Source organism: Streptomyces violascens, assembly GCF_014649955.1.
Taxonomy (GTDB): Bacteria; Actinomycetota; Actinomycetes; order Streptomycetales; family Streptomycetaceae; genus Streptomyces; species Streptomyces violascens.
Genome location: NZ_BMUA01000043.1, coordinates 1 through 44,004, shown reverse-complemented (window position 1 = coordinate 44,004; position 44,004 = coordinate 1). Strand labels below are relative to the sequence as shown.

Annotated in this window: 32 protein-coding genes, 8 pseudogenes and 1 riboswitch; of the genes and pseudogenes, 17 read left to right on the top strand and 23 right to left on the bottom strand. The window is 68.6% G+C overall.

The annotated features are described in order from the left end of the window. Positions 1 to 55 precede the first annotated feature (55 nt). Positions 56 to 928: pseudogene (locus tag IE206_RS39580) on the top strand (IS630 family transposase); the annotation flags it as partial. 144 nt (positions 929 to 1,072) lie between these two features. On the opposite strand, the pseudogene IE206_RS43870 reads toward IE206_RS39580, so the two are convergent. After that, positions 1,073 to 1,174: pseudogene (locus IE206_RS43870) on the bottom strand (AAA family ATPase); the annotation flags it as partial. A gap of 977 nt (positions 1,175 to 2,151) precedes the next feature. On the opposite strand from IE206_RS43870, the pseudogene IE206_RS39575 reads away from it, so the two are divergent. After that, a pseudogene (locus tag IE206_RS39575) lies at positions 2,152 to 3,043 on the top strand (helicase associated domain-containing protein); the annotation flags it as partial. 644 nt (positions 3,044 to 3,687) lie between these two features. Beyond that, positions 3,688 to 4,062, top strand: coding sequence for a hypothetical protein (locus IE206_RS39570; RefSeq protein WP_189971142.1), 375 nt, complete (start codon positions 3,688 to 3,690; stop codon positions 4,060 to 4,062). A 949-nt stretch (positions 4,063 to 5,011) separates the two neighbouring features. On the opposite strand, the gene IE206_RS39565 is transcribed toward IE206_RS39570, so the two are convergent. The 4 genes from IE206_RS39565 to IE206_RS39550 all read right to left on the bottom strand — a co-directional run bounded on the left by IE206_RS39565 (position 5,012) and on the right by IE206_RS39550 (position 9,375). Next, positions 5,012 to 5,809, bottom strand: coding sequence for an MgtC/SapB family protein (locus IE206_RS39565; protein ID WP_189971140.1), 798 nt, complete (start codon positions 5,807 to 5,809; stop codon positions 5,012 to 5,014). Positions 5,810 to 6,240: 431 nt separating this feature from the next. Then, positions 6,241 to 6,342 carry a hypothetical protein gene (locus IE206_RS43345; protein WP_264198805.1) on the bottom strand — a complete coding sequence of 34 codons (102 nt, stop codon included), beginning with the start codon at positions 6,340 to 6,342 and terminating at the stop codon, positions 6,241 to 6,243. Positions 6,343 to 7,274: 932 nt separating this feature from the next. Continuing rightward, positions 7,275 to 7,646, bottom strand: coding sequence for a VOC family protein (locus tag IE206_RS39555; protein WP_189971138.1), 372 nt, complete (start codon positions 7,644 to 7,646; stop codon positions 7,275 to 7,277). Positions 7,647 to 7,710: 64 nt separating this feature from the next. Then, complete coding sequence (locus tag IE206_RS39550) at positions 7,711 to 9,375, bottom strand: NRAMP family divalent metal transporter (protein WP_373301059.1); 1,665 nt, start codon at positions 9,373 to 9,375, stop codon at positions 7,711 to 7,713. A gap of 300 nt (positions 9,376 to 9,675) precedes the next feature. Continuing rightward, positions 9,676 to 9,847: riboswitch (M-box (ykoK) riboswitch) on the bottom strand. A gap of 154 nt (positions 9,848 to 10,001) precedes the next feature. Between IE206_RS39550 and IE206_RS39545 the strand changes: the two genes are divergently transcribed. Together IE206_RS39545 and IE206_RS39540 are read left to right on the top strand one after the other, a co-directional pair. Further along, positions 10,002 to 10,673 carry a mechanosensitive ion channel domain-containing protein gene (locus IE206_RS39545; RefSeq protein WP_189971136.1) on the top strand — a complete coding sequence of 224 codons (672 nt, stop codon included), beginning with the start codon at positions 10,002 to 10,004 and terminating at the stop codon, positions 10,671 to 10,673. Between the two features lie 116 nt (positions 10,674 to 10,789). Beyond that, complete coding sequence (locus IE206_RS39540; protein WP_226599122.1) at positions 10,790 to 11,563, top strand: metal-dependent hydrolase; 774 nt, start codon at positions 10,790 to 10,792, stop codon at positions 11,561 to 11,563. Positions 11,564 to 12,428: 865 nt separating this feature from the next. Here the strand turns inward: IE206_RS39540 and IE206_RS39535 are convergent. Further along, complete coding sequence (locus tag IE206_RS39535; RefSeq protein ID WP_189971134.1) at positions 12,429 to 12,713, bottom strand: hypothetical protein; 285 nt, start codon at positions 12,711 to 12,713, stop codon at positions 12,429 to 12,431. Positions 12,714 to 12,877: 164 nt separating this feature from the next. On the opposite strand from IE206_RS39535, the gene IE206_RS39530 reads away from it, so the two are divergent. Continuing rightward, the gene (locus tag IE206_RS39530; RefSeq protein ID WP_189971132.1) at positions 12,878 to 14,752 is read left to right on the top strand and encodes a glycoside hydrolase family 9 protein; all 1,875 of its coding nucleotides are present in this window, start codon (positions 12,878 to 12,880) and stop codon (positions 14,750 to 14,752) included. Between the two features lie 234 nt (positions 14,753 to 14,986). Beyond that, positions 14,987 to 15,199, top strand: coding sequence for a hypothetical protein (locus tag IE206_RS39525; protein ID WP_189971130.1), 213 nt, complete (start codon positions 14,987 to 14,989; stop codon positions 15,197 to 15,199). Positions 15,200 to 15,992: 793 nt separating this feature from the next. On the opposite strand, the gene IE206_RS39520 is transcribed toward IE206_RS39525, so the two are convergent. The 4 genes from IE206_RS39520 to IE206_RS39505 all read right to left on the bottom strand — a co-directional run bounded on the left by IE206_RS39520 (position 15,993) and on the right by IE206_RS39505 (position 19,552). After that, positions 15,993 to 17,372, bottom strand: a complete 1,380-nt coding sequence (locus IE206_RS39520) for an FtsW/RodA/SpoVE family cell cycle protein (protein WP_189971145.1) — start codon at positions 17,370 to 17,372, stop codon at positions 15,993 to 15,995. A gap of 322 nt (positions 17,373 to 17,694) precedes the next feature. Continuing rightward, entirely contained in the window at positions 17,695 to 18,198 is a 504-nt protein-coding gene (locus tag IE206_RS39515) for an LURP-one-related/scramblase family protein (protein ID WP_189971128.1), read from the bottom strand. A gap of 461 nt (positions 18,199 to 18,659) precedes the next feature. Beyond that, positions 18,660 to 18,992 carry a hypothetical protein gene (locus tag IE206_RS39510; RefSeq protein ID WP_189971126.1) on the bottom strand — a complete coding sequence of 111 codons (333 nt, stop codon included), beginning with the start codon at positions 18,990 to 18,992 and terminating at the stop codon, positions 18,660 to 18,662. A gap of 140 nt (positions 18,993 to 19,132) precedes the next feature. Then, positions 19,133 to 19,552 carry a sec-independent translocase gene (locus tag IE206_RS39505; RefSeq protein WP_189971123.1) on the bottom strand — a complete coding sequence of 140 codons (420 nt, stop codon included), beginning with the start codon at positions 19,550 to 19,552 and terminating at the stop codon, positions 19,133 to 19,135. A 1,032-nt stretch (positions 19,553 to 20,584) separates the two neighbouring features. Between IE206_RS39505 and IE206_RS39500 the strand changes: the two genes are divergently transcribed. From IE206_RS39500 to IE206_RS39485, 4 genes are all read left to right on the top strand, one after another. Next, complete coding sequence (locus IE206_RS39500; RefSeq protein WP_189971121.1) at positions 20,585 to 20,749, top strand: hypothetical protein; 165 nt, start codon at positions 20,585 to 20,587, stop codon at positions 20,747 to 20,749. 109 nt (positions 20,750 to 20,858) lie between these two features. After that, complete coding sequence (locus IE206_RS39495; protein ID WP_226599123.1) at positions 20,859 to 22,316, top strand: LCP family protein; 1,458 nt, start codon at positions 20,859 to 20,861, stop codon at positions 22,314 to 22,316. 90 nt (positions 22,317 to 22,406) lie between these two features. Further along, complete coding sequence (locus IE206_RS39490; protein ID WP_189971117.1) at positions 22,407 to 22,631, top strand: cold shock domain-containing protein; 225 nt, start codon at positions 22,407 to 22,409, stop codon at positions 22,629 to 22,631. A gap of 216 nt (positions 22,632 to 22,847) precedes the next feature. Then, the gene (locus IE206_RS39485) at positions 22,848 to 23,204 is read left to right on the top strand and encodes an ArsR/SmtB family transcription factor (protein WP_189971115.1); all 357 of its coding nucleotides are present in this window, start codon (positions 22,848 to 22,850) and stop codon (positions 23,202 to 23,204) included. 128 nt (positions 23,205 to 23,332) lie between these two features. Here IE206_RS39485 and IE206_RS39480 read toward each other — a convergent pair whose 3' ends face one another. After that, positions 23,333 to 24,697, bottom strand: a complete 1,365-nt coding sequence (locus IE206_RS39480) for a hypothetical protein (protein WP_189971113.1) — start codon at positions 24,695 to 24,697, stop codon at positions 23,333 to 23,335. Positions 24,698 to 24,884: 187 nt separating this feature from the next. Continuing rightward, positions 24,885 to 25,526 (bottom strand): annotated as a pseudogene (locus tag IE206_RS43770) (LytR C-terminal domain-containing protein); the annotation flags it as partial. Between IE206_RS43770 and tatA the strand changes: the two are divergent. After that, the gene (gene tatA / locus IE206_RS39470) at positions 25,408 to 25,692 is read left to right on the top strand and encodes a Sec-independent protein translocase subunit TatA (protein ID WP_189971112.1); all 285 of its coding nucleotides are present in this window, start codon (positions 25,408 to 25,410) and stop codon (positions 25,690 to 25,692) included. The pseudogene IE206_RS43770 and the gene tatA sit on opposite strands and share 119 nt — an antisense overlap. Before the next feature lie 133 nt (positions 25,693 to 25,825). Here the strand turns inward: tatA and IE206_RS43765 are convergent, their stop codons facing one another. Further along, positions 25,826 to 26,134, bottom strand: coding sequence for an STAS domain-containing protein (locus IE206_RS43765; protein WP_226599923.1), 309 nt, complete (start codon positions 26,132 to 26,134; stop codon positions 25,826 to 25,828). Between the two features lie 929 nt (positions 26,135 to 27,063). Between IE206_RS43765 and IE206_RS39460 the strand changes: the two genes are divergently transcribed. Continuing rightward, positions 27,064 to 27,345 (top strand): hypothetical protein, encoded by a 282-nt coding sequence (locus IE206_RS39460; RefSeq protein WP_189971108.1) that lies wholly within the window; start codon positions 27,064 to 27,066, stop codon positions 27,343 to 27,345. Between the two features lie 25 nt (positions 27,346 to 27,370). Here IE206_RS39460 and IE206_RS39455 read toward each other — a convergent pair whose 3' ends face one another. From IE206_RS39455 to IE206_RS39445, 3 genes are all read right to left on the bottom strand, one after another. Beyond that, entirely contained in the window at positions 27,371 to 31,345 is a 3,975-nt protein-coding gene (locus IE206_RS39455; protein ID WP_189971106.1) for a Pls/PosA family non-ribosomal peptide synthetase, read from the bottom strand. Between the two features lie 239 nt (positions 31,346 to 31,584). Continuing rightward, complete coding sequence (locus tag IE206_RS39450; RefSeq protein WP_189971104.1) at positions 31,585 to 31,842, bottom strand: hypothetical protein; 258 nt, start codon at positions 31,840 to 31,842, stop codon at positions 31,585 to 31,587. Between the two features lie 132 nt (positions 31,843 to 31,974). Further along, positions 31,975 to 33,492 carry an LCP family protein gene (locus tag IE206_RS39445; protein ID WP_189971102.1) on the bottom strand — a complete coding sequence of 506 codons (1,518 nt, stop codon included), beginning with the start codon at positions 33,490 to 33,492 and terminating at the stop codon, positions 31,975 to 31,977. A gap of 174 nt (positions 33,493 to 33,666) precedes the next feature. On the opposite strand from IE206_RS39445, the pseudogene IE206_RS43505 reads away from it, so the two are divergent. Further along, positions 33,667 to 33,783 (top strand): annotated as a pseudogene (locus IE206_RS43505) (Sec-independent protein translocase subunit TatA); the annotation flags it as partial. Between the two features lie 153 nt (positions 33,784 to 33,936). Here the strand turns inward: IE206_RS43505 and IE206_RS39435 are convergent. Beyond that, complete coding sequence (locus IE206_RS39435; RefSeq protein ID WP_189971100.1) at positions 33,937 to 34,176, bottom strand: hypothetical protein; 240 nt, start codon at positions 34,174 to 34,176, stop codon at positions 33,937 to 33,939. A 125-nt stretch (positions 34,177 to 34,301) separates the two neighbouring features. On the opposite strand from IE206_RS39435, the gene IE206_RS39430 reads away from it, so the two are divergent. Then, positions 34,302 to 34,955 (top strand): hypothetical protein, encoded by a 654-nt coding sequence (locus IE206_RS39430; protein WP_189971098.1) that lies wholly within the window; start codon positions 34,302 to 34,304, stop codon positions 34,953 to 34,955. 441 nt (positions 34,956 to 35,396) lie between these two features. On the opposite strand, the gene IE206_RS43340 is transcribed toward IE206_RS39430, so the two are convergent. Beyond that, positions 35,397 to 35,519 (bottom strand): SGM_5486 family transporter-associated protein, encoded by a 123-nt coding sequence (locus tag IE206_RS43340; RefSeq protein WP_264198492.1) that lies wholly within the window; start codon positions 35,517 to 35,519, stop codon positions 35,397 to 35,399. A 252-nt stretch (positions 35,520 to 35,771) separates the two neighbouring features. Here IE206_RS43340 and IE206_RS39420 point away from each other — a divergent pair, with 252 nt between their 5' ends. After that, the gene (locus tag IE206_RS39420; RefSeq protein ID WP_189971094.1) at positions 35,772 to 36,782 is read left to right on the top strand and encodes an aldo/keto reductase; all 1,011 of its coding nucleotides are present in this window, start codon (positions 35,772 to 35,774) and stop codon (positions 36,780 to 36,782) included. Between the two features lie 6 nt (positions 36,783 to 36,788). Here the strand turns inward: IE206_RS39420 and IE206_RS39415 are convergent, their stop codons facing one another. Continuing rightward, positions 36,789 to 36,992: a LapA family protein gene (locus IE206_RS39415; protein WP_189971151.1), complete on the bottom strand. Its 204-nt coding sequence runs from the start codon at positions 36,990 to 36,992 to the stop codon at positions 36,789 to 36,791. A gap of 483 nt (positions 36,993 to 37,475) precedes the next feature. Between IE206_RS39415 and IE206_RS39410 the strand changes: the two genes are divergently transcribed. Further along, positions 37,476 to 38,093, top strand: coding sequence for an RICIN domain-containing protein (locus IE206_RS39410; protein WP_189971092.1), 618 nt, complete (start codon positions 37,476 to 37,478; stop codon positions 38,091 to 38,093). A gap of 1,551 nt (positions 38,094 to 39,644) precedes the next feature. On the opposite strand, the pseudogene IE206_RS43905 reads toward IE206_RS39410, so the two are convergent. From IE206_RS43905 to IE206_RS39395, 4 genes and pseudogenes are all read right to left on the bottom strand, one after another. Continuing rightward, a pseudogene (locus IE206_RS43905) lies at positions 39,645 to 40,001 on the bottom strand (hypothetical protein); the annotation flags it as partial. 983 nt (positions 40,002 to 40,984) lie between these two features. Next, positions 40,985 to 41,175, bottom strand: a pseudogene (locus tag IE206_RS43865) (IS110 family transposase); the annotation flags it as partial. Between the two features lie 12 nt (positions 41,176 to 41,187). Beyond that, positions 41,188 to 43,107, bottom strand: coding sequence for a hypothetical protein (locus IE206_RS39400; protein ID WP_189971090.1), 1,920 nt, complete (start codon positions 43,105 to 43,107; stop codon positions 41,188 to 41,190). 280 nt (positions 43,108 to 43,387) lie between these two features. After that, a pseudogene (locus IE206_RS39395) lies at positions 43,388 to 44,004 on the bottom strand (IS630 family transposase); the annotation flags it as partial.

Here is a 44,004-nt window from a genome sequence, read left to right as displayed (position 1 = left end):
GTGGGGGGCGCGGCATCTGTCGCCGTCGGCGCAGGAGGCCCTGCGACTGCGGGCGGTGGCTGCGTTGGTGGCGGGGCGGGACCGGGAGGAGGTGGCAGCGGTCTTCGGGGTGTCGCTGAGGGCGGTCGGCACGTGGTGGGCGAAGTGGCAGGCCGGCGGCCGGGAGGTGCTGGCCATGCGGCCGCGGGGCAAGCCGGTCGGGGTGCACCAGGTGCTCGGGGAGGCCGAGCAGGCCGCGGTGCGGCAGGCCGTCCTCGACCACCGGCCCTGTGACGTGGGACTTTCCGGGCAGTTGTGGACGCGGCGGCTGATCGGTGGCCTGATCGCGAAGCTGTACCGGGTACAGCTGACCGAACCGGGGGTGGGCAAGTACCTGAGGCGTGGGGGCCTGTCCTTCCAGCGTCCGGACAAGCGGGCCGTCGAGCAGCACCCGGAGGCCGTGCGCCGCTGGCACGAGGAGACCTGGCCGGCGATCCGGGCGAAGGTGAAGAGGGACGTCCGGGCGAAGGTGAAGGGGGACGGCGGCGAGATTCTGTTCGCCGACCAGGTCGGCATCCGCTCCGACCAGGTCACCGGTCGCACCTGGGGCGAGAAGGGCAGGACACCCGTCGTGCGGCGGAGCGGGAACCGGTTCCCGGTGAACGCGATGTCGGCAGTCAGCACCAAGAGCCGGATGCACTTCATGGTCTTCACCGAGAGCTTCACCGCCGAGGTGATGGGCCGTTTCCTGGACCGGCTCGCCGGCCACTTCGACCACAAGGTCCACCTCGTCGTCGACGGGCACTCCGCCCACCGCTCCAAGAAGCTCCGCGACTGGCTCGCCGCCCACCCCGACGACGTCGAGCTGCACTTCCTGCCGCCCTACGCACCCGAGCTGAACCCCGACGAACTGGTCAACGCGGACCTCAAGCACAGCCTGCCCAAGCAGCACCAGGCCCGCGACCAGGCCGAACTCGCCACCGAGACACACCGCTTCTTCCACAGACACCAACGCCAGCCCCACATCGTCCGCGGCTACTTCGGCGGCCCGCACGTCCGCTACATCCTGGACGAGAACCCCACCAGCTTCAGATCAATAGGCCGCGTCGTCCTGTTCTCGTTCAATGGCCGCGAGCCGGTTCTTGAGCTGGTAGCTGGGGCCGTTGATGGATATGACACGGCAGTGGTGGAGCGCCTGCGACGTCTGATCTGCCGCTAGCAACCGCGGGGACGGCGGCGGTGCGGGACGGCGAGGGTCCCGCCGGTTCCAGCTCCGCCGCCTACGGCGTCTCCCGTGCCGCCGTGCGCTTCAGGTATTGGGCGTACAGCTGCCGGGCTGCCCCTTCGCACTGTCGGGGGGAATGCCATAACGAGCGACATGGGCGACTTGCCCTTCGGCGCACCCGGGAGGCACGACGGCTCCGGCGGACGACCGGAGCAGCTCCTTTACCCGCTCGGCACTGGGGGGCTCGCCAGGCTGTCCCCACCAAACGTCTCCGGCTGCGAAAGACGCTCGCCATCGTCTCGGTCCGGGACGCACTGCTGAACGAACTCGGCCCTGACCAGTTCTTGGCCCGTCGGCGTAGACGGGCCGCGAAGCCAGGCCGCCGGCCGTCACGGTGAGATATTGCCCGACTGCTGGCTGAACGCCCTCGACGACCGCGTGGCCGTGAGCACGGAAAGATGCCAGCGAGACGCAGCTCTGCTCTGATCCACCGATACCCCCGGATGCAGGAAGGGCCGCCACCTCTGATGTCCCATGCTCCTCAAAGTTTCACAGAGGCAGCGCGTGCAGCGTGCAGTGACGGCGGCTGTACCACGGAGCCCGCCTCAGGGACCGTGGTCGGCTTGCCGAGATTGCCGCGCCGGGCACGGCGCCGGACGAGCAGTTGATCACGATGCTGCTCGACCGCACCCGTACCGACGGGCTATGAGCGGGGAAGGCGGGCGAGCACCGTCAAAGTCCACGACAGCACAGCCCACCGCACATGCCGCCTTTATAGCCGCTCCCCCACTTGAACGCGCTCCCTCATACGCGCAGCCGCCGTTCACGGACAACTGACACACCCGCGATGTACCGGCTGGCAACCAACTGAACAGCACCGACAGCACACCTACCGGACTGACATCACCATGCCGAATCACCACGGACAAAAACCCGCAGATCATCAAGGTGACGGCGAGGACGAGGAGCAGGACGACACCCACGCCGCCGCCGAAGCGGCCCTGCTCCACTTCTCCAGCCCCGCGACGCCGCCACGATCGCCGCGTTCCTGCGCACCCGGGTCTACCGGCCCGAGTCGCTGGCGTGGCTGGAGGGCTACCAAGCCCTGCTCCGCTGGCGGAAAGAGAACCAGATCACCGGCCTCTACGCCGTCCCGTACGACGTCGAAGTCGAGGTCGACGTCACCAAGGACTTCCCCTCGGACGATGGGTGCACCAACAGCGCAAGGCGCTGCGGGCCGGGGAACTCGAGGAGCGGCGCAAGACGCTGCTGGACGCGCCGGAGGCCGGGATGATCCAGGAGCCGGGCGAGGAAGCTTGGGAGACGAAGCTCGCCGCCCTGCGGTCATGCCGGCGGACGACCGGACACCTCGCCCCCGCCAGTTCGCCGCGTGGGGCGAAGACGACCAGATGGTCCCCCTCGGACAGCACATGGCCAACCTCCGCCGGAAAGGCGGCCTCGGCAAAGTACCCGAAGCGGGCCGCCACACGCGCGCAGCAGCTCAAGGAGATCGACCCGGACCCGGAACGGGAAGGCACCGACCAGCCTGTACCGCGCAGCCACACCGAGACGATCGCGGTCGACAGCGAGACGGAACCAGTGACCGTGAAACTCGGCGTATGGATCTCCAACACCAAAGCCAGGCGCGACAAACTCACCCAGGAGCAGCTGGACATGCTGCGGGGGCTGGGCGTGACTGGGCGTAACCGGTGGCCGCATGTCCGGCCTGGCACGGCAGAGGCCCGTCCTCGGGGGTCTGAACCGGGGACGGGCCTGCGCATCAACCTCACACGGCCGGCGGGCGAGCTACGGGGGCAACCGGCCCGCCGGACCACCTAGTTCAGCGCCCGGCCCCGGCCAGGGGTCACCGCTTGGGCGAAAAGTCGGGGAAGCCTTCGCTCATCAGACTCTGTCGGAGCCCGGCGGCGGTCAGCCTCGGCCGGACAGTGCCCACGCCGCCGGACCTCTCCTGTGTCGCCTACCGACAAGCCGAAAGCCGCACAGCATGCGGCGACTCCCCGCCGCTTGAATCCGGTGAGGGCCGACGCACCACGCACTCACGGTGTGGGCAAGCGCGCTAACCGAGCCCGGCCTCGACACCGCCATCGACCGCAAAGCCGTCACGCCCACCCTCCAAGCCCCCTGGCGTCCTGGGCGGGCATGTGCGTGGCCGACCGGGAGTCCGTCGGCTGCCTATTGTCCGACCGCACCCGGCGCGGTGGGCAATCGTGCGACGCGGAATCCTTCTTCCCTCACATGCCGCAACCGGACAGGCATCGTCGGCCGAAGCTGTCTCTTCGGCTCCCTTGGTATAGGCCAGGCTGGTTGACGCCAGTGGACGCCCGACCGTGGGGGCCGACGGGAGTTTCCAGACTCGGAATGCGGTGGCAGAAGCTAGTGGTGTGTGTCCAGCATGGGCGGTGCGTGGGACTGCCCATGTCCCTGCTTCAACATGCTGCGAGATACCTGAAGGAGGGATTCTCATGTCGGAAATGAGGCGGAGCCACCGGCTTGCAGCCTGCGCGGCTGCCGCAGTTGTCCTGGCGTGGAGCGCCGTGCCGGCGTACGCGTCCGGCACGGCGGTCCAGGAGAACCGCAGAGCGGAGAACAAGCACTACGTCGGGGCAGCACGCACGGTGAATGAAGTCCTTGACTGCGCAAAGGCGAAGTTCCCCGATACCTACGCGAAGCTTGCAGAGCTAGCAGCCAAGCTGTTCCCGGGGGGCCTGGATGAGCTTCGCAACAAATACGGGGAGCGTCCCCTCACAGCATTGTTGGAGCTGAAAGCATTGGCCGAAGAAAAAGGCATCGAGCTAAACCCAAGCGATTTCGCGCCGCTGGAGTCCTGCATAAAGTGAAGGGCCTTGCGTTTTCCATGCAGCCAGCCACCCCGTGACGTGCAGTCAGTTCTCCGCTCCGGAGCCCTGCCCGCGCTGTCCTGGCTACATATCCAGCCGTACGGAGAGGTGCGGCTGAACATGGGCAGTCGCAGCCGCGCGCGCTGCGGGCCGGGCAGATGAGCAGGGAGCAGGGAGCAGGCCGAGGAGTTGGATGCGCTCGGGATCGCGTGGGACACCGCCGACGCCCAGTTCGCGGAGAACCTCGCCGCGGCCCGCGCCTTCGCAGAGGCCAGCACTCTGGCGAGCGAAGGCGAACCTAACGGGATGTTCCCGGCCAATCAATGCCGAATGACCCGTACTCCGCAGGGTTTCGGACAGCCACAAGATCCAGAATCCAGCCTTCGATATTCACGAAATAAAGAGATATCTGAGCTTTGAAGCCGGAAGGTAACACTTCCCCCGGAAGCCTCCAACCATTACCCAAACAACCCCCGACCAGCACCTTCACCGCTCCGCTCACGATCGAATATCCCAGGTCAGTCTACGTAGAGATCCAGGAATGCAGGACTCCATTTTCAAGTTGACCCTTTTGCGCGACGTACAGATCTCGCGAGGGTGACCCCTTGAGGTGATTTAGCCCGCACCGATGCGATTCTCAAATGGCTGACTTCCAGCCTTGTCATCAGGGGAGCCGAGCGAGTCGGATTGCCCCGAGACTGCTCCGGCGCACCATGGGCCTCGGCCGCTTTGCCACCCAGGCCCCGGGCCGTGAACGAGGATGGACACGTCGGCCTCCGCCAGGCCAGGAGTTCCTCGACGATCTGCGATGTAGGCCGTTTACGGGATTCGTGGTGACCAGCGGTGTGGGTGCGGTTCGGGCGTGGGCCCACATCCATGCTTCGGGCGTGTGGGCGTCACCTAGACAACCCTGTCGGCATGCCTGGCCTCGCCGCTTCCGTTCTGCTCGCTACCGGGTTGCGCAGGTGGAGTTGGGCTCGGACAAGTGCGGCATGGGCTGCCGGGCAGGCTGGTCGCGGTCGCCGCCTGCGGTGTCGTCGGTGTCCGTGGTGCTGTCCAGGTGCCAGTGCAGGTCCTGAATGCCGGGTTCCAGGGAAAGCCGGGCGACGACCTGTTCCAGCGCGCGGGTGATGTCACCGGAGACGGTCATCGTGGCGCGCAGGCTGGTGGTGCCGGAGTCGCGCCGATGGGCGCGCAGCGCGGTGGGGGCGAGTCCGGACGCTGTGAGCGCCTGGAGCAGCAGGGCCCGGATGTGGGTCTCTGCGGCACGGTCGCACTCCACGTGCACGGTGGCGGGGACATCGGTGTCCTGGTCGTTTCCGGCGGCCGGTGCGCGGTCGAGGAAGCGTCCGGCCGGGCGCAGAAGTACGTGGACGCCGAGGACGGCCAGGGTGAGCAGAAGAGCGAAGGCCAGATGGCCGGAGGCGGCCAGGACTCCGACGGCGGCTGAACACCACAGCGTGGCCGCGGTGTTGAGGCCGGAGATGCCGCCTCCGTCACGCATGATCACACCGGCGCCGAGAAAGCCGATCCCGGAGACGACGTAGGAGGCGACCCGGGTGGGGCTGCCGGTGTCGGTGACGGCTTCGCTGTAGAGCACGAAGGCGGTGGCGCCGAGCGCGACCAGGGTGTTGGTCCGCAGTCCGGCCATCCGGGCCCGCCACTGCCGCTCGGTACCGATCAGAGCGCCGCAGCCCAAGCCGGTGGCCAGGCGGAGTACGAAGTCGAGGGTGGTCAGGGTGTGCATGGGGGCACCTCCTCGGAACCGGTGGTCGCGGCGGACCGCGTACCGGTGAACGGGACAGGGGCTGCTCCCGTACTACGGGACCGGTCGAGGCCGGTCAGCGCAGGTGCGGCAAGACACCGGGGAGCGGAAGGTTGTGCGGCCGATGATGGCCGGGACTGCTGCGGTCCATGCTTCTCGCCCCCTTCCTGTCAGGCACCTGACGTATACCGTCCGACGAACGGAGAGTGTGGCTCCAAGGCCGCAGTGCGGCGGCCCTGGAGCCGTGTACATGCGGTCTTCGACCCTGCACACCTCCATACTTGCATGATCACGCAAGAAGGGGCAAGTTGTGAGAGAGGCCCCTTGTGGCACCTCGGAAGCCCACCTGCCCAGGGCATCCAAACCGCCATGCAGGCCAGGGCCAACCTGTTGATCGCAAACCCGGGCAGGGATCATGCCGCGCGCGAATCGGTCGATTCGGGTACGTAGGCGTACCCGATCTGGTGCACCGCGGTGATGGCGGCAGCGTGGACGGGGCCGAGCTTGCGTCGCAGCCGGGCGATGTGGACATCGATGGTGCACAGGCCCCCAACAGCGGGCTGACCCCCACACCGTGTTCATCAGCTGGCTGCGATTGTGCGCCCTGCGGGGGTGCGCCACCAGATGAGCCAGCAGCTCGAACTCTCGATAGGTGAGCCGGACCGGGGTGCCCTCGATGCTGACGGCGCGTCGCTCGCGGTCGATGACGAGACCCGTGGCGCCCTCGGGAACCGCAGAGGCGGGATGACCGGCAGGGAAGCGGGGGCACCGTATGTGCCGGTGCAAGTGGGGTGCAGACGGAGGACGCGTAGGTAACGCAGAGGCATGTCCGCTCCGGGAGAGTCGGTGGCGGGAACTCTCAGGTGGACGGGCGCACCTGAAGTGGCCCGCCACTGCGGCTCTTCTACGCCGACCTGACCGGAACACGGGATTTCACGGCCGGCCGGGAGGCTCAGCCGTGCGTGATTGGAGGTAGAAAGCATGGGACCACATCCCTCACATCGGCTTTGGAAAGCGGGAGTTGGCGCATCAGTCGCCGGAATGCCGGCGAGTCTCACCGCGGCGGTGGCCGTCTTCGCGGACTACGGCCTGCCAGTGGGCGTGCGGCCGCGCGGGGACGGCAACGGTGGCCCGCAGAGGAGCCGGGGTGTGCGTGGACGCCGCGTACAGCGCCGCATGGTCGAGGGGGCTGTCGGCCAAACGCCGGGCAACGTGAGTGAAGAAAGCGAGCAAGGGGGCGGAGTACCGGACGCCGTGGTGGGTGAACACAGACACATGAGTCACCTCCAAAGACAAGGGGATCGACAAGTGGACGCACGAAGACGCCGATGAAGGGGCTGAACGCGCAGAGCCCGGTCAGCACGGCTACCGGGCGGCATGCGTGATCCGGCCCGCGGCTGCCGGGGAAGGCCGGTGAAGGGCGGGCAGGGGCAGCCACTCCCCCTGGCTACGTCAGTGGTTCCAGGAATTCCAGGCGGTTGCCGACCGGATCCTGGGTGTAGAAGCGGCGGTGGGTCGGCAGGCTGACGCCCCAGACGACGGGCGCGCCGTGCTGCTCCAGGCGGGCGGCGAGAGCGTCGAGTCCGGTCACCCGCACCGCTGGGTGGGCTTTGCGGGGCGGGCGGAACCCGTCCTCGATACCGACATGGATCTCCAGCCGCCCACCGTCGGCGGCGGCGAACCAGCAGCCGCCTCGCCGGGTCAGCCCAGCGGGCTTGGGGATCTCCGTCATCTGCAGGGCGGCGAGATAGAAGCTGCGCAGCACGTCCTCGGAACCGGCCGGGGCGGCGAGTTGGACGTGGTCGAGTGCGGCGAGCATGACGAACACACCTCACTTCACGGAGTGGCCCGGGACGTGTGAAACCCGTCCCGGCCGATGGGATTCACTGACCGAGGGCGACCTGAACGATCTTGATGACAACCAGGATCATCGCGATCAGGAGGTAGGTGCGCAGGGCGCCCATGCCGATCTTGCGGGCGGTGGACATGGTGGGCCGGGTGAGGGTCTCCAGCGGTGGCATCCGCCAGTTCTCCTTGCCGGTGCGGTCGATGGGGTCTTCCTTGGTGCCGGTGCGGCGGCGGGTGAAGGAGTACCCGGCAGCCAGGATCCCGGTCACCCCGCAGGCGGCCATGATGTCGAGGATCGCGTTCGAGGTGATGTCCGGGAACAGGACGGAGGCGGTCAGGATGACCGACAGGGTGACCAGCACGCCGACCACGGCAGCGGTGAAGGCATTGGTCTTGGGGCCGTTGACCCACGGGCCGAGCACGGCCTTGTCGTTGCAGAGCAGCAGGAGGAAGACGGAAGCCGAGGGCAGCAGCACACCGGCGAGGGTCTGCACGCCCTGGGTGAGCAGACCCAGCGGGGAGCCCGGGATCAGCACGATCGTGGCCGCGACGGCAACGAGCCCGGCGTACACGGCGTAGAAGCCCTTGGCTCCGTTCACGCCCCGGTGCAGCGAGTGCTTCATGCCAAACACATCGCCGATCGCGTACGCGGTGGACAGCGACACGGCGAACGCGCCGATGATCGAGGCGTCCAGCAGGGCGATCGCGAACAGGACTCCGGCCGCCTTGCTCACGTGCGCCTCCAGGCCCCGGGCCACGCCTGCCTGGTCGGTGAAGTGGCCGAAGCCGTCGGTGCCCGCGAACGTGGCCGCGGTGAAGCCCGTGATCGCGGCGGCACCCACGATGACGACGACGATGCCGATCCACAGGTCGGCCTTCTCGTATTTCATGAAGCGCGGGGTGATGCGCTTGTCGATGACGTACGACTGCTGGAAGAACAGCTGCCAGGGAGCCACCGTCGTCCCGACTATGCCGATGATCAGCAGCATGACCGTTGCCAACTCGCCCGATCCGCCCCGCATGTTGGGCACCACGAAGTCATGTGCCATCTGTGACGGCTTCGGGTGGACCATGAAGTACAGCGGTACGAGGAGCAGCGAGCCCGCGCACAGCAGGACCGCCACACGCTCGAAGCGTTGGAACGAGCCGGTGAACGCCGAGGCGACGATCACCACGGCGGCGACCAGCACTCCCCCGGTCTTGGGCAGTCCCAGGTAGTCCAGGGCGAGAGTGATCCCGATGAACTCCGTCACCAGAGTCAGGGCGTTGAGCAGGAACAGGTCGATGACGGAGAACGCGCCCCAGAACTTGCCGAACCGCTCCAGGATGAGGCGGGCGTGCCCGACGCCGGTGACCGCGCCGAGGCGCAGCACCATCTCCTGGTTGACGTACAGGACGGGAACCAGCAGGAGCAGGGTCCACAGCAGGCTGGTGCCGTAGTTCTGGCCGGCCTGGCCGTAGGTGGCGAACGCGCCCGCGTCATTGTCGCCGACCATCACGATGAGTCCGGGCCCGACTATCGCGAGCAGCGTCTTGAACTTGGCGGACAGACCTCGGCGTTCACCAATGTCGTGCTGCTTGATGGTGCCCAGTGCACCGCGGATGTCGCCGGTGTGGGCATCATCGAGGACCGCGGTGCGCGGCGCGGGCACGGTGGGCTTGATGGTCACGCTGCTGGACTTCATGGGTGCGGTGGTCATGCGGGTCCTCCCAACTCCCCTCGCAGGGGATGGGTTTGGGGGCACGCGTGCATTCTGCGGACACGGCGGGGCAACCCGGTGACCCGGGACGGCGCGAGGCCGTACGGGTGCCAGGTGTGCGGAGGTGTCCGTGGATGGTGAGTGTCGTCAGCGCGTGCCGAAGTCGGGCGAGGTCACACGGATGCGGGGCCGACTGTGGCCCGGACTAGTGCAACTGCAATCCAATGTCTCTCGCCTCCTTCCGGCCGGGGCGCGCGCGGGTGCCGGACGACGCGGCAAGGAGCGGACCGGGCGTACCCCGGTTCACCCCATCTCGTCAGAGCTTTGGCACTGCACGGCGTAATCCCCATAGGGGAAGCCACTTGGAGTCACCCCTTGAGCCGGGGAGACCTGTCCTGACCCTGGGCGTCTCTCGAAGTCGTGGGGTCAGTGGCCTGTGTCCGTGCAGACGCCTCACCGAACGAGGTGCCTTCTTCAAACCTCCAGAAGCATAGCCTCCTTGTTGCGCGATCACGCAACTGCTTGGTGAACCTTTGACGCGGAACGACTCGTTCGGGGCCCCCGGCAGTACCCGCCCGGGGGCGGGTACTCTGCTCCGCGACATGCACACCACAGGGAGCTCATCGGTGGATCAGGACAGTAAACCCGCAGGCAGCGCGGCCGTCGGACACGGCCTGCACTGGCGAGGGGTGATCCGTACCCGGCGGGCCGTCATCACCACGTCGCTCGCCGTCGGCGGCCTCGTCGTCTCGCTCAACTTCGGCGGGCTCCTGGGCAACCCGGACAGTCATCAGTCGATGACCTCCCGGGTGATCGCGGGCATCAGCGCCGGGATCTTCCTGGTGGGCGCGCTCATCGCGGTGCGCGGGGCCACGGACGATCTAGTGAAGCTGCTGACCGGCCGGATCAGCGACAACCGCTCCGCCGCGCTGCGCGTGATCTGCCTGCTCTCCGGCTACGCGCTGGTGATCCTCGGAGCGCTCAGCCTGCTCCGGGTGGAGTGGAGCAAGCTGCTGCTGGGCGGTGCGCTGACCGGGGTGATACTCGGGATCGCCGCGCAGCCCGTCCTCGGAAACATCTTCGCCGGCCTGGTGCTGCTGGTCTCGCACCCCTTCACGATCGGCGAGAAGGTCAGCGTCCAGTCGGGACCGCTCGGCGGCCGCATCGAGGGCGAGGTCACCGACATGACTCTACTTTTCGTCGAACTCCACACGGAGGACGGCAAGATGCTCCTCCCCAACAACGCAGTACTCGGCGCAGCGATCGGCCCGCCTGCCCGCGAGACGCCCCTGATCTGAAGGTTCGGGCGCCCTCGCACGATGCAGCCGACCTCTCGGCACCTACCGTTCCGCCACTATTTCCACATTGCGCAAACAAGCAACTAGCATGCGGGGCTGAGACGTTCCTCCTCGCGGTGGTGTCCCACGCCGCTGGTGCCGCGCGGCCCGGGAACGTGCCAGATCCAACGGGGGAGAACGAACACGCCATGATGGGCCATTCGCACGCCGTCAGCGGTGCACTGCTCTTCGCGGGGACCGCGCCATACCTGCCACCGATGATGCTGCACACGCACCTGGCGCCGCAGGAAATCTTGATGGGCACCGTGCTCTGCGCGGGTGCCGCACTGCTACCCGATCTCGACCACCATGACGGCACCATCGCCAACTTCCTGGGCCCTGTCTCCAAAATGCTCTGCCGCTTCGTGGCCTGGATCTCCGGCGGGCACCGCCACGCCACGCATTCCCTGTTCTTCGTGGCCTTCATGACCCTGGGCAGCTGGGCAGGAGTCACCTACCTGGGTCGGCCGTTCACCGTGGGCATGACATTCTTCCTGCTGGCACTGGCGGTCCGAGCCCTCAATCTCTGCCCGCCCGGCCACGGTTTCCACGCCTGGGGAACCATCGTGGCCATGGCCAGCGTAGGAACCGCGGCCATCGCCAAGTTCATCCCGTCCGCGCCAGGTTGGCTGCCGTACGCGATCGGCCTGGGCTGTGTGGCGCACCTCCTGGGCGACTCCATCACCAAGCGCGGTGCCCCGTGGCTGTGGCCGCTCAAGACCCGCTACGAGATTGTGGTGATCAAGCGCAGCGGCAACAAGATGGAGACGGAGATACTCACCCCCCTGATGGGTGTCGCCACCATCGTCCTGCTGTGGTTCAGCGTCCTGTCGCCCCACCCCCTCAACTGATCTCTACGTGGTGTCGGGGTCGAATGCCGGACGTTCAGGAGCCGGCACCTCCGCGCCCTTGTTGATGACACCTAGCCTGCCTCCTTCATGCTGGAGGTCCCGCGGCGCCAGGCATGCAAGCAGTGCCGATCCGGCGAAAGCCTCTGCCGCCCGCTTCTGGCATTGCCGGGTGTCGCAGGGTTCGGCCCTGATGGAGGACAGGGGGAGGCCTACACGCGGGAACGCGGGAACGCGGGAAGCACTCGCCGAACTCAAAGCAGAGCCTCCGAGGTGAACCCCGAAGGGTCATCGAATGACGGCGCGGAACAAAGCCAGCAGGGAGCAGACCTGGCAGCACGTCACAGCCCGGGTACTCGACAAGGTGACGCCGCCCACGTCTCTCCCCTGGGCGGGGTTCGGCGCCAACACCCGTCGCGGGCGACGGTTCGCCAGTGGCCCGGCCGGCAGGGGGAGGGTGCGAGCTCGGGGCTGGCGATGCGGGCACCCTGGTTCAGCAGGGCCTTCAGGTCGGCTGGGGAGAAGCGGGAAGGCTGGGTCCGCAGTAGTTCCCCGGCGGTGTTCCGCCTCGTACTGGTCGAGCAGTCGCTCTCGGCGTCGGGCGCAGTACGGACAGCAGCTTGGCGGTGAGGTTCCAGGCGTCGTTGATGCGGTGGTGCGTCCGCTCGGCGTCCGCGAACAGTCCACCGGAAACAGCCAGTTGCTCAGCGAGGCCGCCGTGACGGTCGGCTACCGCTACCCCGCGCTGGTCACCGACGCCGTCGCGTCCTGGCCCGAGACGCCGCTGGCGCCTCGATCGCGGCCCCGGTCGGCCAACACGAGGTCCTGGCAACGTGACCGGTCGGGTGACTGTGACTTCATAGGAGTCCTACTGGGCCTGGGTCAGGCCTCGAACCTGGCTCGTAAACTGCTCCGGGGTGCGGGTGGTCAGGTAGGCCGTGCCCAGGGCGGCGGCTGCCACCACTGCCGCGGTGATCGGCGCGCGCTTGCGCAGCCGGGTGTGTCGGGCTGCCGCGTCGCCGTCCGTGCGGTCGATGAAGAAGAGGGGCCGCCTGATCCCATCTCCACAGTTGTAGAGTTGCGCAATGTAGCAATCTTTCCCGTGGGCGCGGCACCTGCCGATTCGCCCGCTCCATGAGAGGAAGGCAATCACGGGACGTTCCGCAACGCGCTGGAACGCCCCTCTACCCGTTCATCCTGCGCCAGGATCCCCCACAACAGCCAACATGCTGGCCTCGGTTGGCCGAGCGGGGCGCCCGGCCTCTTCCCTGCTCAGTGAGTCGTTTCCTGTCAGTCAAGAGAAGGCAGTCCGGCCCGATGGTTTCGCGCTTCAGACGTCCCCGCTCCCTCGCCCTCGGTCTCGCGCTCTCCGTTGGCGCGGCAGGTGCCGTCTGGTACGCGCTGCCCTCGCGCGAGGAGGCACCCGGACCGGTCGTCATCCGGGCCGACCAGGGCGGCTACATCAGCACCGAGCACAAGACCGCCTTCGCGATGGGCCCGGACGACAAACTGGCGGGGGCACGGTTCGAGGTGGTCGACGACACGGGACGGGTCGCCTTGACCGGTGCGCCCGGGCCCCGCACCGGTGCGTGGAATGCGGCATACGACTCCGTCCGCGTCCTCGACCTGTCCGCGTTGACCAAGGCCGGCACCTACCAGCTGCGTCTCACCGGCACCGCTGACGCCACGTCACCTCACTTCACCGTGGCCCCCGCGAACGAACTGATGGAAAACCTGGCAGCCGACAACGTCCGCTTCTTCCAGGCGCAGCGCGACGGCGCCGACATCGTCCCCGGCGCCCTCGGGCGCAAACCCTCCCACCTCGCGGACCGTTCGGCGAGCGTCTACGCCGCGCCGCGCTACAACGACGACGGCACCGAGCTGACGGCACCTCTCCGGAAGGTCGGTGGTCCTCTCGACGTGTCGGGCGGCTGGTTCGACGCCGGGGACTACCTCAAGTTCACTCACACCGCCTCGTACGCGACCGCTCAACTGCTGCTGGCGCAAAGGGCGTTGCCCACGACGCCCGGGCTCGCCGCCGAGGCTCGGCACGGTCTGTCCTGGCTCGACAAGATGTGGGACGGCCGCACCCGCACGCTCTATGCGCAGGTGGGCATAGGCGCCGGCACCAAGGACCTGCACAGCGATCACGACGTGTGGCGCCTCCCGGAGGCGGACAACAAGCTGAACGCGCAGGACGGCGACGCAGACCACCTGGTCAAGTTCCGCCCTGTCTTCCCGGCCAACGAGCCCGGCGCGCCCCTCAGCCCCAACCTCGCGGGCCGTGTCGCCGCCGCCTTTGCACTGGCCGCGCAGACCGACGCGGCCCGCGATCCGGACGGCGCCCGGCGGTGGCTGGAGAAGGCCGCCGCCGTCTACGGCCAGGCCGACACGCGCAGCCCCCGTACTCTGGTGACCACCTTCCCGCACGCCTTCTACTCCGAGGACTCCTGGCAGGACGACATGGAGTTCGGGGCTGCCGAACTGGCCCTGGCGGCAAAGGCGCTGGGCGACGACCGGGCCGCGCGCTGGCAGACGCAGGCCGGCGACTGGGCACGTGCCTACCTGGCCTCCGGCAACCTCGACACACTCGGCGTCTCCGACGTCAGCGCGCTGGCCCACGCGGACCTGCTGCGGCTCGGTCCGTCACAGGCCGTCGTCGCCGATCTGCGCAGGCAGCTCGCCGACGGCGAGCGCCGCGCCGCGAAGGACCCCTTCCAAGCCGGCGCGGTCTACACGGACTTCGACGCCGTCCCGCACGCCTTCGGCCTCGTGGCCACGGCCGCCCTCTATGCGAAAGCGACCGGCGACCACCACTACGACGCCTTCGCCGCACAGCAGCGCGGCTGGGCGCTGGGCGCCAATGCCTGGGGCACCAGCTTCATGATCGGAACGGGCGAGGTGTTCCCCCGCTGCCCCGCCCATCAGGTGGCGAACCTGGCGGGCAGCCTCACCGGCCGAGGGGCGTTGCTGCGCGGCGCGGTCGTCAACGGGCCCAACGGAGCCAAAAAGCTCTCCGGCCGCGACGCCCTGGAGTCGACGCGCGTGTGTGAGGCGGGCACGGCCGAGTGGAAGCGATTCGACGGCAAGGGCGCCCGCTACCTCGACCAGGTGGGGGCCTGGCAGACGGTCGAGCCCGCGGACGACTTCACCTCGACCGCGCTGCTCGCCTTCGCCCTGTCCCCAACGTGATGCCGGATTCTTTCGGGCGGTAGGCGAAACGACGTTGAACCGGGTTGCCCGAGACGGTTGCCCGAGGCGGGTGGATCGCCTCGGAGCAGCCCTGTCGGCGTCCCATACCACGCTCTACCCACCCGAAGTGGAACGTCGTAGTAGCCGGAGGCTCTGGCTGTGCGGTGGCTGATGCTCCGGTGCCGACCGACGGACAGAGCAAAAGCCGTCCCGTAGCGCCGTGGCGATCAGGTCATGGATGAGGAACTCCCCCGCGGCCCGGTTCTCCTTGAGCCGGGGAAGATCCTGGGGGCCGAACCACGCGTAGGCGGTGTGCTTGACCGACTCCAGGCGGGGGCGGTCCAAGTCTCCGTCGACGTCGGCGAGACAGTCGGCCTCGTGGCGCACCCGGCCGTCGTCGTCTCCGGTCCAGGTGGTGACGCCGAGCAGCTTCCGTACCCGCCGTAGCTGGGTGCGAGCCGGTCGTCTGCGGGGTGGGCGATGACGATGCGCTGGAGGTAGCGGAACCCGGCGGTGCGTGCGCCGGCGATGAGTGAGCCGAGCGGGTCGGTGAGGATTCCGGCGTCGCGTCTTTGCCGGGTGGCTAGCAGGAGCGGCCCGTTGGTCGGCAGGAGACAGTGGGCGCGGTGGAAGAAGCCTGGCCAGCCGTTCTCCATGGCCCCGGGCATCTCGCTCGCGGCTGCCGAGTACGTCGCTGGGGGTGGGCAGGGCGTCGGGGTGGAGTTCGGCGAGCGGGACCGGCGCCTCGCCGTTCGGGCTGTCTGCGTACGTCGTGCAGGAGGCACACGCATCCATGCCGGGTGCCGCGTCCTGGATCTGGATCTGGATCTTGAGCAGGGGTGCGGGTGCCGCGTCCGGACGGGGGGTGTATTCGGCGCGGATCCTGTCGATCGCCCAGGCAGGCAGAACGCTGCCGGGGGGGTACGGTGTCCGGCTGGTCGGGGGCTGGGAGCCAGATCATGGTCGGCAGGGGGTGGGAGGGCGTGGTGGTCATGGGCGGGTGGCGCCCGGGGCGAGACCGGGTCCGACTGGTGCTGACATCAAGCAATAGGGACGCGGTGGGGCGAGATTGCCATGGCGGCCAGCACCAATCCGACGTCGAGGACCGGTACGCCGAGGGAGCTCCTGCTCCCGCTGGGCCTGATGCTCGCCGTGTACTCCTCGTCGCGATCGCGGCCACCATCGGTGTCGGACTCGGTTGAGCTTCAAGCCCGGGGAGCGGATCCCAGGTCGGGTCGCCTCACCGTCCAGGGCCGGACGGTGGCGGCCCAGCCGGCTCTCTGCGTCGTTGTGCGCTGTCGCTGATGCGGATCAGCAGTGCGACCATCAGCCAGTTGGCGACCATGGAGGAGCCTCCCTTGGCGAGGAAGGGCAGGGCCTTGCCGGTGAGCGGGATGAGGCCCATGACGCCGCCGGTGACCACAAACACCTGGAGCAGGAGCGCGCCGGACAGGCCGACGGCGAGGAGTTTGCCGAAGGGGTCGCGGGCGATCAGGGCGGCGTGCAGGCCTCGTTGGGCGAGCAGCCCGTACAGGAGGAGTACGGCCATGACTCCGGCGAGGCCGAGTTCTTCGCCGACGGTGGTGAGGATGAAGTCGCTGTTGCCGGCGAAGCCGATCAGGTCGGGGTGGCCTTGGCCCAGGCCGGTGCCGGTGATGCCGCCGCTGCCGAAGCTGAACAGCGCTTGGCCCAGTTGGTCGGATATGCCCGCCTTCTGGCCGGCCGGGGTGAAGGCGGCCATCGGGTTCAGCCAGGCCACGACCCGGCCATGGACGTGCGGTTCCAGGGATCCGACCACTCCGGCCCCGACCACGGCCATGAGCAGGCCGCACACCACCCAACTGGTGCGCTCCGTGGCCAGATACAGCATGATCACGAACAGTCCGAAGAAGATCAGGGAGGTGCCGAGGTCCCGCTCGAAGATCAGAACGAGCAGGCTGAGCACCCAGATCGTGGCGATCGGCCCCATCTGGCGGCCGGGCGGCAGCCTCAGGCCGAGGACACGGCGTCCGGTGAGGGCCAGCGCGTCGCGGTTGAGGGTGAGGTAGCCCGCGAAGAACACCGCGATCATGATTTTCACGAACTCGCCGGGTTGCACGGACAGCGGGCCCAGCATGATCCAGCGCTTGGCGCCGAACTGGTCGGCGCCGAAGAAGGCGGGCGCCATCAGCAGGACCAGGGCGACGGCCATGGTCACGTAGATGTAGCGCTGGAGCCAGCGGTGATCACGCAATACGAGCAGCACCACGAGGCACACGGCCACCGCGATGACCGTCCATACCAGCTGGCCGCTGCCCGCCTGGGCCGTCCTCAGGCGGGGCTTCGCCGCATAGGTGAGGTCCAGGCGATGCAACAGCACCAGGCCGAGCCCGGTCAGCAGCAGCGCCAGCGGCAGGATCAGCGGATCGGCCCTTGAAGCCCACCGCCGGATGGCCAGATGCGGCACCAGCGCCAGCAGAACGACGGCTGTGGCGAACCCGGGCAGCCCCGAAGGCAGCCGGCCGTCCATGGACAGACCGGTGCATGTGTAGCCGCCCACGGTGATCAGGACGACGAAGCCCAGCAGCCACGCCTCGGTGCGCCGCCGGTTGGGCGCCTGCGCGAGCGCCGCGAACGACATCGTCTGCCCCGCATCACCCCGCGCATCTCCGGCCGACGGCAGACCCGCCGCAGACAGTCCCCGCACAGAACACCTCCATCTGGAGAGCCACCGGGCCCAGAGCCTCGCACCGCCGGGGCACGTGCTGGTGGCACGCCGGGAGATGGCATACGCCCATCCCCGGTTCCCCGTGCGGTCCCCTCCATAGACACTTGCAGACTTGCGCTAGTGCGCAACTAGCAGGGGTCACGGTACGCCACCGTGCGGTCGGGCTCGCACCGGTGGGCCTTTTCAGGGGGAAACTCGGGCGCCGCAGGAGCGGCGCGCGTCCTGTGCCGGTACGTCAGAGATTGGTGAATCGTTCGCCCTTGCGGTCCTCAAGGATGTGGTCCACGCAGACCGCAACGATGATCAGCAGGGTCGCGTCCCGCTCGTTCATCACGTCGACCGCATAGGCGTCGCGGATGGTGAACCAGCGGCGCGAGATGTGCGCCAGGGTATTGCCGCCGTGCCGGATGTCGAACTCGCGGTCCCAGAGGTTCCCGGCTATCCGCAGCTGCCGTCCGTCCCTCAGGCGGACCTTGAAACGGTCCCCGAAGAGCCGGAACGCCCGCTTGCTGATCAGACCTACCGCCTGGCCATCCTGCTTGATCAGGATCGTGTGGTGGAGCGTGAGGACCTTTTTGGTGATGCGCGCGACCTGGTTGCCCCGGGTGTCCACCAAGTCGAACGTGGTCCGCAGCCGCAGCAGCTTGCGGTTGACTTTGAACAGCTTTTCCCGGTGCTCGTTCTCCACCCAGGCTTCCTCATGGAAGGCGAGCATGCGGTCGCGTACCAGGTAGCGCATGGAATACCCCCGTTCAGACCGTTCATGTCCCCACCTGGCGCCTCGCACGACGGGACGCCCCGCGGGAAGAGGAGGACCTCACCCGGCACAATACTTGCACACTTACGCAAGCTAACACCCTGTCTGGGTCAGGTCACTTGGGAGGGGGCCCGCGGGCATCACCCAACGGCAGGGGAAGTTGGCGCGATCGCACCCGGCGTGAGCCGGAGAGCGGCGACCCTCCGTGGGATGGGCTGCAGCATGACTGCCCTCCGGAGACTGCTGCCCGGTCTCGCGCTGACGGCGACTCCCATGACCGTGCAGACCCGTGTGCAGCCGACGCGCGATGGTCGGCAGGCGACCAAAGGCAGTCACGCGTCCGCCGAGCCGTCGGCCAGTCGACATCGGGCTCTGCCTCGCGACTGCGGCGGGCCGCGAACGCCCACCGCGCTCTCAGCGGCCGGTGATCCGGCAGGGCACGATCAGTCTTCTGTCAGGTGATAGGCGGCGCAGACCCGGTGGTAGCCGTCGGCGATGACCATCGGGGTGCCACGAAGCAGAAGGACGGGCGAGAGTTTCTTGCCGGATGTGACCTTCTGGATGTTGTGCTTGACGTGAAGGTTGTCGGCGGGCAGCAGCGGCAGGGCCGACGCCCGCAGGATGTCCTTGGCCTTCTTCGCCTCGGTGGGTGCCGCGCGCAGGGCATCGACGATACGTTCCACCTCGCCCGGGGCGAGCAGCAGTCCGAGGTAGTCGGCCGCCGCCGGGAAGTCATGCGCCTTGGGATCCTGGAGCCACACCTTCGTCCATTCCACAGCGCTTCCCCCTCCCCCGGTCGGGCACCACAACCAAGGGAGAAAGCCCAGAACGGCCCGCCCATCTCGTTCCCGGCGTGCGTCACTTCATGGTGGGGCGCCCACGCCTGAGCGCCCCGAGGAGCCCGGCTGGGCGGCGGTTACGTGGCGTCGGGGTCGAACACGTGCCGTGTGGACGGGTTCGCCGGTGCGCCCTTGGCCAGGGAGACGGCGCCCGGCGCCCGACCGGCGCCCGTGTCGCGCACGGCGGCCGTGACCTCTTCCAGTTCGGGGCGGGGGTCGAGGGCATTGCGGATTTCCTCCAGCCCGGCGAGGCCGTCACCCTCCAGCATGTGTTTGCGTACGAAGGTCTTCGGGTGGAGGTCCTCGAATTCGAAGTCCTTGAACTCCGGGCCGAGTTCGGAGCGGACCTCCTGCCTGGCGCTGTCGGCGAAGGCCCGCACCCTACGCAGAACACCGGTCGCATTCCGGATAAACTCGGGCAGTTTCTCCGGCCCGAAGACGAACATCGCGACGATGGCGATGGTGAGCAGTTTCATCGGGCCCAGTTCGGTGAACATCTGCTCGCTCCTTGATCGGCAAAGCGCCCCCATTTCACGGAGACGATGAGTCGCACCCGTAACACTTTAAGGCTTGCGCAAGTGGGGAACTATCGGATGCCGTAGCTCGCCCTGCCAGCCGTAGTCACGAAACCACTGCTCGTTCGGCCCGGCGAAGTCCGGAGGGTACCGGGATGAGCACAGAGTCCAACGCGCCCGCCTTGCAGGCGGGCGACCCGGAGGGCGGGGCGGGAGCGGCGCCTGTCGAGCCGATGACGGGTATTGCGCGCGAACCGCAGGAGCCCCCGCATGGAGGAGGAGCGGTTGCAACTGGCCCACGAGACGGACCGCTTACTCCATCGCGTGTACGCCAGCCAGGCCCGTGAGCTGGAACGCGACTGCGGGGGTGGAACGGAGCCGCCGCCGGGCCGGAGTAAATGAGCTCACGCCGAACCGCCGCGGCGGCTGGACCGTCCAGCATGGATCGGCCCGAGGGGCACAAGCGGCACGCCTGGCCAGCCCCCTGGCCAGTGACTCTCGTCGCAACGCAAATGCTTGCAGAGTTGCGCGAGTCTGCAACTAATGAGGTGGGTGATACGTCTCCCCGTGCGAGAGCGGAACGAGGGGCCGTTTTGGGGTCGTGGGAGGGGAGCCTCTCGGACGGACTGATGAGGACGGGTGCATGCAGCAGCAAAATCCGGCCGTGCGGGGCGGCAATCCGCCTCAGCGAGGGGCCAGCGGTGCCACGCCGATGCACGGGGAGCGGTCGGCGTCCGCCTCTCCGTTGCCGGAAGGGGTGGCCGGGCGCCGGTCCCGGTCGGCCCGCGGCCGCGGGCCGACGCGCCCTGCCGTGGCGCTAGCCCTGGTGGTCCCGCCGCTGGCAGGTGCCTGTGTCGATACCGTCCTTGGTTCCGGTTCGGGGTGGGGGCTGCTGGTGGGCGGTGTGGTGGGTGCGGCCGCATCGGCCGTGCTGGGGGCCAGGCGAAATGATCTGTCATGGGTGGCGCCTCTGCCCGCCCTGGTGGTCGCCGCGCTGGCCGCGGTCGTGCACTGTTGACCGGGCCTTCCAGCTCCGGCGGCAAGTCGACGTCCACCGACCTGATCCGGTGGGCGGTCGCCGCCTTCCCCTCCATGGCCGCCGCCGAGTGCACGGTGCTCATCGTGCTGGCGGTACGCGGTCTCCAGTCCCTGCGTAGCCGGAGGCGCAACCATGCCTGACAACCCGAACTCCCGCCCGCAGAGGCCGCGCACTCGACGCGACGCATCCCCCGGGTCCCCGAGCGAGGGCCGCACACGCCGACCAGGGTGGGTTCTTGCGCTGCGCACCATGGTGTGGGTGACCTCGGCCGTCGTGCTCATCGGGTGTGGCGTGACCTGGTTCGCGTACCGGTCACTGACGAACGGCCTCACCACCTCGGACGCCTTGGACGCCGTCAAGAAGAACGCACCCAAGCACCTGGACAGTTCGGTGAACCTGTTGCTGATCGGCCTCGATTCGCGCAAGGACATGGACGGCAACGACCTGCCGAAGGAGTTCGTCCAGGACCAGTTGCACGCCGGGTCCAGCGAGATCGGCTACTACAACACCAACACGCTGATCCTCATGCACATCCCCGCAGACGGCGGCAAGGTCAGCGCCTTCTCCATTCCCCGGGACGACTATGTGGAGACCCTCAACGGCGACGGCACCTCCCAGGGCGAGCACAAGATAAAAGAGGCGTACGCCAACGCCTACACCGGCGCCAGCGAACGCCTGTCCAAGCAGGGCATCAAAGGCCCGGACCTCGAAGGCAAGAGCCGCGAGGCCGGGCGCGAAGCGACGCTCGCCACCGTGCAGCAGTTCACCGGCGTGCCGATCGACCACTTCGCCGAGGTCAACCTGCTCGGCTTCTACGACATCGCCAAAGTCCTTCAGCCCATCACCGTCTGTCTCAAGCACCCGGTCAAGGACCGCTATTCCGGCGCAGACTTCCCAGCCGGCGTGCAGAAGGTCGACGCAAAGCAGGCCCTCGCCTTCGTCCGCCAGCGCCACGGCCTGGACAACGGCGACCTGGACCGCACCCGCCGCCAGCAGGCGTTCATCTCCAGCATCACCCACCAGCTCAAGGACGAGGGTCTCTTCGGCGACCTCGGAAAGCTGCAGGGGCTGTTCAGCGTCGTGAAGAAGGACCTGGTCCTCGACAGCACCTGGCACGTACTGGACTTCGCCCAGCAAGCACCCAACCTCACCGGCGGGAACGTCGAGTTCCACACCCTGCCCATCACCGGATTCGCCACACGCAAGGGCGAGTCGGTCAACCTCGTCAACGCCGAGAAGATCAAAACGATCGTCCAACAGACCTTCGGCCCCAGCCCTACCGCGTCCGCCACACCCGGAGACGGCGACGGTGACTCCAAGGCCGGCGCGAAGGCGGCACCGGCCACCGTGGACGTCCGCAACGGCAACGGAACCGGCGGTCTCGCCGACACCGTGCTCAAAGCCCTGGCCGCACTCGGCTACACCGCGGGTCAGACCGGCAACGCACCCGGCCAAGCCCACACCACCGTGGCTTATGGGGCAGGCGCCCAGCAGGCCGCACAGCAGATCGCGTCCCGCCTCAAGTCGGGTACGGCCACCGCCGGCTCCGCGATCCCGGCCGGACACGTCCGCGTCACCCTGGGCCGCGACTACACGCCCCCGGACAACAAGGTCCCCTCGCCCGCTCCCAGCAACTCCGCCTCAGCAGCGGACAGCGAGGACAGCGGGCCGGCGGTCAAGGCCGGCGGCGTGCCCTGCGTCAACTGACCTGGGGCAGCCGGCGTGCGCCGCCCCAACGAAGGGCATCACAAGCAGCAGAGAGACAGGAAAGTCAGTACACAGCCGGGAGGCGCAGGAGTGAACGACAGGGTCAGCGGAGTGGTCCGCTGGTTCAACCAGGCCAAGGGATACGGATACATCGACGGGGATGACGGGCGTGAGGTCCTGGTCCGTCGCGAAGCCATCGAGGGCGCAACCTTCCTCACCGAAGGATTGCGGGTCACCTACGTCGCCGTGAACGGCTCCGGCGAACTCCACGCAGAACACGTCCACGTAGCAGAACGTGTCCGCGTAGCCGAATGAACGCTTGGGGCCCGCCGCCGGCGGCGGGCTCCCGTTCATGCTTCATGCACAGCCGCGGCCGACCGGGAGATTGACGGGCAACGATCTGCTGCACAGTTGCGTAACTATATGAGGGGTATGCAGGGCGTCTGCCGGTGGGCGGCGCGGGCCGGCGCCTACACTGGGGCTGCGCCTGGACACGGGAGGTGACCGGGACGCGACGGGAGGGCGATCTGCATGACAGCGGGCAGCGGCGAGCCCACGGACCCGACCGCGGAGGTCCTCGCGGACGCCGCCACGGCGTTCGGTCTGCTGGCCTCTCCCGCCCGCCTGCACATTGTGTGGGCGCTGGCACAGGGAGAAAGCGATGTGTCGGGGCTCGCGCAGCGGGTGGGCGGCGCGCTCCCTGCGACGAGCCAGCACTTGGCCAAGCTGAAGCTCGCTGGCCTTGTGGCCGCGCGCCGCGAGGGGCGCCGCCAGATCTACTACGTCGACGACCAGGACATCGTCGCCGTCGTGCAGTTGATGCTGTGTCAACTCCGGCGGACAGTCGATCAATCCCCCGAACGTCTCCTGCTTTCCGTGGGCACCTGAGGCCCGAAGCGGTTCGCGCTGCGCCGCCAGTGCATGGGCGCCCGCCGGCGAACTGGCCGACGGCTGCGTGCAGGGACGGAGCTGGCCCCGGTAGTGGCACCGGGGCCATATGGCGGGCCCGTCGGGCGCTACCAATCTCCTCCGCCGAAGTCGCCTCCCGAGTCACCGCCGAACCCGCCGCCACCGAAACTTCCGGAGAAGTCGGACGGGTTGAAGTCGGAGCCGCTGGACTCACCCCCGCCGGGCAGGCTTTCGGGTCCGGCGAAGCCCGGCTCGGCAACGGCGCTCGGCGCGCTGATCAGGGAGCCGAGCATGGTGCCCACGAGCAGACCGCCCAGGACGCCGCCGGCGCCGCCGAAGTAGCCGCCCGCCCAGGGGGCGTAGGCGGGCCCTGCGTTCCAGTACGGCTGCGGACCCTGGTCGGTGGGGACCATCCGGGCCTCGGGATCCTGACCGGCGTTGATGCGCGCCACATCGGCGGCACAGGCGGGAACGGGACGCGGCGCGCCGTCGGCCGGGGCCCATTCGACATCAGCGACCGACGGTCCGTGGCGCGGGTCGAAGAAACACGGCACCCGCCTCTCGGGCAGCGGAGCACCCTTTCGCCGGGCCGCGAGGGTGGCCAGCGCGAAGCGGCCGTCGGCCAGCGTCTCGGTCACCGGCTGCACGTCCTGCGGCTCACGGGCCGCCGCCAGTTGTTCCTTGGCCTTGTCGTAGGTGTCGAGGGCGTGTTCGTAGTCCTTGCGCATCTCGTCCGTGACACCGGGCTCGGAGGGCGTGAAGGCGAGGCGGTCGAGTTCCTCGGCGTAAGCGGTGATGTCCTCGTCCACCACGGTCCGCAGGGCCTCCAGTTCCGCGCGCTCGCGCTCCTCGCGCTTCTTCCGCGACCGCCTCAGCACGGCGTATCCGGCGCCGCCGCCCACCACGAGCACTCCGCCCACGGCCAGCCACGCGGCGGTGGCCGAGCCGCCGTCGCCCCCGCCCGACCAGGAGCCGGGCGCCTTGCCCCTGGCCTGGCGGAGGGCCTCGTCGACGAAGCTGTTCAGCTCCGTCTTCGCGTCCCGGGGCGAGGACCTCTTGACGGCGCCCACGAGGTTGCCGACGGCATTCTTGGCCATCACCTGACGGTCGGCCCCGGCGTTGAAGCCGTCGCCGAGGCGAATCGCGTACAGACCGGTGACGCCAGTGAGTGAGCGCACGTCCTTCAGCACGGTGGCCGGCGGGAATTCGGCGCTCTGCGGCAGGACCGCGATGAAGACCGGCTTGCCCGCGTCCTTGATCTTCTTCGCGAGCGCCTCGGCGTCCGGCTTCGACAGCTGGCTCTCGGCTCGCGGGTCGACGTACACGGGGCTCTTCTTGAGTGCGTCGGCCACTGTTGCCGTGCCGCTCGCGGCATGAGCCGGTACGGGGGTGAGGGCGGCGGCCAGGGCGAGCAGCAGCCCGGCCAGGGCCGTGGCCCAGCTCGGTCGTGCGGACCGGGGGTAGGCGCGCATGGGAGATTCTCCTGGGGTGTGAGCGGTGGCTGGATGCCATGAGTTCGCTCTCCTGCGGCGGTGAGCCGAAGGAGAGTTTGGAGCAGGGGTCATCACCGGCGGAGGGGGCGCCTCGGGCGGCGGTGGCGGGAACCGAGGTCGGCGCGGCCGATGCGGTGGCGGCCGGGGTGGCGGCATACGCCGTGCCGAGGATCATGCTGACGCCGGAGACGGTGGACTGCTGGAGTTCCGCGCCAAGAGAGCGGCGCGCGAGGGCCTCGGCCTGGACCTTGCTGCCGGAGCCGTAGGCGATGACCGTCACCTGGCGGTCCTGGCTGCGGGCCGCCGCGATACCGGTGACCGTGAAGCCGTGCCGCTTGAGCGCGTCCGCGGTCCGAGAGGCCAGGCGGGTGACGGCCTCGATGTTGCCGTCGAGCTGGATGTAGATCCAACACGCCCCAGCCGTCAGCAGCACAAGCGCGGACACAGCTACCGCGATCCCGAACTTCGTCTTGCTGCCGCACCGCCGCCACGGCCCGGCCACCGGCTTGACGCCGACCCGACACCTGATGGCTGCCTGCCATGTGCGCGCCCCTTGTCCGTGCGGTCTATACAGGCGAACAGGGACGCCTTGCCCCACCCCATAGTTGTACAGTTGCGCAATGTAGCAATCTATCCGGCGGGTACGCTCCTGCCTCCCCCGTCCGGCCCTGCAAGAGGAAGGCGACGCAATGTTCCGCAACGCGCTGGAACCGTGGCATCTGCTGATCCTGGTGACCGTGATCGTCCTGCTGTTCGGCTCCAAGAAGCTGCCCGACGCCGCCAGGGCGCTGGGCAAGTCGATGCGCATCCTCAAGAGCGAGACCAAGGCAATGAAGGAAGAAGGCGGCACACCACCGTCGGCATCCCCCGAGCCCGCCCCGGCCACGCCCGAGGCGCCGCGCACCATCCAGACCGCCCCCGGGGATACCTCCTCGGCCCGCCCCGTCACAGAAGGCTCCCATAGCACGCACTGACCCCTCAGCCCAGCCGGTTGCACACCGGTGCCCGGCTGCGCGAGTAACCGTCAAGTCCGCAGCACAGCGGTCGCGGCGAAGACGTAGCCGACCTCCGCAGGCGCGGTCGGTGTCGGCGCCTTCGACTACCGATTCAAGAACCCTGCTGGAGCCTCAGGGCCCGGTCGAACCCAACCCTGTGCAGCGCCGCCCATACATGGGGCGAAGCACCGACCACCACCATGTAAGTGCCACTCAAACGTGCCTTCTTGAGCGCGGAGAAGAGCGGGACAACTCCGTCGGTGCTGATGTGTGCCACCTCCGACAGATCGACGTCGAGGGCTTCCGGCCCGCTCCTCAGTGCTTCGTCGAACAGCCTGCTGACCTCTTCGGCACTAGGGCCTGACCGATGGGTCCTGCCGGGGCACGCGGGGTCTGGCTTCTTACACCCAGCCGGACCCATCGGACAGGCCCTAACAGCATCGATGTCTCCGTGCAGACGTATCGTCAGATGTGCCACTGGGCCGCCGCGCCGGAACCCAAGCAGCAGGGAGCTGACGCGGCGCTTCTGCGTGATGTGCCCTGGTGGACGATGCGGCATGGGGCAGGCTCCTGAACAGGCGGACGCTCTCTCCGACCAGACTGCTGGGCGTACCTGGAGCGGACTGTACGCCGTGCACCCTCAGTACGCCCTCCGAGCCCGCTGCCGAGGGTCCGGCTCACGGCCCGACCGGCCGCCACCTCGGCCCGCAGAAGGCTCCTCCAGCCCAAGCGCCAACTTCCTCACACCTGAGCAGCACCAAGGGGTTTCGTAGGGTGAGTGGGACTGCTCCCGGGTTGTGGTGGGTGTGATGGCACGCCTGCGGGCGGCAGCTACAGGGATGTGTCAGGCCAGTTGATGCCGCCTGCGAACGGGACTGGCACAGCCCGGACCACCCTGGCGGCTGGACAACGGTGACTCGTGCGCTTCGCGACGGTCACCCCGCCACTTTCGCTGTGCAGGGATCGGCCCGTTTCACCCGAACGCCGGGAAAGGATGTTGCTGTGCGGCGGCGTGCTGCCGTCCATGATTGGGGCTCCAGCTGACAGCAGGGAGTGCGGGGCATGAGAGCAACGGTGCGAGCTCGCAGGCTGGCTTTCGTGGTGCCGGTCATGGCCATGATCCTTGCGTCAGGCGCTGCTCCTGCCGTCTCGCAAGAGAAGTCACCAGGTGCAGGGGTGAGCGCCGCGGTTGTTCGCGCGGGGCAGCCGGGGCCTTCCGGAAGTGTGCCCGATGATGCCTACGACCCGGCCGCCGGCCCCCGGACCATTCCCAAACCCGCGGCGGGCGCGGGTCCACAGCCGGTCGGACCACGCTGGCTGACGCTCTGGGCCTCGACCCGGGAGCCAGCCGTGAGCCAGTATGTAACGCTCACTGCGGAAACCAATATGGATGTGGCGGCGGGCTCCGACTGGATCAGCGTCTTCGACGAAACGGACCAGGTCTACCTCGCGTTCTGCGGTGCGGGGACGATCTGCCATGTCTCGGTCACCCGGCAGGCGGCAGGGACCCACGACTACGTCGGCTTGGTGTCAGCCAAGCCCGACATCGCCCTCAGCCCGTCCGGCGTGCAGGCAGTGGCTGGGACTTTCATCACCTGGAAGCAATCCTCGCCACCGAGTCCTCACTCCTGATACACCTCACCCCGGTTCGCTCTCCCTACACACCGACCCGCTGGCGTGCCGGGGCCCGGCCCCGGCTTCGGCTTCGATGGCCGCTGCGGTGGCGGCCCGCCGAGTGCCGGTGCTGGGCCTGGTCCTCCGGGCCATCGGAGGGCCAGGCGGCGACGGGATTGCCCAGCCAGTGGGTGCCGCCCGGGAGTTCCTCGCCGCGCATCACCAGGGAATGGGCGCCGACCGTGGCGGCCGTCCCGAGGAGGGAGCCCGGCAGCGCGATCGAGTGCGGGCCGAGGGTGGCGCCCTCCTGCAGGTGGACGGTGTCCAGCCGCATCACGCGGTCGTGGAACAGGTGGGTCTGCAGCACCGTGCCGCGGTTCACGCTCACGCCGTCCTCCAGCGTTATCAGGTCGGTCTCCGGCAGCCAGTGCGTCTCGCACCATACGCCGCGGCCGATCTTCACGCCCAGGCTGCGCAGCCAGATGTTCAGGAACGGCGTGCCGATCAGGGTGCTGCCGAGCCAGGGCATCGCGACTTCCTCGACGAAGACGTCGTACAGCTCGTTGCGCCACACGAAGCTGGACCACAGCGGGTGCTCGGCCACCTTGAACCGGCCGACCAGCAGCCACTTGGCCAGCGTCGTCATCGCGCAGGCGACCACGCCGAGGCCGAGCAGGATCAGCCCGCCGACAGCCACCCCGGTCGCCAGGCCGAAACGGTCCACCACATCCTGCAGCGCGCCGAAGGCGACATCGCCGAGCAGCGCGGTGCAGACGATCGGCAGGAAGCGGCACAGCTCGACCACGGCACGGGCCAGCATCAGCCGGCGGAGCGGGTCGTAGGTGCGGCTCGGGTCGCCGCCGTCGGCGACCCGAGGGAGCGCGATGGCGGGCCGGCCGAGCCAGGACGAGCCGGGCTCGGACCGCTCGGGGGCATCCGCGAGCACACCGACCAGGGCGTTGTCGGGCAGTTCGCGGCCGGGGCCGACGATGCCGGAGTTGCCTACGAAGGACCGGCGGCCGACCCGGGAGGCGCCGATCCGCAGCCACCCGCCCCGCACCTCGTATGGCGCGATCAAGGTGTCGTCGGCGAGGAAGGCGCCGTCGTCCACCCGCATCAGCTTGGGGATGGTCAGCACGGTGGACGCTTCCACCCGACGGCCGACCTTCGCGCCCAGCAGGCGCAGCCAGACCGGGGTGAACAGGCTGGCGTAGTACGGGAAGAGGGTGCCGCGCGCGCCGTTCATCAGGCCGGAGACGATCCAGGTGCACCAGGCGACCTTGCCGTGCGCCGGGTGGTAGCCGGGCTTGATCGGCACGCTGAACAGCCGGACCACAAGGATCAGCAGCAGCGAGTAGGTGGCCAGCGAGACGAGCACCAGAAGCGGCGTGGCCACGATGGTCTGGACGATCGCCGGGATGAGCGTCTTGTCGGTGGCGATCAGCGGGTAGAGCAGCAGCAGCGACGGCGCTGCGGCGATCAGCGGCAGCAGGCCGAGGCCGAGCAGCGCGGCTCCGTACATCAGGTCCCAGATGCGGGAGCGTCGGTGGTCCGGCGCGGGCCAGCCGTTCGCGGGGCGGCCCGACGGGCGGGCGGGGGAACCGTGCCAGTACTCGCCGTCGGCGACCGGGTCGAGCACCGAGCTGCCCGGGGCGACCTCGGCCCAGGCGCCCACCTTGGCGCCCGGCAGCAGCGTGGAGCGGGTGCCGACCCGGGACTCCGGGCCGACCTCCAGCGCGCCGAGGTGCAGGATGTCGCCGTCCAGCCAGTAGCCGGTGATGTCGACCTCCGGCTCGATCGAGCAGCCGTCGCCGAGCTTGACGAGGCCGGTCACCGAGGGCATTGAGTGCAGGTCGACGTTCTTGCCGACCCGGCAGCCGAGGGCCCGGGCGTAGCGTCCGGCCCAGGGAGTCCCCATCAGGGAGGCGACGTTGAACATCGTGACCACCCGCTCGGCGGTCCATATCCGCAGGTGCACCGAGCCGCCGCGCGGGTAGCTGCCCGGCTTGATGCCGGCGGTCAGCGTCCGGGCCGCGCCGGCGCCGATCACCAGGCGGGCGGGGGCACTGGACAGCAGGAACCAGCCGGCCAGGATCACCCACCAGGACGTGTGCGGCGCCCAGCGCAGGGTGCCGAAGGTCAGGTTGTCCAGGGCGGCCAGGCCGATCACCCAGCGCAGGCTGCTGATCGTGTAGAGGACGGCGAGCACCAGGAACTGGATCACGCCGACCCGGCGCGGGGTCGGACGTACCCGTCTTTCCTGCCGGGCCGGGCCGCTGAGGTCGTCCAGCTTGGCGGCGAGGCCGAGCAGCCCGGGGTGGGCGTAGACATCCGCGACGGAGATGCCGGGGCAGCGGGTGCGCAGCACCGAGACCAGCTTGGCGGCGGCCAGGCTGGTGCCGCCGAGTGCGAAGAAGTCGCCGTCGGCGCCGACCGGCATGCCGAGCAGGGCCTCCCACTGCTCGGCCAGCCAGCCGGCGGTGCCCGTCGGGCGCGGGCCTGCGGCGGACGGGTCGGGGCCGGAGGTGGCCAGCGGCCAGGGCAGCGCGTTGCGGTCGACCTTGCCGGAGGTCTTGGTCGGCAGCCCGTCCACGGTGGCCAGCATCGGGACCAGCGCCTGCGGCAGCCGCTCGAGCAGCAAGGCGCGGGCGGCGGCGGGGTCGTACGGCGCGCCCGGGTTCAGCACCAGGTAGCCGACCAGCAGCTCGCCGCCGGCCGGGGTCTTGCGGACGGCCGCGGCGGCGGCACGCACGCCCGGCAAGGCCTGGAGCGCCGCGTCCACCTCGCCGAGTTCGATCCGGCGGCCGGACAGCTTGACCTGCTCGTCGGCGCGGCCGACAAAGATCAGGCCGTCAGGCTCGGCGCGGACCAGGTCGCCGCTGCGGTAGACGCGCGGGCTGTACAGGTAGGGGCTGCTGCCGAACTTCTCGGCGTCCTTGGCCGAGTCCAGGTAGCGGGCGGTGCCGACGCCGCCGATCACCAGCTCACCAGTCCCGCCCCAGGGCACCGGGTGGCCGTGCTCGTCCACGACGGCGATCTCCCAGCCGTCCAGCGGGGCGCCGATCCGGACTGGCTGGCCCGGGAACATCTGGGCGGCGGTGGCGACGACGGTGGTCTCGGTCGGGCCGTAGGTGTTCCAGAACTCGCGCTGCGGCGAGGCGATGCGTTCCACCAGTTCGGGCGGGCAGGACTCGCCGCCGACGATGACCAGGCGGACCCGCTCCAGGCACTCAACCGGCCACAGCGCGAGCAGCGTGGGCACGGTGGAGATCACGGTGATCCCGCGCTCGACCAGCCAGGGGCCGAGGTCGGTGCCTGTCTTGACCAGCGAGCGCGGCGCGGGCACCAGGCAGGCGGCGTGCCGCCAGGCCAGCCACATCTCCTCGCAGGAGGCGTCGAAGGCGACGGACAGGCCGGCCAGCACCCGGTCGCCCGGTCCGACCGGGGCGCCCCGGAGGAATATTCGGGCCTCGGCGTCAACGAAGGCCGCGGCGCTGCGATGGCTGACCGCGACGCCCTTGGGCCGTCCGGTCGTGCCGGAGGTGAAGATGATCCAGCAGTCGTCGTCCGGGGTTGGCCAGGAAGGCCGCCCGCCGGGGCGCACGGTCGGGCTGGGCATGATGCTTCGACCGGCGCCGAGCACCACGCAGACCTGGGCGTCCTCCCAGATCATCGCGGCCCGCTCGTCGGGGTCGTCGGCGTCCACCGGCACGTACGCGGCGCCGACCCGCAGCACGGCCAAAATGGCCACGTACAGGTCCAAAGTGCCCGAGGGCACCCGCACGCCGACCCGGTCGCCGTTGCCGACCCCGTACGCCGAGAGCCGTCCGGCGAACTCGTTCACCTCGTGCATCAGCGTGCGGTAGTCGAGCACGGTGCCGCCCGCCTCCAGGGCGGGGGCATGCGGGTACGCCTCGGCGGAGGTCACCAGGATGTCGAGCAGGGTCCGGGCGGGAGCGGCGGGAGCGACGGGCCAGATTGCGCCAGTGGCGATACCACAGTTCTCGATGGTGTCCATCAACCTTTTCTTGCTGGTCTGCGGCTCGGGCGACGGCGCGGAACTCGTGGTGCCGCAGCCAAGGGGCAGGACGCGCATGGAACGGTTGACCGCCTTGGCGTCGATCCTCTGCCGAGGCTAATGGACGCCGACGGCGAGATTACGCCGAGTAGGGGCTCTTCATCGAACTCTCATATGAAGGTTTTCTGTCCTTTCGACGTTGTTTTTGTAGGCTCCGTGGAGGTTGAGGACCACTACTCCTACGGTGATGAGTCCAATTCGAGCCGCTGTGCCCGGCCCGGCGATTCGCCGAACGCGGCCACGCCGATCGCGGCGACGGCGGCCTTGCCGACGCCCGACCCCACGGCGTGCACGATCGAGACGTCCAGCACCTTCAAGGTGCGCAGGAACTCCGCGCGGAGCGCGGGGCTCGCCTGCTGGTCGGTGTGGGTCTCGATGGCGTACCCGACGTCGGTCGCACCGCTCAGCGAGTCGAAGAAGGGTGTTCCTAACCGCACCCAAAGAGGCTGAACATCAGCGTCGGCAAGAGTGTCCTTGCCCACGGCATCGACTGGCGATACCAGGCACGTACCAAGTGCCAGCGCCTTCAATGCTCCTGCTCGACCCGGACCAGGGGGTAGTCCCAGCGCTCAGCCGTAGGAGAGGTTGGAGCAGGGGTCATCGTCGGCGGAGCGGGCGGCGCCGACGACGCCGGAGGGCACCGCACTCGGTGCGGCTGATGCCGTCGAGGTGGGGACGGCAGCATAGGACTTACCCAGGATGATCCTTACCCCGGACTTGACCGTAGCGGTGACTTCCGCACCGGGGAGGACCTGGGCGGCCTTCTCGGCCTGGTCCTTCTCGCCGTGACCGTATTCGATCACGGTCTTGATCTGGGTGCGGATCGTGGCAGTGCCCGTCCCGGTGACCGTGAAGCCGTGTTGCTTGAGGGCGTCGGCGGCGCGGGCGGCCAGCCCGGTCACGGTGGTGCCGTTGTACACAGCGACGGAGACACCCTTGCCGGACACCGATTCCGTGGCACTCGGTGCCGGGGATGAATCGCCGGCTTGTTCGTCGTGGTGGTTGCCGGCGTCCTGCCCGTCGAGGGTGCGGTCGGCCTTCAAGGCGGCCCACAGCGCCTCGGCGTCCGGATGGACGACCGCGACCCGCGCGCCCTGGTAGCGCCAGGGCAGAGTGACGAACTTGGTGTTGTGCAGGTCGATGTTCTTCAGCGACATGGCGAAGGAGATCAGCTTCTGGGCGGAGCCGAGGCCGGGGTCCACAGTCAGCGACTGGGTGGCGGCGTTGGCGAGCGGCAGCAGGCTGGTGGGGCTCATGCCGTCACTCTTGATCTTCTTCAACAGGGAGGCGACGAAGGCCTGTTGGCGTTTGATGCGGCCTATGTCGGAGCCGTCGCCGATGCCGTGGCGGATCCGCACGTAGTCCAGGGCTTTCTGGCCGGAGACGGTCTGCGGGCCCTTGGCGAAGATCTGGTCTCCTCGGGTGGGCCGGTTGGGATTGAGGTCCTTCTGGTAGATGTCCTGAGGCAGGCAGACCGGGACGCCGCCGACGGCCTCGGTCATCTTCGCGAAACCCTTGAAGTCGACGACGACCGTGTGGTCGACGCGCAGCCCGGTCAGCTTCTCGACGGTGTTCTGGGTGCAGGCGGGGTTGCCCTTGGGGGTTTGCCCCACGGAGTAAGCCGCGTTGAACATGGTGTTGGGCTGCAGCTTGGTCCAGTTGCCGTCGGGGAGTTTGCACGGTGGGATGTCGACCAGGGTGTCGCGGGGGATGGAGACGGCGACGGCGTGCTTCCGGTCGGCGTAGGTGTGCAGCAGGAAGGCGGTGTCGGAGCGGCCGATGTCGCCCTTGTCGCCGCCGCCGAGGTCGCTGTTGCCTCCGGTCCGTGCGTCGGTGCCGATGACCAGCACGTTCGATCCATTCGCGGAGGCGAGCGGGCGATTGTCGGAGATTCCGTCCGCACCGAAGGTCTCGATGTTGCCGTCGAGCTGGAGGTAGAGCCAGCCGGCACCGGCCGTCAGCAGCACGAGCAGGGCGACCGCGATCCCGGCCCCGATCTTGGTCTTGCTGCGCTTGCGCCGCCAGTTCGCCTCCGCCCCCCGGCGACCACCGCGACGCCGGGCCGACGCCCTACGACTGCCTGCCATGCGCGCGCCCCTTGTCCGTACGGCTTACAAAAGAAGGGGCGACTGAACCCGCCTCACAGTTGTAGAGTTGCGCAATATAGCAAGCTTTCTCGTTGGCGCATCCTGGCGGGGCGTTCTGGTTCGACGAGAGGAAGCGGGGGCGGAATGTTCCGCAACGCGCCGGGGCCGTGACATCTGCTGGTCCTGGCGATTGTGATCATCTTGCTGTTCGGTTCGAAGAAACTTCCCGACACGGCGCGGGCGTTGGGCAAGTCCCTGCGCATCCTCAAGAGCGAGACGAAGGCGATGAAGTAGGAGGGTGCCCAGGCGTGCGTCGGCCCCTGCGGACTCTCCCCCGGCCTCGGATTCGGAGGCGCCTCACCGGACGGTCCAGGCCTCTCGCGGCGATGTGCCCTCGGCCCGCACTGTCCAGCAAGACATCAACCACAACTGCCGAGCCAGAGGTCAGGGACTGGCCGCATCGAAGCCGTAGCGCACCGGCTGATCACCACCGGTGCGCCGCCGGGTGTCCCGCCGATAGATGAACAGCGCGTGGACGCTCACGTTCTCCGCCTGCGGTTCCACCGCACAGGGGTACGTCACCTGGAGCACCCCGGGCCGGCCGGCAACCCGTACGCGCAGCCCGTGCCCGGGCCCGCCGTCGAGCTCCACCGACTCCCAGCCCATCGTATCGTCCGCATCCATGGCAACACTTTAGAGGTTGCGCAACTCGATAATGATGGCGAGGCTGCTCACGCAACGTCCGCCGGCACCCACGGCAGGCTGTGCGCAGACCTCGCCCGCTTCAGCACACAACAGGGGGAGAGCACATGAACGAGACGTGCACCGGGGACAAGCACAGCGGGTGGCGTGACCACCTCAGAGAAGAGGACCTGCCCGCCTTCGAGGACGTCCTCCGGCAGGCCCTGGAGTCGGCCGAGATCCAGAAGGCGCTACGCGCCACGGGCGGGATGATGACCTCCGGGGAGCTGCGCACAGTGACCTGGGAGGCCAGGGAGAGCATCGCCGCATCGGCAGCCGCGGAGTATCGCGGACTGCTGCGCTCGCGCCGCGCCGACGTGTCAGCCCACGCCTCCGACCAGCTGCCCGCCGTGCTGGCCGTTCTCACACCGGCGCTGGCAGGGCTCGCCGCAGCCGTCTTCCTGTTCGTCGGCTACGGCCTGCACCTGGCGAGCAGCCAGCCGCAACTGGCCGGAGAACTCCAGGCCATGGGATGGATCTGTGCGGGCGTCACAGGTTTGAGCCTCCTGGCCGACCTGATCTGGCTGATGATCACAGCGATACGCAACCGCCCAGCCTCCGACCCCGGAACTGGCCTGCTCACCGACCCGGACACCGACGACTCGCTGAAGGTCAGGCGCCAGGCGCGGCACTGGCGTCGAGCTCTGTTGTCGCGGGGAATCCTGCCCTTCCTCCGCGCCCGAATAGAAGAGGCACAGAACACCGGTACCGCCACCCGCTGACCACGCGCCAGCCCATCTCGCTACACAGGACGAACAGGGAGCTCCCTGCATCGTGGCAGTCCCGTCCCACTCCCTGGGAGCTGCGGCGGCCGGAGGCTAGGTCGCGTTGGCATCGAACGCGTGCGGCCAGACGACGCTGCTTCCCCGACCTTCTCCAGCCGCACGACGGGCGGCATCTTCTCGGACCAGACGGCATCCGCAGGGCGACCGGCTCCCGCGTACAACTGCGGCGTCCTCCGCCACCTCCGAGCGTAGGTCGAGGGCGCTGCGGATCTCGTTCAGCCCAAGGCCGCCCCCGTCCAGGACATGCTTGCCACGAGCGTCTTCGGGGCTGAGGTCCTCGAACTCGAAGTCCTTGAACTCCGCGCCCAGCTCGGACCGGACATCCTCTTGGGTCTTCTCGGAGAACTCCCGGACCTTCCGATCAGAGCGGCGACAGAATCAGCCGAGTCTGGCAGCGACGGTAGCGATGATCGCGACAACAGCAGGAACGGCGAGCATCAGGCCCAGAAGGAGCAGCAACCTCTTCTGGGAACGCGGAGGATGGGGCTCAAGCACGGGCATGGGGTGACGTCTGGCACCAGGCTCATCCAGGCCCGGTGACCTTGGCCGCGGGCAGTCGTTGAACGGCCGGTCAAGGGAAGTGCAAGAAGTCCCAGGGTGGTCAGCCCTGGGACTCCGCAGCGCTGAGTGACTTAGAGATTCCGCGGGTAGGGGTGCTCTCGCGAGCGCTGCGATACCGCCGCCCGGACCAGCGGAACACGCCCACGCCTCCGAGTTTGCGTTGGAGCGCACTCCAACTCCTAGGTTCGGCGCATGCGTTACATCAAGCTCGGAACGACCGGACTGGAAGTCTCCGCCATCGCCCTCGGTTGCATGAGCTTCGGCGAGCGGGACCGGGGCGGCGAGCCCTGGTCGCTGGGCGCGGACGCCAGCCGGGACATCATCAAGCAAGCCCTCGAAAGCGGCGTCAACTTCCTCGACACGGCCAATGGGTACAGCGCCGGAAGCAGCGAGGAGATCGTCGGCCAGGCGGTCAAGGACTTCACCCGGCGCGAGGAGGTCGTTCTCTCGACCAAGGTCTGGATGCGGATGCGCCCCGGCCCGAATGGCGCCGGGCTGTCCCGCAAGGCGATCTTCGCCGAGCTCGACGCCTCCCTGAAGCGACTGGGGACCGACTACATCGACCTGTACCAGATCCACCGCTGGGACTACGACACCCCGATTGAGGAAACCCTCGAGGCACTGCACGACGCGGTCAAGTCCGGGAAGGTCCGCTACATCGGAGCCTCTTCCATGTACGCCTGGCAGTTCGCCAAGGCCCTGTACCTGGCTGACCTGAACGGCTGGACCCGGTTCGTGTCGATGCAGGACCACTACAACCTCATCCACCGAGAAGCAGAGCGGGAGATGCTCCCGCTCTGCGCCGACCAGGGCATCGGCGTGATTCCGTGGAGCCCGCTGGCGCGGGGCAGGCTGACGCGGGTCCGGGACACCGCCACGGCGCGTGCCAGGACCGATGAGGGCGGCACGATCCTCTACCGCGACGGGGACCAGGCAGTGGTCGAGCGCGTCCACGAGATCGCGGGCAAGCGGGGTCTGACCCCGGCCCAGGTCGCCCTGGCCTGGGTCATGCGCAACCCTGCGGTGACCTCGCCCATCGTCGGGGTCACCAAGCCGGCCCAGCTTGCCGACGCCCTCGCCGCGGTGAACGTCGAACTCGACGAGGCCGAGGCTGCCTACTTGGAGGAGCCCTACCAGCCGCACGGGGTCGCCTACCTGGAGGAGTCTTTCTACAAGTCGCGCCCTGTGGCTGGCGCCCGGTAGCCCGGGCTACCGCCGGGCCTTCGAGGAGTCCTTGGCCTCGGCCTTCACAGCCCTGCGGCGGGCCCGGCCGTACGTGCGGGCGGTCGCGCGCAACTGCATGATCTGCGCGCTGCCCGCCGGCGCGGTGAGCAGGATGCCCGCCACCTCGGCCAGCAGCAGGGCCACGCGCAGCGGGACGTGCCCGCGGTCACCGAAGTAGCTGACGTCCATCGACTGCTCCTGAGTTTGGTAAGAGATTTCGCGGGCAAGGTGTAAGGCCGATGTGCGCGGGCACCGGGATCCGTTTTGACGTGGGACTCCTACATCTCGCCAACGTTCGCCCGCATCGTCTCCAGTGACCGGGCTGCCCACAACACGTGAAGCCGCATCCTGGACGACCGGATCCACCACAACGGCCCGTCGGCCGAGCCTGATCCAAGTCGGAAAAGCTGCAGTGCAACGGCTTGCTTCGTCAGCGGTTTGCGGGTGGGGGACAACGCTGCCCCCCTGGCTGACCTGGCACTAGGACGAATCCAGGACGGCCGAAGGACCCGTGGACATAGCGTTCCACGGGGCGGTCAGCCGTTCCCGCACAACGCACAGGACAGCGACGAAACGTTCGGTCAACGCAGCAGCGGTGCCACGACGGTGGTGTAGCCGAATGCAAAACAGACGCATCAGTACCGTCGCCGGGCACCCCACGAAGGAGTACAGGTGAAGTTCAAACTCAAGTCCGCAGTGGGCGCCGGGGTCCTTGCCCTGGGCTCGATGGCCGGGCTGCTGGCCACCGCGGGAACGGCCCAGGCCAACACCTACCAGTACAGCGTCCAGCTCAAGGACCAGAACGATGGTCAGTGCCTGGACAGCAACAACAGTGGGGACCTGTACGTCCTGCCTTGTAACGGCGGGAACTACCAGCGGTGGGACGTTACTTCCTACGCCGGGAACGTTGGCAACTACTACGACAGAGTCCAGATCAGGAACCGGCAGACCGGCCGATGCCTGCGGGTCGATCGTATGCACAAGGCATCTGACCCTGCCTGGTCCGACTGGCATTACGTGGGGAAGACAGGTAGTTGCGACTACCAGGACTGGCACGACCAGTGGAACCTGACCTGGGTGGGCAACACCAATCCCAACCCCAATAGTTACCAGTTCGCCAACTACCAGCAAAACGGCGACAGCCCGAAGATCCTCTGCCTGGACCGAGGCCAGGCCGGCCACTGGAACAACATGCTGTTCGACCTCGGCGCGCCCTCGTGGAACAACACGGCCAGCTACACGTGTAGCAACCACTCGAACACCTACCAGACCTGGAGCATGGTTTCCTAACTCCTACCCCTTCGATGACCCCCCGGTGTGAATCGGGGGATCATCGCATTCCCCCGGCCGGCGCTGCCGGTCGACGTCGGGCGCGCAGTCCGGGCCCGACGAGGCCATACCGTCAGGTGCGTGCCCTCTCGCGGTGGCAGAACGCCTCCGGACGCCCGTCCAGCTTGAGGAGCCAGGCTGGCACCGGCATCGCGGAGCGGACCTCGGTCCACTCCGCATCCGTCATGTCACTGGAAAGCAGCCTGCCCGCCGTTCCGGAACGATCGAACCGAACCGGTGCACGTAGCAGTCACACCCAGGGGTCGCCGCGGTGGACGCAGGCGTAGAGGTACTGCTCAACTGATCAGGCAACGGGCTTCCTTGGTCGTGCTGGTGTCATAACCGCGTCACTACCAAGGGGCCCCGTTCCCTCATGCCCGCGACCGCACCGGAATCTCCGTCCAGATGATCACCCGCTGCCACTCGAACAAGATCCGGTTTGCCACAACGCACTGAGTGCGCGGCGCGCGGTGTACCGGTCGTTGCACGTCAAGAAGTGGACGCATGGCACCCGCCTGTACCAAGCCGTCAACGCCCTCACCTGACGTGCCTCCACCTGTCCGTCGGACACAGTCCAAGGAGAATCCGGCCCGTGCCACCTCAACCACGAGGACAGACCGCACCTGGGCGAAGTCACTGGGCTGCTTGATACTCCTGATCCGCATCCCCCCTGATCGCCTGGATCTTGGTGTCCTTCCAACACTCGGGCACACTCGCCATCCTCGGCCAGGACCCGGTCCTGGTGCAGCCGGGTGGCCCGGGCCTCGGCGCCTGCAGGCCACTTGTAGTAGCTGAACCGGTTCACGTCCAGGACCTGACAAAGCCGCTCCGGCGTTCACGGTGCCGCAGCACCCACTCACGCAGGGTGGCCCGGTTGATGCCCGGGCGGCGGCGATGCTCTTGTAGGCCGCCCCGGGTGCGGACACGTGCAAGGCCACGGCATCGGCCTTGCACTCGTCCGAGTAGACCTTCATCGCCATCGGCGGTCTTCTCGCTTCCTCAGGATCAAGCAGAGGCCCCCAGAGGCAGGGTGGGAGGGCAACCATCTCTCCCACCCTGCTCTATCGACTCGTCCACCAGGCTGCTCCGGTTCCGCTGACGGTACTGACGAGCGTGATCAGCCACACTGGCACGCGCTGGATGGTTAAGCGCAGCCCCCCACAGCGAAGTTCGAACTGCGGCTGTTGCCGGGCACTGTCTGCTCTACGAGTTGTAGCCACGGGGCGTACTCCTCTTATCCGGTCTCGGGTTATGGCAGGGCGGGATTGAACGTAAACGACGTGCGGAGTCGACGCGGATTGTTCTGCCGCGTCGCACCGCCACCTCAGCGGGAGCGATCTTTCGTCAGGTATGAGGCCATGATCGTGGTCATGCCGAGTTGGTGCACAGATCACGGAACAGCGCAGGTGGGAAACCCTTCGGCTGGCGCTTGGTTCGGTTGCAACGCTACCGCTCTAAATGCCTGTGCCGTCATGAGCCTTATGTGTACAAAACCTGGGATCGAACTTCGCCCTACTGCATAACTGGGCCTCTGGCCTGCGGATTGGGCCGTAGTCGCTTGATGCTGGCCCTTCCCTCCCGTGGTGAAGCCGTCGGGAACAACGAGTACACCTGCGCCCACGAGCGCTCGGACGACTTTTCGGCCGCCTCCGTGCGGGGTGGGGCCGTTGTGCCCACCCTGCACAACTGATCTAGGCACCCCGAGTGAGGAAAGTGCAGGTCATCCCCACCGAAGGGCATTTCCGCGGCCGTCCCAGGCAACAAGGCGAAAAAAATGGGGGCGCGAAGGGTGCCGTTCCAGTCCCAGCCGAGATGCGCGACGCACGAGTCCATCAGAAAGGGCATGTCTTCGGTGACGACCTCGACGACGGTCGGTAGGCCATGAAGGGCAACAACGGACGCGGGGCCAGATGGTGATCACCAAACAGACACGCGGAGGGCAATCGTTGGATGAGTACCGAATCATCGTCCGCGACGCTCAACTTGTCCCGATCGACTTGATCGACGACCACCTCTCGCTGGAGATGGCTCTCAAGTTCAAGGGCATCTTGCGCACCGGCCAAGGCCCCGGAGCGGCGACGCGCGCGTCCGTACCCGGCTGGGGGTCCTCCTCGCCTCGCCAAGGGCAGGGCGTCAAGAGCGATACATACGTCACCTCTGCGAGTGCCGAGGGCGGCGCGCCGAGCCGGGGGCTGCAAGATCGCCGAAGCACTGGAGGTACCTAGCCCGCCGTGCTGTAACCGGCGAAGACGACGCCGATAAGAGCAACCCGAAACATGTCCTGGTGTTCGGAACCACCCGCGGGAGGCCCACGTTCGTTCCACCGGGAACCCAGCCCCAAGCGTTTGGGGGCCGTCAGCTTGCTGAGGGGCGGCCGCGTCGTAGCCTGTCCGCTCCTCGGTCGCCTGGGCCGTTCCACCACCCCGTCACCGGTCAGGTACAGTCCGCCCTTCTCCCCCCAGCGGACGGCGATGCGCACGGTGCTGTCCGCCCTGAACCGCACCACACGGGACACCGAGCCCGGCTTCCCGGCCTCGTCGAACCTCCCGGCCTTTACCCGCACGCTGCGGACGCCGAGCAGCGAGCCGCGCTCGTCAAGCGCGCACCGGCGGCAAGCCAGCCAGGAACCGGAACGGCCGCCGGGCTGGCCCTACTCGTTTGTCGCCGCCCCGGAATCGGACCGGACCAGCACCGTGCCGGACTGGGCCGGCTGCGGGCAGCCGTCGCCAGCGGCACGACTGCACTGGCACACACCGCGCCACACGCGGCCCACCCCTACACGCAGGCCCCCGCGAGCAAGCCAGCGGGGGCTCCTCACCTCTCACAAAGCTGAAACACAGCCCCGAGCGGGGGGCTGGCTGTAGCTGTTCGACCAGGTGGAAGACATCCCGGGCCGCGTAGCGTTGAGACAACGGACGATTTCGCGCCGGGTCTTGCCCTCTTTGATCCGACGCTCGTAGTAGTCCTGGGTTCGCGAGTCGACCAGCAGGCGCGTGACCACGATGCGGTGCAGGGCAGCATTCCTTTGTCGGTCACCTCCGCGGGGTGTCGATGTTCAGCGCCGGGCTGCCACGGCTGCCGCGGCCGCGGCCAGGATGCGGTGCAGAACGGGAACCGGGATCGCCGGGTTGGTGACTGCCGCGCATGCCGTGTCGCGGTCGTGCAACAGTCCGGCCAGGACACAGGCCGGCAGCCGCGGATTGCGCATCGCGGCCCCGCGGACGTGGGCCGCCGGGTCGTTCAGCAGCCGCACCACGTCGGCCGGCGGCAGCCGGGGATCCTCGGCCGCGCGGCGGCGAACCTCGGCATCGGGGTCCCGGGCCAGGTGCGCGACGTCGCCCGGCGTGGACTCCGGATCGTCGAGGGCCAGGCGGCGCATCCGCCCGCTGGGGTCGGCGGCGTAGCGCAGCAGGCCCGCGCGGGGGAAGTTGGGATGGCTCCGGGGGCGGTCGGGGTGGCTGAAGCTGCCGTCCCACCAGCGCCAGACCTCCAGCAGCATGTCGGCCGGCGCGTCGTCGCACGATTCGGCGAGGAACAGGCGGACCACTCGGTCTTCGTCCCGCGCCAGATGCTCCACGACGTCCGGCGGGAGATGGCGGGCCCGGGCCACGCTGCGGCGGATGAGCGGATGGGAGGACGTGGCCAGGTGGCGCATCGCGTCGGCGTCGCCGTGCAGGTCCGCGACCCAGGGCAGGGTGTGCGACATCGGCGTCGGGTCGAAGTCGTAGCGCACCGCGGCACGTTGTTCCTCGCTGAGGTCGGGGCGTAGCGCCACCGTGGAGCGGACGTCGTTCTGCGGGTCCTTTGCCAGGATGGCGACGCCGTGCGCGCCGAGGCTCGGGTTGGCGGCCAGTGCCCGGCGTACCTCCGCGTCCCCGTCCTGGACCAGCTCCGCCTCCAACTCGGGCTTGAGGCGGCACCGTTCGAGCGCTCGTCGCGGGTCGGGCAGTGCGGCGAAGACCTCGCGAGGCATGGCGACGTCGGTGTGGTGGGCGAGCAGCGCGGCCGTTCGCACTGCGTTGTCGGTGTCGGCTAGCAGCCGCTCCCGCAGCGGCGCGGTGATGTCCTCCCACCGGGCACAGGCCGCCGCCCGCACCTGTGGATCGGCGTCGGCCGCGAGGCCAGAGAGATGACGCGCCGGGAGCCCCGGGAGTTCGGCGGCTCGCGCGCGGGAGGGGCCGGCGAGGAGGTCGTCGTATAGGTCCTCGGGGAGTTCGGCGCCCCAGATGCAGGCGCGCTCCGCCCAGAGCACGCGTCGGTGGGGCGACGACTCGGCGCGGACCAGATGTACCCACTGATCGGACGTGAGCTTGGGCCGAAAGGTGTCGGCGGGCCGTGACCGCACCTGCGGATCGGGGTGCGCCACGGCGGCGTCGAGGATGGCGGGCCGGTCGCATCCGTGCAGGAAGCCCTCCTCCACATCCAGCAGCCGGATCAGCAGATCGTCCGGCGCGGCAGGATTGGACCCGATCCCATCCGCCCAGTGCAGAGGCAACGCACGGCGGCCGGGCACCGCAGTCCACACCTCGGCGCGCTCAGCCTCCGTCTCGCGCCCGACGGCCGCGGCGGCCTCCTCCAGCCGCTCCGGCAGTCGGTCAAGGGCCGTCACCCGAGCCTCGTCATCGCCGGGCACCTCCGCCAGCAGCACCTGCCCGTCGAGGGAGAGCGCCACGTACCCGGGGTCTCCGGTCAGCCCCGGCACACCGCTCCCGGCGTACCGGACCCGAGTCCACCAGGAGTCGTTGCCGCCGACCCGGTGCCGGAGAACGACCACCAGGAACTCGCCGTCGACATCGCAAAGACGGCGCCACCACGCGGCGTCGAGCGCTTCTCGGGCCGCGCCGTCCGGCGCCGCGATCCCCCGCGCGATCCGCCAGCCGGCCTCCGGCGGGAACAGGCGGCCCGGACGCACGTCCTCGACGACCGTGAGTCCGGCGCGTGCGAGTAGTTCGTGGAGTTCCGCTCGGTGCTGCACGCGATCATGATCCCCGCCGGCCCGCAATGGGACAAGGCCCTCGCAGGGCTGCGCCATAGCTGCCGGCCCCGCCACTCCGGAACACCGAACGACACTTCATCGGGATGCCCATCGCGCGAGTTGACGGTATCCGGTCGCGGTGGCCGGGAAGCTCTCGACGGCCAGAGCCTTCCCCCATCATCGCAATCACGGCGGCCACATGAACATCTCGGTGCGTATCAACCCCAAGAATCGCCTCGTCCGCATCCAGAGAAGGATCCCTGGAAGGGTCCGGGTGGGCCGGTACCTCCCGGTCCAGCTTGGCGAGGAACTTCTTGAACTCCTCGGCGCGGTGCCGGCGGTGGAGCGATCCGATGACCTGGCCACTCGCGGCGTCCAGCGCTGCGAACAGGGTGGTGGTGCCCGCGCAGATAGTCGTGGCTGCGGCGCTCGGGCACGCCGGGCATCATCGGCAGGCCCGGCTGCGACCGGTCCAGGGCCTGGATCTGCGAATTCTCGTCCACACACAAGACCAGGAGCGCTCTGGCGGATCGAGGTAGAGGCTCACCACGTCGTGGACCTAGTCGCCGGAGAGCGGGTCGGTGGACAGCTTGAACGACTCGATGCGGTGCGGTTTGAGGCCGAAGGCCCGCCGGATCTGGGACACGGTCGACTGCGACATCCCCGTGCGCTGGGCCATCGACCCGGTCGACCAGTGGGTGGCGCGCTTCTACTTCGTCGCCGCCGCATCAGTTCGGCGACCTGCTCGTCGGTGACGGTCCGCAGCCGGCCCGGCGGGGTGCGTCGCCCTGACCGTCCAAGCGGTGGGCGATGAACCGGGCCCGCCACTTGGACACCGTTGTCGCCGTACACGTGATCGTGCTCAGCTGCGTACGAGTGAAGATGCTCGCTTTGTGA

What these genes read in the sequence shown, in the direction of transcription:
- IE206_RS39495 (WP_226599123.1), top strand. Translation starts at nt 20,859, where the DNA reads ATGGTGTGGGTGACCTCGGCCGTCGTGCTCATCGGGTGTGGCGTGACC.
- IE206_RS39435 (WP_189971100.1), bottom strand. Translation starts at nt 34,176, where the DNA reads ATGGATGCGGACGATACGATGGGCTGGGAGTCGGTGGAGCTCGACGGC.
- IE206_RS39430 (WP_189971098.1), top strand. Translation starts at nt 34,302, where the DNA reads ATGAACGAGACGTGCACCGGGGACAAGCACAGCGGGTGGCGTGACCAC.
- IE206_RS39415 (WP_189971151.1), bottom strand. Translation starts at nt 36,992, where the DNA reads ATGGACGTCAGCTACTTCGGTGACCGCGGGCACGTCCCGCTGCGCGTG.
- IE206_RS43340 (WP_264198492.1), bottom strand. Translation starts at nt 35,519, where the DNA reads ATGCCCGTGCTTGAGCCCCATCCTCCGCGTTCCCAGAAGAGGTTGCTG.
- IE206_RS39570 (WP_189971142.1), top strand. Translation starts at nt 3,688, where the DNA reads ATGTCGGAAATGAGGCGGAGCCACCGGCTTGCAGCCTGCGCGGCTGCC.
- IE206_RS39445 (WP_189971102.1), bottom strand. Translation starts at nt 33,492, where the DNA reads ATGGCAGGCAGTCGTAGGGCGTCGGCCCGGCGTCGCGGTGGTCGCCGG.
- IE206_RS39565 (WP_189971140.1), bottom strand. Translation starts at nt 5,809, where the DNA reads ATGCACACCCTGACCACCCTCGACTTCGTACTCCGCCTGGCCACCGGC.
- IE206_RS39480 (WP_189971113.1), bottom strand. Translation starts at nt 24,697, where the DNA reads ATGCGCGCCTACCCCCGGTCCGCACGACCGAGCTGGGCCACGGCCCTG.
- IE206_RS39455 (WP_189971106.1), bottom strand. Translation starts at nt 31,345, where the DNA reads ATGGACACCATCGAGAACTGTGGTATCGCCACTGGCGCAATCTGGCCC.
- IE206_RS39515 (WP_189971128.1), bottom strand. Translation starts at nt 18,198, where the DNA reads ATGCGCTACCTGGTACGCGACCGCATGCTCGCCTTCCATGAGGAAGCC.
- IE206_RS43765 (WP_226599923.1), bottom strand. Translation starts at nt 26,134, where the DNA reads ATGGGTCCGGCTGGGTGTAAGAAGCCAGACCCCGCGTGCCCCGGCAGG.
- IE206_RS39520 (WP_189971145.1), bottom strand. Translation starts at nt 17,372, where the DNA reads ATGTCGTTCGCGGCGCTCGCGCAGGCGCCCAACCGGCGGCGCACCGAG.
- IE206_RS39530 (WP_189971132.1), top strand. Translation starts at nt 12,878, where the DNA reads ATGGTTTCGCGCTTCAGACGTCCCCGCTCCCTCGCCCTCGGTCTCGCG.
- IE206_RS39525 (WP_189971130.1), top strand. Translation starts at nt 14,987, where the DNA reads ATGGATGAGGAACTCCCCCGCGGCCCGGTTCTCCTTGAGCCGGGGAAG.
- IE206_RS39420 (WP_189971094.1), top strand. Translation starts at nt 35,772, where the DNA reads ATGCGTTACATCAAGCTCGGAACGACCGGACTGGAAGTCTCCGCCATC.
- IE206_RS39555 (WP_189971138.1), bottom strand. Translation starts at nt 7,646, where the DNA reads ATGCTCGCCGCACTCGACCACGTCCAACTCGCCGCCCCGGCCGGTTCC.
- IE206_RS39485 (WP_189971115.1), top strand. Translation starts at nt 22,848, where the DNA reads ATGACAGCGGGCAGCGGCGAGCCCACGGACCCGACCGCGGAGGTCCTC.
- tatA (WP_189971112.1), top strand. Translation starts at nt 25,408, where the DNA reads ATGTTCCGCAACGCGCTGGAACCGTGGCATCTGCTGATCCTGGTGACC.
- IE206_RS39505 (WP_189971123.1), bottom strand. Translation starts at nt 19,552, where the DNA reads ATGTTCACCGAACTGGGCCCGATGAAACTGCTCACCATCGCCATCGTC.
- IE206_RS39550 (WP_373301059.1), bottom strand. Translation starts at nt 9,375, where the DNA reads ATGACCACCGCACCCATGAAGTCCAGCAGCGTGACCATCAAGCCCACC.